Consider the following 53,085-nt stretch of genomic DNA (forward strand, 5'->3'; position numbering starts at 1 on the left):
TTCCCCCGCAATAACATTCATCAACCGATTCATCATTGAGAGGGGGTCGTTTCATGAGCAACAACACCTTCCCGGATGATGTCAGCGGCATCGTACTGCGCCGCATGAAGGAGGGCGGGTTCGACTTTACCCGTATTCACCCCATCGATTTCTACGCCATCTTTCCCGACGAGGAGCGGGCCCGCATGGCGGCCAGAAATTTTCGTGGCGAGTCCCTGAGGACGGAGGTATCCGCCCGCGACGATGGTGCCTGGCACCTGCAGGTGAGCAAGGTGATGTACGCCACCTATGCCGGCATCGACACCTTCGAGCATGACCTCGAGTCCGTAGTGCTGCCGTTGGGCGGCGTGCTTGATGGCTGGGGGGTTACCCAGGAGGCCGCCCATCTGGGCCTTTAGGTCCTTCGCTCCGGCCGGTTTCCGGCCGGCGCTTCAGTTTCGCTCGATGCTTCCCGGTACCAGTCCATCCACTCAAGGGAGCACGGCCTTGCGCCCGGCCATGTGGCGCAGATAGGCGAGCAAGTGATCCAGCTCCTGTTCGGCGAGAGCCTCCGCGGAAAAGCCCGGCATCCGTCCCTGCGGCCAATGGCGCAAAGCCTGCGGATCGCGAATGTAACGACGCAGGAATGCCTCGTGGAAATACTCGGTGGGGTTGTACGGCAGGTTCAGATCCGGCCCGAACCGGGCGTCGCCCTGGCCATTCAGGCGGTGGCAGGCCAGGCAGTGTTTCTGGAACAGCGCGAAGCCGGCCTGGATGGCGGCCTTGGCGTCGGCGGCCGGCAGCAGTGCAGGGAAGCGCTCGGCGACTGAGGCGAGCAGGCGAATCCGGGCGATCTGGAAAGGCCACTGCTCGGGGCCTATGTCGCCCGCCTGGGGATTGCTCCAGACCAGATAGAAGGGGCCGGCGCTGGCCTTGTGTCCAGCCAGCGCCGGCCAGGGAGCGGCAGGGTCCTCGATGGCCAGCCAGGCGCGTGCGCCGTCCTCGCGCAACAGGGGAGCTGCGGGCAGTTCGGCGGCAAAGCCATCCAGCGCCAGGGCCTGCAAGTGATCGCCGGGAAGCACGCCCTCGAGCAGCACGGCCAAGGGCAGTGCGCGATAATGCATCTCCCGCCGGTAGGCCGGATCGCCGGGAATCGGCAGGCTGCGTGTCTGCGGATGGGCGAGCAGCTCGGCGCTGGACCAGCGGCGCGAGCCTGCGGGCAGTTCGAGGGTCAGTTCGGCGGCGGCAAGCGGCAGGCTGGCGAGCAGCAGGAAGGCAAGGGTGGTTGAGCGGCGCATGGGAGCATCCTTGAAGTGGTGGCCGGTCCAGGGGAGGCGCATTCTTCTCATCATCGGCAAGCAGGACGCGGAAGCCGGAGTGATACCGGCCTCTTGCCAGCGAGCCTGGTGGCTGGATAGATACAGGAATCCCGGAGTCATTCAAAGCGCATGGCTGACGCCCGTCTCACCTTGCCCCGGTCTCTCGTCGACCCTTTCTATTATCTGGCGAACTTCCAGCAGGTCCTCGATTGGGTCGGCGCCTGTCACGGCGATCTGCTCGATGCGACCGAAAAGGCCTTCCTCGAACGCTTTCCGCTGCTGCCCAGAGCTTCGCGTGCCCTGCTGGTGCGCATGGCGATGCGCAAGGGCTCGCTGTTTCGCACGGGCAAGCTGCGTTATGGGGAAATCGGCTGTCCTCTGCAGGCGGCCGCACCGCTGATCGAACTGGGCTGGGTCGACCATGCTCCCCGGCTTGCGCTCGAGGAGCTGTTCGATCTTTTGACCAAGCAAGAGATCGCTCAGGCCTTCGGACTTCCGGCCGGCCTGACCAAGACAGCATTGCTGGCGCGGCTGCACCCGGCTCATGAAGAGGCACGCTGTCTGGCCGACTGGTGCCCGCAACTGGACGAGCGGGTATTGCAGCTGCGTGTCGATGGGGTGTGCGAGCGGCTGCGCCTGATGTTCTTCGGCAACCTCAGGCAGGACTGGAGCGAGTTCGTCCTCGCCGACCTGGGTGTCCACCGTTACGAGCGGGTGGATCTTTCCCGGGAGTCGAGAGCGTTTCACAGTCGTGACGAAGTGGATGCCTATCTGCACCTGCATCTCTGCCGCGAGCGCTTCGAGGCTGGTGTGACGGCCAGTGGCGTGCTCGCCGACATGCCGATTGTCCCTTACGCCAGCATCTGGCTGGAGAGCCGACGCGGCCAACTGCTGTTGCAGCTCGCCCAGCAGCTCGAGCGCGAGGGGAGGCTGTCCGATGCGCTGCGCCTGCATGCCGGCAATCCCCATCCCGGTGCGCGGGAGAGGGCGATCCGGGTGCTGGAGCGCTGCGGACAGCCGGAGGCGGCACTCGAGCTGGCAATGTCCGCCGCCGCTGCACCGGAAAGCGAGGAGGAAGGCCAGCAACTGGAGCGTATCCTGCCGCGACTGCGCCGTACGCTCGGGCTGGAGGCGCTGCCGTGCCGAAAGGCTGCCGCGTTCGAACGGCTCGATCTGCTCCTGCCGAGGTCGGAGGGTCCAGTCGAGCAGGCCGTGCTCGGGCAATTGAGCCGGCCGGAGGCGCCCGTGCATTATGTGGAGAACGCGTTGATCGGTTCGCTGTTCGGCCTGCTCTGCTGGGAGGCGATCTTCGCTTCGCTGCCTGGCGCCTTCTTCCATCCGTTTCACTCCGCCCCCGCCGATCTCGGTCGGGCGGATTTCCAGGTACGCCGTGCCGACCTGTTCGGCCAGTGTCTGGGGCTTCTGGATCGTGACGAGCATGTCCAGGCAATCCGCCGCACCTTCCGGGAGAAGCGCGGCCTGCAATCGCCCTTCGTTGCCTGGGAGCTGCTCGACGAGGCCTTGCTGGCCCGGGCCCTGAGCTGTATCCCCGGAGCGCACCTGCGGCTGTTCTTCGAGCGCATCCTGCGCGACATCCCGGCGAATCGCTCGGGACTGCCGGACCTCATCCAGTTCTGGCCGGCCGAACGGCGCTACCGGATGATCGAGGTGAAGGGGCCTGGCGATCGCCTGCAGGACAATCAGCGCCGCTGGCTCGACTATGCTGCGACCCATGGCTTGCCTGTCACGGTGTGCCATGTGTGCTGGGTGGAGTAGTGTTGACAGGCCCTAACTGCCGAAGCGTTGCAGCTGCATCTCCTGCAGACGGCTCAGGGTGCGGCGAAACGGGAAGGACAGGTAGCCCTCGGTATAGAGCGCTTCCAGGGCCACTGCGGCCTCCAGGTAGAGCGGTATTCGGCGGTCGTAGCACTCATCCACCAGGGCGATGAAGCGCCGCACCCCATCGTCGTGCACGGAGAGCGCCGGCAGTTGGCGATCGCCAGTCACCACCCGCTCGACCCCGTCCTCGGTTCCGCGGGCGATGCGGGCCTCGCGCTGGCGGCCGCCCAGGTTTGGCACGGCACCCAGCAGAATGGCCGGGAAACGGTCACACAGGGCGATGAAGTCGAAGGCGGAGAAGGGTTGTTCACAGAGCTCGGCATAGGTGCACCAGACCGCCGCCGCGCCATGGCGCACCACGGACAGGTTGCGGTGCTCCAGCTGGACGGGAGTGCTGGCAGTCGGCATGCCCCGGTTGAGTCGTGCAAAGACTTCGCCGAGAGCGCTCGCCTGGCCCGGACAGGCGACCCAGTAGCGCTGCTGGCGCGCGCCGGGATGCAGGCGGTGGTCCTGGTCACCATCCACGGATGCCGTCTGCATGTGCCTTTCGATGGCGGCGATGGCCGGCAGAAAGCGCTGGCGGTTGAATCCGTCGGCATACAGCTGCGATGGCGGCTGGTTGGAAGTGGCGACCACGACCACGCCCTCCTCGAACACTGCCTGCAGCAGCGGGCCCAGCAGCATGGCATCGCCGATGTCGCTGACGAACAGCTCGTCGAAGCACAGCACCCGCAGCTCTCCGGCCAGCTCCCTGGCCAGCAGGCGCAGGGGATCGGCAGAGCCGGTCAGTTGGAACAGCCGCCGGTGTACCCAGCGCATGAAGTGGTGGAAGTGCTGGCGCCGGGCAGGTACGCGCAGGCTGCGATGAAAGCAGTCCATCAGCCAGGTCTTGCCGCGCCCGACCGGCCCCCAGAGATAGACGCCGGCCACCGGCTGTCGGCATCCCGTCCGGTGCAGGGCCTGGTGACAATCCTCCAGTAGCAGGGCCGCCTGGCGCTGGGCTTCGTCCGGCTGAAAGCCGTCTCTCTCGATAGCCCGGTGGTAAGCCGTGAGGGGGGAGGGGGAGGAAAGGCAGGTGTCGATGGCGAGGACTCCAGCGGGTTGCGCTATGGTGAGCGCCGGTGCGATGTCTGTCAGTGGGATGGTGGGGCGTCCTTGCCCGAGTGGGGAGTCCCTGCCTGTAGCCCGGGGAGGATCTGCCGGCGGCCGGGCGGGGCTTATGCCGCTACCGGATCCATGGCCAGGGGGCGACCGGCGCGTTCGAGGAAGTCGAGGGCGGCCCACTTGGCCTTCTCCACCGCCTGACGATGCCGTTCTCCGGCGTTCAGGCTTTCCCGCAAAGTGCGGCTGAACTCGGACTGCAGATCGGCCAGCAGCCGGCGCTGTTCGCTGGTCAGGATGGCGGGACGGCCACTGGCAAAACCCATCACCGAATCGATCGCCTTGGCGACATCGAGGTGAAAGCTTCGCTCCGAGCCTCCGCAGATGCAGCTTTCGGCGCGCAGGGCCAGCACTTTCACCTTCTCGCGCAGTTCCCGATACAGCGGAATGAATTGCAGATCGGCGACAGCGGTACGCTCCATCGCGTTCCGCCTGTTCAGCGGCCTTGCCGCAGGATGCGAGTCCGCTCGGGACTCTGCTCTGGCCGAAATGACTCCCCAATCGTTCATGCTGCAGCCTCCTCTTCAAGGGCTGGCCGCCTGCCGGGACGGGTCCTGAACCGGCGGGCAGGTTCGCCCAGATCGCTGATGCTCCGGCGGATCGGCGCCGGGAATGCTCTTCATCGAATCTTTCATGGGCTGCGGTCGTTCGTCGCAGCCCCCATGGCGAATGGATAACCGATTGTTAGGGAGTTAATCAACTGTCACATTGCAGAATGCCACTCGCTAAAGGTTGTAGATGCGCTCGTTTGCATGACAGCTGGCGGGTTGGCCAAAGCCCTGGCAGAGGGGCTAGGATGTGCGGCTTCCCGTCGATCTCAAGGAAAGGCCCATGCTGGCTGAGTTGTTCGCCGTGATGGCGCCCATTTTCATCGTGGCTGGAGTCGGTTACTGCTGGGTGCGCTTTGGCCATGTCTATCCCACCGACTTCGTCACCCGCCTGATCCTCAACATCGGCACGCCCTGTCTGGTGCTGTCCACCCTGAGCAACTCGGAAATCGATCCGCGGGCCTTCGGCCAGATGGCTGCCGCCTGCGTGGCGGTGACCTGCTGCATGGGGCTGGTCGGCCTGTCGCTCAGTAGACTGCTGCACTACGACTGGAAGGTACTGGTGCCCGCCTACCTGTTCCCCAACTCCGGCAACATGGGCTTGCCGATCAGCCTCTACGCCTTCGGCGAGGAGGGGCTGGCACTGGCAGTGGCCTTTTTTCTGGTGCTTTCGGTAGGGCATTTCACGGTGGGCATGATGCTCTCCGGGGCCGAGCATTCCTTCAGAAAACTGTTGATCAACCCGATTATCATCAGTCTCGGACTGGCCCTGCCGATCCTGCTGCTCGACCTCGAGCTGCCGCGCTGGCTGGGCAATACCGTGCAACTGCTCGGTGGCATGACCATTCCGCTGATGCTGGTCACGCTCGGCGTGTCACTGGCGAGCATCCGCACCCGACAGCTTGGCCAAGGCATGCTGCTCGGCGCGCTGCGGCTTCTCTGCGGGGCTGGCGTGGCCTGGGGGGTCGGTCTGGCACTGGGGCTGTCGCCCTTGGCACAGGGAGTGCTGATCATGCAGTCGGCCATGCCGGTGGCGGTACTCAACTACCTGTTCGCCGTACGGGCTGGACGATCTCCGGAGCAGGTGGCGAGCCTGGTGCTGTGCTCGACCTTTCTGGCGTTCGGTTTTCTTCCGCTGCTGCTGGCGTGGTGGCGGCTGTCGACCGTGCTCTGACATCCAGGGATGTCCCACGCAATGCAATGTCCCACGCAATGCAGCTAGCCCATCAGGTGCCCCAGGTTGGGTAGGATCAGAAGCATCATGATGGCAAAAACGACGAGGCCGACTTGCCTGATTTTTTGCGGAGGTCTGAACATGCTCTGCCTTTCTTGTTCTTGGTATGACATGGGTCATTTTTTATGCTGCATGTTTCGCGCCAGAAGCATCTTCAGGCTTCGAAAGATGTGCTGGCGTCTAGAAAACTCTAAGCGATTTCGCACGGATATTTAGAAATCTTTTTCGTGAGCTTTCTATTTTTTATATCATTTGGCAGTTATAGCCGGTCTTCGATACGACCTTGCTCGTTGCATTAGAGCGCTTTTCGAAGTAATTCCCGGTTATTGCCGTCTGTCCAAATACCCTTGAAGCGCGTGGGATCGAGAGGGCCATGTGCATCGCCACTCAAAGGGATTCGATTTCGCCCCGTTAATGTGCGGTGCATTGAATTTTTGGCAGAAGCGATTGGCTGTGCTGTTGCCCTCGCAGTACGGTGGGGTATTCCTGAGCGAAAGGAGGCACGCCGATGACTCGGTGCAAACTTTCCAGCGCGTCTACCGGGGCCTGCCTGGCCGGTCTGGCGCTTGTGGCTTTGATTGGCTTGGCACTGGCTCCGGTGAGCCACAACCCTTGGGGCGTGCTGCAACTGTTCTTCAGCAGCCTCTTCGTTTCTCTAGCGCTGGCTTGGCCAATGATGACGCCGCTTCGTCATGGCGGGCGCTGGTTGCGGATTGGCTCCTCGGGCTAAACGCATGAATTTTTTGAAAAAAGCTTTGCTTTCTGGCTGTCGTTCGGATAAATTGCGCGCCGTCGACGGGCAAGAAGGTCCGAAGATTATCCGGTGGGGTGTCCGAGCGGTTGAAGGAGCACGCCTGGAAAGTGTGTATACGGGAAACCGTATCGAGGGTTCGAATCCCTCCTCCACCGCCATATAGCAGAATCGCTAAGCCCCTGAGTCTATTGAAGATTTCAGGGGTTTTTCGTTTTTAGCGGAGCGGTTTAGGACAAAATTAGGACAAAAACGGCCCTCTCCACGCCGTTATAGGCCGCCCTGGCCTGCTTCGAACCCCATCATTTGCGAAACCATGCTGGCCATGCTCTTAGTGTCAGAGGGTATCCAGCGACCGTAGTGTTTCTTCACCATCGTTGTGTCGGTGTGGCCAAGCTGGCGGGCTACCCACTCGACAGGGACATAGCTCGATAGCGCTTGGCTGGCGAATGTATGCCGACATTGGTTTGGGCCGCGATGGCGAACGCCGGCTCGCTTTAAATGCCCGGTAAACCAGCGCAACACGCTGGAGGCATGCCAAGGCTCACCGCTTGCTCCATTGCGGAATATGAACCGCACCGACTCCTTCTTGATGGTCACGTTGTCGCGTTGAACAACCTCAACTGGTACCGGCGGCAAGTTTCCGGTAACGTGGAACTGCTTGCGCAGCTGCTCCAGAGCAGGAGTGATCAGTTCGACCGATCGCGCCCGCACCTTCTCCTTCGGCACCTTGTACTCGCTCTCGACCCTGGCACGCCGAACTTTCACGACTCCCGCCGCGAAATCCACATCATCCCAGCCCAGAGCAATCAGTTCCGATAGCGATAAGCCAGCCCAGCAGTCGAACAAAATCATGGTGATATCCTGCTGTCGGGTCGTCTCCACCTTGCGAATCTTTTCCAACTCATCCCGGGTGAAGGGGTCAGCCATATCGTCGCCGTGATCACGCTCGATGTTCTTTACTCGTTCGAGCGGATTGATCTTGAGGATGCCATCGGCGAAGGCATCACCCCAGACGCCTCGGACCACGGTAAAGATATCGTTGACCGTTTTCGGCGACAGCCCCTGCTTGAGCAACTGCGCCTGAAACAGCTCAAGGTCTGATTTGCCCACGTCGACGATCCTGCGCCGGCCGAACTTGTCCACGACATGCTTGGCCTTGTGCCCGTAGTTCCGGCTGGTGCTGGTGGCTTTCTTCGCTCGCTGGACCTCCATCCATTTCTCGACGCCCTCGACGACTGTGCGATTGATGCCAGGCCCGCCGACGCCAGAGAACATCGCTGCTCGTGGCGACTCTGGGAAGTGGGCAGCATAGTCGAACCGCCCCTCCTTGATCTCGGCCAGGATTGTCCGCCGCTTGTTGTCGGCATAGGCAATGCTGGCCTTGTTGATCTTCGATATGCCGGGCAGGGGCTCCCGGCAACGCTGGCCATGGAGCATGAACGAGATGCGCAGCTGCTTCCCGTTGATCTCCACGCCCGGAGGGAGCTTTACAGCTGGCCGCCCATCCATGCCTCAATCTCCTGACGGTTGTAGACGACCCGGTTTGCTGGGTCTTTTTTCCAGTGCTTGCCTTCCAGCCAGAGTCCGCCGGAGCGGTACTTGCGGGCAGCTTCTGCTGTGATTCCGAAATGCGGAAACAGAAGTTCCTGGCGGAACCAAAGACCCGGCATTATCTGAAATTCGATCTTCTCTGCTGTGCTCATGGCAAACGTCTCCTGTCCGGCCAAGCCGGGGAGTGGGAAGTGTTTGGATAGGGGAGGAGAAGGCTGCTTGGCCTACCGCTGACGTTCAGCGGCTCGCGACTGCTCGCGGGTGACGCCCTTGCGGAAGGACTCCATCAGGGCTCCGAACGGCATGCCAAGTTTGGGCTTTGGCGGGTCGTCGGTTTTCATGCTGTTTTCCTCTTCGCCATTGGCTTGGCGTACCGCCGGCCCAGGTAGAACCATCCGTTAGCCTGGAACTCGGCGCGCTCCTCCTTCGGTATCCAGCGCTGGCCCCTGGCCAAGCAGCGCGTGCAGAGGATGTGACCAGGAGTCGTGAATACCCAGTCGTGCTGATCGGGAGGGCAAGGGCTGGTCATCGGCCGGCCTCCACCACTGCAGTGTCGTACTCGTCCAGGGCATCGCGCAGACGCTCAGCGCTCGACGCCAGGCTGTAGATGCCGCCCGGCCTGATAAGGGCACCGGTCGTGAAGGCTCGGCCGCCAACGATCACCCTGGCATGCTGTGCGACGACACCGGCCAGCCTGCGCAGCTCGCGCAGACGGGCGATTTCCTCTTGCTCTGTCATCGGCTGGCCTCCAGTGCGGCAGCCAGCGTTGCAATGTCTTGCTGAGCGTCGCGCAGCAGGTAGTAGACGGCCGCCTGACTTGATGTGCGCGAGACGTGCTGCGGGTCGAGCTTCGACCACCGCTCTGGCGTGCGGCTCAGCTTTTCCAGCAGCACCTTCACTGTGTCCTGCTCGGCCTGCTCCGGCGCTGCGGTGTCGCCGGAAGCGTTGAGCATTGCTGCCCGGCAATCATTCCAGCCGGCGCGATAGCCGCTGGCCTGGTTGCGGAGATCATCCGGCACGCGGTTGATATCCAGAAGCTCCGGCATCCACTGGCGCTGCTGCGCTGGCGGGGCTGCGATGTCATTGTGGGTGGCCGGTATTTGCTCAAACACGCATTCGGCGATCAGCTCTGCGCTGATCTCATGCAGTGCCTGGACGCCGTTGAGCAGTGTGGCGAGCTGCTCTTGGCTGATGATGGCCGGCCGCGGCCCGGCCTGCTCCGCTTCATGCGCCGCAGCCAGTTCGGCGGCAGCGTGGCGGGCGTCTCGGTGGCCTGACTTGTAGGCGAGCATCTGGTTGATATTGGCGTCTTTCGGCGGCGTACACGGCAGCCGCATGATCCGATCGTGCAGGCTCTCGGCCTTGGTGGTGTCGGTCATTGCTTCTTTTCCTTCGGCTTGGCCGGCGCAATCGGCCGGCAGCGATAACAGTCGCAGGTACCGATCCGCTCGCCGGTGGTCCTACAGTAAGTTGGGCGGTTCATGAGATCTCCCAGAGCAGTTTCTGCCCCTGGTTCGGTGTTTCCACGCGCGGGCGGCTGGGGCAGTTCCAACTACCGCCGCCGCGGGTGCCGACCAAGTGCCAGCCGCTGATGCGCAGGCTAGGGGCAAAGCTCACCGAGCAGTCCGGCGGGCGCCGTAATATCAACCGTTCCCCGGCCATCTTTGCGCTCGGCCTTCCAGCCGCTACGGAAGAGCGGCGAGGGCTGTATGTTCTTTGCCTCCCTGCGCGTGACCGTCTTCCTGCCCTCAAGGATGGCGCGCACCACCGGCGCACTGAACAGGATGGGCCGCTCGCGAGGCGCGGATTGGTTTTCTGTGGGCATGAGAAGTCCTTGCAGGCCGTATGTCGGCCAGCATATTTGGCGGTGATAGGTGGACTACGTTGGTTATCTAGTCGGATGGGCGATATGAAATCATCCGGAGGAAATCATGGCGCTCTATATCGTTGCGAAGGCTCGTATCAACAATAAAGATGAAGTCGAGGGCTTTATGTGGGCTTTGGCTAATGGATCAAACAACTTTCTCGAGGAGTTGCACGAAGTAACTGTTGAGGAGGTCATCAAGGCGATAGACCGCGGTGATGTTGTCGAGATGGTGTTTGAGGCTGACCATAGGCGGCTAGTCTCTGGTGGTGAGCTTCTGAAAGCAGAGCTGCCAGGAGGCGGAGAAACTGTTATTGAAGAGCGTGGTTATCCGGAGAGAAAGATTCGAGATTTACCAAGATTTTAAGTTGCAGAGCTGATTAGCAGGAGAGATTCAATCTATGCCAACAATCGGGCAAGGGTGGGCCGGAAGGCTTACGCCTCCTGCCCCCAAGTCACACGATTAGCCATCCTGCCGGCGGATCGTTCTAGCCCGGCGCTGTCCTCGCTCGACCGTGTAGCCGAGCTGCTGCCAGTGCCAGTCCATAGGTGTCAGGCCAGCAGACGCTGCTGAGCCTGCAGCTCTTCGGCGAAGAGTGCGAAGATAGAAGCGTAGAGCCATCAATCTGTAAGTAGGATGGCCATCTGATTGATGCCTGCTTTTGGAGTAAAAAGGATGCGCACTTTCGCCGCGCTATTTCTCGTTGCGAGCCTCTTTTCTGTCGGTGCTCTCGCCCGGCAAGCAGGCCCTACAGACGATGAGATCGCTCAGATTCTGATCGATGAATCCATTGCCAGTTATCCTGGCCCTTGTGCCTGCCCATACAACACTGCACGGAATGGCAGTAGCTGCGGCCGCCGGAGTGCATACAGCAAGCAGGGAGGCTATTCGCCTCTTTGCTACCGTGAGGATGTGTCAGACCAGGAAATTCAGCAGTATCGTCGGCGATACGGGGTAGATTGGCAGGCGGATGAATGACAGGCCTACGGGGAGCGAATAGCGCGGAGATTAGTGCGGGCATCGGCGGTGGGCATCTCAGGCGCTTGCCTCTTTCTCCGCTGCCTCTACGTAGGCTCTTAACTCCTCGTTCTTGGTTTTCCCATGCGCACCGTGGTGAATCTCTCGATGACAAGACGGGCAGATAGCGCCGATATACTGCGGATGATCCAAGCCTCCGTCCGATAGCCGGTTAATGTGGTGCGGCTCGAGGTACGGGCTGCCGTCCTTACGCTTGAAGGGCGCTGGCTTCCGGCAGGATTCACAGATTCCATTTGCGCGCATTAGTACGTATTCGCGGACTTGCTCGCTGCGGCGGTAAAGACGTCGGACCGAGCTGCCTGGCTCGACTTCCGTGCTAGCGCTGGCAGCTTGAATGGCTAGGTGGCGCGCCTCACTGAGGCTAGTTGGCTTCGGAAGTGATTCGGCTTCGCCCGGCAGAGCTTCCTCAACGACACGGTCAACTGGCACCAGGCGGAAAACAATCACATTCCGGTCATTACCTTCTCGGTCCGGTCCGCGGGCCCAGGAGTAGCCGGCACAGGCGAACTCGCCCATATACTGCTGGCCCTTGCCCTTGCCTAACGCTTTGAACAGGTGGAGTGCTTTTCCATTGGCAGCATGATTCGTGATGGCGGCGTTTCCACCGGTGAGGGTCATATCGCCTATCTGGCCTTCGCCTGTGTAGGAGAACACGCCGTGCTCGTCCAACGCATCTCGGTAGCCGTATTGTTCCCCTGAGTCGCCTGTAAAGAGGAACACTACCGGTGCCTGTGCGGAACTCGCTATCCCGCTCTGCCAGCTGCCACCGAACTGAGGATGCAGGTCTTTTTGGCGGTGGTAGATTTTTCCGATCTCAAATTTCAGCTCAGCTGGTGCTGTTACAGCTTCCATCAACGCTGCGTCCCTGTGTCCTGTTTTGAGGTTGGGAACTTTACTCGTTGAGGCATTTAGTTGATATGGCCGCCAGATCCGAGTAGCTCGCCTGGTTCTCGGCAAGCCATGCAGTCGGCGGATCTTTCTTGCCAAGTGCTGGCTGCACTCGAGTGTGTAGCCAATCAGGCGAACAACAGCGGCTGAACCGCGCCGTCAGCGAAGACTTTGTCGAGAGGGGTAGTGGCGACCGGCTCGTCGCCGTCCCAGCCATCCGGCCAAGTGCCGACGGCGATCAGCTCGCGGATGCGGCCCTCCTCATCGGCGGCGATCAGGTCGATGCGCGGGCGTCCAAGGCGTTCGGCAGCCACGTTGCACTCGGCCTGGATGGCAAGTACACGCTCCAGGGCCATCAGCCGAGACTCCAGCAGGATCGGCCCCATGCGCTGAGGGTTGGCGGCGATGCTTCCATCCTTCAGGCGCTCGATGCCGGCCTTGCGCAGGCGGTGCTGGGGCTCGCGCAGTTCACGCCAGATCGCCTTGATGCCGCGCAGCGGCGTTAGGTAGGCCCAGGCGGGATTCTGCAGGACAGTCTCCAGCGCCTTCTCCTCGCTGGCCAGCGGGCAGCCAATGCAACCGGTGCGGGCGTTGATTTCCTCAGCCTCGTCGCCACCGTAGGCGTCGGCAATGGTAGCGGTGGACCAGTCGCCGAACTCAGCCTCGGGTGCCCAGTGCTTCAGCCACTCCCAGACATGGCAGACCCGCCAGTGCAGCAGCGGGGCGAGGGTGGCAAGCCGGCCGTGTAGCCCCTTCGCTTCTGGCAGGACCTTCTGATACCAGCCCTGGCCACATTCGGCCCCGTCCTTTCCGCAGCTCATCTCGATGCGCTTGTCGCGGATGGCGCTCTCGCCCTGGCGCACACCGGTGATCATCAGGACATTGCCGTCCAGCTCGGCCAGCCGCTGCTCGAGCGCGTGCTGCATCGGGTCGATCTTGATCTGGCGAGTGCACCAGCGGAGCGTATTGTTGTTCGGCGGCGGCACGCCGCGACCGAGGATGTAGACCATGAAGCGCTTGTCCAGCGGTGCGGTGACCACCTCGACGTGTACGCCGCGCTCCTCGAGCTCGTCCATGATCTGGCGAGCCGCGATAGCCAGCGGCGGCAGCTCCTGGCGTGTGTCGGCGTAGAACACCGTCAGGCTTTTCGGCCTCTGGATCTTGCCGGAGTCCAGCAGGTACATGAGCAGAGTCAGGGTCGCACTGCTGTCCTTCCCGCCGGACCAGGCTATGCCCCAGTGCTCATGGGTAGGGCCGTAGGCCTGGAGGGACTGGATGGTGAGCTCGATGCTCTCGGTCATCTGCAGGCGCTGGGCGCCGACGGCGAAGATGTCGCCCTGGCGAAGGTGGTGAGCCATGTGGTTGGTTCCCTAGAAAAGGCTGAACTGCACCTTGTCGCAGGCCTCTTTGCCGTGCGGCAGGGGCGGGAGAGGGGTTGTGGTCGGCGCCTCGGCCGGCGCGTTGCGCGCCTTGCGACGTCGTTTGACTGGCTGGCGCCGTGTGCTGGCGATGCACATGACGGGGCAGTCGTAAAGGCTGTAGGAGAAGTCATGCTCATCACAGTCGACCACCACCTTGGCCGCGCCTGCGGATGGTGAAGTTCTTGCCGCCCGGCTCGCCCTCAAGCCGGGTGCCGTAGAGCCGGCCGATGATGCTCCAGACAAACGGTGCCGCCCGAACTCAAACGGCTGAAATCAAAAAGAACTTCTGTGGTCCAACACGTCCGGCCCAAATTTTCAGGAGGAGAATCTTGTGAGCCGAGTGGTGAGAAACATCCGCAAAACTTTGGATTCAGTGGCCGCCAACAATGAGGCGGCTGCGATTGAGGTCATGCGAGCGATTGAGCAGCTCGATAACGAATTGCTTCGCCAGCGGCTACTGAGGGTGGTCCATGATCTGAACCAGGATGCCGGCGAGTTACATGCTCTTCGGCATGTCGTGCCGGAGCAGAAAATCCGGCGAGCGTAGTGGCGTGTTCACCCTATCGTCGTGACAGGTAGGCGTGACAGCTACGGCAGGCGGGTCAGCTCGGCCAGGGCAGCGTCGCGGAGGTGGTCGGCGTTGTTCGTGGCCAAGCTCAGCTCCTTCTGCTGCCGGTATCGTGTTCTTCTGTGGCCTCTCTCCAGCCCATCAGGAATCCTTGCCAAGCATCTTCAACGATGGCGCTGCAGTAGTGCTTTCCGCTGCGCTCGAAAACTCTGTATCCGCGCAGGCGCATGGCGGATTCGAATTTCTGGCGTTTCTGTTCGAGTTGCGTCATGGATTTTCCTCTTGGTTGGGCCGGTGATACGGCCCAGCGTCCGGGCGGATTAGGCGGCCTGCTGTTGGCTGATGCTGGCGACGATCGATCCCTCGGCTATCCAGACTGACTGGATCCCCATGGGAACTTTTGCCATGAGCTCTTTCATCGTCCCCGCGAGGATCGCAGTATCGAGGTCTCCGCCCTGCGTCAGCGTCCGCAGCAGACCGAGGATCTGTGGCCGCGCAGACGGCTGCAGGACGTCGAATCGATCCAGGGTGACGAAGCGCAGACCGGACAGCCGTGCGATGGCGATGGCCAGCAGGGCGTCGCAGCGCCACTTCTCCGATTCGCTCAGCAGGCCATAGGCGCGACCGCCGTAGGCGATGTCGATATCCGGGTTGATCTGAACCGGCGCCCAATTCGCGGCGGCCGACTGGATGGCCAGCAGGTTGTTCACTGGCTCGAGCGCGCCGGTCAGGATCTCGGCAGGGATACCATCCGGAGCCAGGGTATCGGCGATCAGCGACCACTCAATCACGTCGCGATGATGGCCGGCCGCAGTAGCTTTCAACTGCTCGAATTGCTGGGCAGTCGTGAGTGCATCGCGCAGCGACTCGACCTTGGCGCGTAGCCGATCACGCTGCTGGCGCAAATCGGCGATGACCTGCTCTGCATTGGCGATGGCCTCGGCGCTCGGTACGCTAGCAGCCTGAGCCTGCAACTCGGCCAACTGGCCGGCAGCCTGTTCGGCGGCAGCCAGGTCGCGCCGATCGTTCTCGACGGCACGGGCCAGGTTGTCGACGTAGGTGCGGAACTCCGGCGCGCGCCTGGCCAGGTTCTGGTCTGCCTGGGCGCCGGCTTCGGCCAGGGAGCCGTGCTCCTGAACGTAGCGATCCAGCAGCAGCCTGGTGCAGTCCAGCGTGTCGACGGTGTGCCATGGCGAGAGGAGGCTGTTTTCCTCCTCCGCGCCGGTGGAGCGCTCGGCCAGCGCCTGCCAGTCGGACAGATTGCGGGCCATGTCGTGGATCAGGCCCTGCTTGCCGCCGGTGGCAGCCGCTTCGGCAGCGGCGAGCTGCTCCTGCCAGTGCTTGAGGTCGGCGCTGTCGTTGCTCAGCTTGTGCTGCCGGCGCGTCACTAGCGCGGCGAGCTCCTGCAGCTCGGCGATGCGCGCGGCGCGGCCGGCTTCGGCGTCCCGGTTGGCCTTGTGGGCGCCGAGCGTCTGCTGGGCTTCCTCGAGGTCCGCCTCCAGATCCACCAGTTCGGTCGAGGCGGCGTCCAGATCAGCCTGGCTGACATCGACCGGAGGGCGCTCCGGAGCCCAGGTCTCGGCTTTCTGGCTGCCGTAGGCCTCACCGGTGACAGCCTTCCAGGCTCCACGCGCCTCGGCGGCGTGCTCCTTGGCCTGGTCGGCCGCGGCCGGAAATCCGGCGCGCAGCATGGGCTTGATCTTCTCGACCAGTGCCGCGTCGGCGCCGCGGTCGGTCAGACGCTTGGCGATCTCGTTCGGGCTGGCGCTGGCGCCGGTCAGCTCGAACAGCACTTGGCGGCGTTCCTTGCCGTCCAGCCCGGCGAACCGGGCCGCATCAAGGACGAAGGGCAGAAACGGCGCGTCGACCAGCGGCGCGGTCTTGCCGGTCGGCAGCATGACCCATGCGGCCTGCTCTTCGCCGGCGGCGTCGATGTAGGTGACGTGGGCCTCGCCCTTTTTCTGGCCCTCGGCGACCAGTTGGGCAATGTCCTTTTTCCTTGCCACTCGCCGCGGCTCGCCGGTGAAGGCCATGGAGATGGCGTCCAGAAGTGACGATTTTCCAGCGCCGTTCGCGCCGGACACCAGCAGCACTGGCTCAGAAAGCGCAAGGGCCGCATGACGCAGCCCTTGGAAGTTGGTGACGGTGATTTTCGTGAGGCGCATCGGCTGTTACTCCATGTCGATCTCGTCGGGCGCCTTGATGACGCGGTAGACGTTCTGCTCGGGCGTCTCGCCCTCGGTTTCCAGTTCGATGACTCCGTCGTCGAGCAGCAGCAGGATCACCCGCGTGGCCTGTTCGCTGCTGAGCGCGAAGCGGCTCTGCAGGTATGCCTGGTCGATGGAGCTTTTCTTGGTGGTGATGGAGAGGGCCAACTCGTTCAGCGTATGGTCGCCGAACTTCTCCACGAGCATCGTGAACTCGGCATCCTGGGCTTCGCCGTCCCAAGCGCCTGGCTCGCTCATGTCGGCGTCGCCGCCGTTCAGGTCGAGCGGATTCTGGTCGGGATCGGCCTGCACCTCGTCGGTGCCATGCAGGAATTCCGCGGCGCCGCCGATGATCAGCAGGCAGTCCTGGTTCACCGCGTCGAGCAGGTCGTGCTTGTGCGGGCTGCTGGGATTCACGACCAGCACGGCTTTCATCTTGTCCTTGACCGCGACCGACTCCAGCTTGCCGTAGACGGTTTCGCGTTCGCCGCCGGCGATGGTGTGGACGGCGATGGTTGCGGCGTTGCGCACCTGGCGTTCCAGGCGTTCGATCACCTCGGTTTGCTTCTTCTCCGGGATCTTCTGCCAGACATCGGGCAGGATGCGAATTTCCTGGATCAACCCCTGAAGGAGGCTCTTGCCGAGGGTGTCGGCGGTCATCGTCAGGAAGTGCGGGTTGTGCTGGCTCATCGGCCGGGGTCCTCACTGGTTGGCAATCCGCTCGAGCTGCTCGAGCTGGGCGTCGCTGATATAGGTGTGGGCGCCATAGCGCTGGAAGTTGCTGCGAAGGTCGGCGATGAACGACTCGTCCCATTCGGTAGAGGCGCTGAGCTCAGCCGCCCCGAGCAGAGCGCTGAACTCTTCCACATGGTCGAACCGTTCGATGACGGTTAGGTTCGGCATGGCATGGTCACTCCATGCTCAGGTCGCCGAGGTCGCTTTGCTGCTGTTGCGGCTCGGTCTGGCGCGCCTGGCGGGACTGCCGCGGCGCGGTGGCAGCGGGCTCCGGCTGGGGCTCCTGCTCGGTGCGGGTAATCTCGCCAGACACGGTATCGAGGCGTTCGCCGGGCTGATGGTCCAGGGCTGCCTGGTCGATGATTTCGCCGGTTTCCTTGTTCACCTGCGGATCGTCGTTGGTCTGCCGCAAGCTCCCCAGGTCGACGGAGAAGCTGCCGTTCATGTCGGCCTGCGCGTCGTACACGTCGCCCATCTCATCGGCGGTGTGAAGGCCCATCGATAGCTCCGGCGCAAAAGCGCGAGTCCACCAACTTCCCGCGCGGTACATCAGCATCTGCTGAGGCATGGTTTTCCACTTGCTGCCGTTCTTGCCATACCAGCCTTCGGATTTGGCGATGCCGATGGTGATGTCAGATCCGACCAGCTTCTCACCGGTGGCCTTCTCGATCGCCCAAGCGCGGCAGCCCCAGTCGTCAGAACCACGCTCGCCGAAGAACTCGAAGCGCAACGCGGAAAACCGGCCGCTGGTGTTGACGGTAGCGATCAGGAATTGGCTTGACCAAGTCGGTCGGCCGTGCACGATGACCAGGTTCTGCATTACCTGAAGCGGATCGGCACCGATGCGCTGCGCCATGTTCAGGGCGATGACACAGTTCGGCATGTTGCCCTGGTATTCCTTCGGCACCAGGCTGGATGCGGCCAGCAGCTTGGCGGCGCGCTGAGCGAGTTCGAAGCCCTGCAGGTTGGTCATGCTGACAGCGACGTGGCTCTGATCGCGGTGCTGGGCGGGCTGCTGGAGAGATTGGAGTGTGGCTGTCTGGCTCATGCCGTTTGCTCCTTGTAGCACATGAACTTGCGGTAGTCGGCTTCGGTGGCGACCTCGACGTGGCGGACGTCGTTGCCTTTGGCCTTGCGTTCGTGGGTGTCGCGCTGGGCCTCAAGGAAGCGCTGGCGGTCCCATACGCGGTGGTAGCTGATGATTGAGGCGTGCTTGCCAATCGGGTCGACCAGGCGGATGTAGAGGTCTTGGCTTTTCATTGGGTTAGCCGTCCTTATATGGGCACGCGCCCCAACGGGCGCAGTATTTGGGGTTGCAGGTGAAGCTCTGTGGGTTTGGCGGGAACAGCCCGCTACGGAACATGTCGGCGCCGATCTGGATCAGGCCGGGGAACTGGTCATTGCCGACCATCAGCTCACGCGCGCCGTGGATCTCGCCGGTAGCAGCCACCGGCTTGCCCTTCGTCTTGAGGCCGATGATCTCGGCCGGCGCCGTGCAGGGCTCGCCAGTGGTGTGCTCGTAGAGCAGTTCGTACGTGCCGACTTGCGGGCGGTGCCCCTTGGTCTTCGCCACGCCCTCGCTGGTCACTGCAGCGGTTCCAGTCTTCAGGTCGGCAATACCCACGCCGCCGGCGTCGCGCTTGATGCGTGCCCGATCAAGCGTGCCGGTCAGCCGCACGATGACGCCGCCGCCGCAGTCGATCTCCAGGGGCCTGGTCTCCAACTCGACAGCGACGTAGTGGTAGCGCGGGCTGATCTCATCGCAGTAGCGTGTATGCAGCGCCAGGCCTGTGACTTCGGCTTCACGGGGCGTGATGTCGGCTCCGCGCCAGTCAACGTCGAACTCGGGGTGGCGTAGGGTCTGCACCAGGTGCTCGGCAGCGTCGAAGGTCGACAGCTTCTCGCCGGTGACCCGGGCGGCATCGAACGCCGCGGTGCTGGCGTGGATGGCGGTGCCGAGCAGGGCGCGCGGGCTACTGGGGCTCTTGATGCCCAGCAAGTGGACGCCCTCCCAGCGGAACCCACAGTCGAATAGTGAGCCCCAGGACGAGGCCCGCACAGTGATGGTTTTCATGGTGGTAGTCCTGATCAGGCGAGAAGGGCGCCCAAGGTGGTGAAGGCAGTCCAGATGACGAGGGCGATGGCGAAGCCACGCCAGAAGATGCGGCGCCGGGCGCGCTGGTAACGGCTCATGCCGCACACCTCGCTTCCAGAGCTGCAATTGCTTTGATGTGCCGCCAGTAATCGGCGCGGCACATGGCAGGGGTAGTCCCAGTTGTGACGATGCGGATGGAGCCGCCTGCCTTGCACCAGGCCAGAGCGGTGCGTGGGTCTCTGGTGATCATGCTGCCGCTCCGATCTTTACGTTGACGCTCTTCCAGTGCGCTTCCTTGACCCGTTTCAGGTGCCGCTTCCAGTACTGAACGCCCACATCATTAAGATGCCCGGTCGTGTAGGCCATCGCGATCAGCCCCTCGCAAAATGACTCGGTGGGCCAGCCATTGCTGCCGTTGCGCTCGAGCATTTCGACGTAACGGCGGATGGTCTTTTCGGCTCGAGCCTTTGCGGCCTCAAACTGTGAGGTGTTCATGCTGCACGCTCCTCCTGTGAGGCCAGGCGGTTGATGCAGCGCTGCCTGGCCAGCTCTTCGTGGCCGAGGCGCTCGATTTCAAAGGCGTCGCAATCCAGCAGCTTGCCGAGCTCACGAACGTCATACGGAGCGTCGGCCAGTTCAATACCAGTGACGGTGAACAGGTCTACGCCGCCCTCGCTGTAAACCTCCAGCGTCAGCTGGAGCCCCCGGTGCTCAATGGCGATTTCCATGCTGCTCTCCTGCCTGCATTTGCGATGCGCCAGGTATGCGCTCGAAGATCCTCCAGGCTTCGCCGGGATCGATGCGGGAGGGGCCGACGTGGCGCAGTTTGGTGCCGTCGGGCAGCTCCAGGAGGATGACGGGCTCTACCAGCGCCTGGTCGCTGGTGTTGACGGCGGTCGCCACTGCCCAAGAGTCGTGGGCGGTGTCCAGGATCTGCACGTTCCGCAGGGTGACGTCCGGCGCCGGAAGCTCGGCGCCCTGGGCCTCGTGGGTGGCCAGGGCTCCGGCAGCAAAGATCAGCAGGGTAGAGGCCGCGGCGACGCCGGCCGATTGCACTATGTCGATCAGCTTCATGTGAGGGTTCTCGTTTGGTCGGGGGTGGGTGTCGCGCGCGCATGAGGAAGCCGCCTCGGAGCGGAGGGGGCTTTCTGATGAGGACGGGGATCTGGAGAAAGAGGGGGCGGCCGGTTACGCCGGCCAGGCGGGCACTCTGTCGCCACTGGCGTGCCTGCCAGCAAGGGGAGGAAGATACCTGACTTGCGGATTACTCGAACCGACTGGTGCGTCTTGCCGGGGACATGAAACCCAGCGTGGCCATTGCAGGAATGGCCGACTCACGCTGTCGGCATGCCGATCCGCCGACGGTGTTTGCAGGGTAGGCTACGAGATATACAGCCAGCCAAGCGGCTGGCTCTCTGCAAGACAGAAGGTAGGCAAGGAGGATTGGGAATGGCCGGTTACGCCGGCCAGGCGGTCACTCTGTTGACGCCTGCGTGACTACAGGCGGGGACGGTGTCACGAACTTCCGTGTCTTGCAGATTATTCAAACCGGCTACGCGCTTTGCAGGGGGACAAGGTGCCCTGGCGTGGCCATTAGGAATGGCCAGCTGACGCTGCCAGCATGCCGATCTGCCGACGGCTCCTTGCAGATGCCTATTGCAAGTATGAAGTACTCCCCTCAGCTGACAGGGAGTAATAAGTAAGGTAGCTATCGGGTAGCTCTTTACAAACCCAGCGGTAGGAAGGTCCTTCCCTGCGCTATTCACAGGACTCATGCAGCACATGTGCTACCGGGTCTTCTTGAAAAAAGGTTGGAAGTGTGGCCGGTTACGCCGGCCAAGCGGGCACTCTGTTGCCGCTGGCGTGCCTACCAGGAGGAGAGGGCTGATGAGCTTCCCCCGGCTTGCAGATTACTTTTACAGGCCGCGCGCCTTGCCGGTGCCGTGAGACCCGGCGTGGCCATTGTGGGCAATGGCCGGCTGACGCGGCTTGCATACCGATCTGCCTACGGTGTGCCTTTTATCATATGCAAATGATAATTATTATCAAATTGTCCGCGACGAATGGCATCAATGCACACTGCCAGGCTACCTGGTGCGGATGCCGGCAGCGTGGATGGCAGTGCGGCATTTGTCCCATGCCGGCGTCCCTGAGATGTGGTACTTCATGTCCTCCCTTGGAGGCAGCTCGATCACCAGCGCCTCACGCGAAGCCTTCCAGGCTGCAAAGGCCATGTTCAGCTTGTCCCACTCGTAGATTTCGCCGTCCCGCTCTAGGTCAGTTGGCGTCACGTCTACAACTGTACGGTAGACCCACGACTCGAACTCGGCGCGGAGCTTTGTCTCGTCCATATTGATCGCTCTCCTGCAGGCACCCTGTTGCCAGGGCGCCCATTGTGGTCAAGCAGCGCTCAGCCTGCTCGGCCGAACCTTCAGGATCTTCCCATCGACCTCGACCTGGGCGTAGATGCCCTGGCCGCGGCCGATACCGGTGTTGATCTCGCCGCGGTATGTGCCGGTTTTCACCTGCTGACGCGGGTTGGTGAACTTCACGGCCTGGCCGGCCTTGAACTCGCTCATGGAGGTTTCCTTCTGTTGGTGATTTCCCGGATGTCCCTCGGGAGAAGGACATCAAGGAAATCAGTGTTCCTGGCCACGCTCACCTACTGGGCTCTTGCGCGGCAAAATCTCGTCAATGTCAGTTCACAGGCCGCGGCGTCGATTCCGCACGGCGCAGCCTGATTCCTGCCCCATTTCCGCCGGGGCGTGGCGGGGCGCATTGCATGCCGGGTCGTTCGCGCGGTTTAGCGTTTCGCTTCGATCCGCCGTCGAGGTTGTTCCTCGCGTGGGCAGGCTTTCTGACCTGTCGGATCGCCGGTCGCCGGTAGAGGCAATGCGGTCTGTTTTCGTATTGCGGTGACTTGTTAAAGAGCGTTCCGGCTGGGCCGAGGCATCGCTGCCTGTCGGGCGCGGTGTGCGCGTCGATGGATTAACAATACGAAAGCGTATTGGAATGGTCAATACGTAAATGCATTGAATTTTTGGCCACCATGAAAAAAGCCCGCGCTCGGCGGGCTCTCTTTCAGCTTGGATTGCTAGTTGGTCTGGGGGGCGGGCTCGATATACCAGGAAAGGCGCACGCGCCCGTCGTCCTGCGGTGTCACATGCACTCCTTCGGTATCTCTGATCTCGTCCAGCAGCCTTTCCCAGTCCTGAGGTGACTCATCCAGCCTTCGGCTGATCACCGTTTGCTGCGCGGCTTGGGCACTAGGCGTGCTGATCGCATCCCTGATGCGCAGAGCCAGCCGCTCGTAGCTGGAGATTTGTGGTTGATTTGAAGGCTTGACCCTTGCTCGCGACATACAACATCTCCTTACCGCTTCGCTGTATGTCCATACAGTAGTAATGGCTAATCGCCGGATCAAGTGATTCGGAGTTGCCTCTCTGGCGATATGTAAACTTTTTGAGCAGGTTCAGCCTGCTTCAAGATCCCAGAGAAGCTGCTGGTTGGCTTGAAACAGAAAGTGTCATTTTAATGGCGTATTGACCTTGCCTGATACCAAAGTGCCAGAAAAATGATATTTTAGGTTCCAGGATGCCCAGGGAGCAGTAGCGATGACATTCGACGCAATCCTATTTTTCGCATTGGCGGGCTGTGGCTTGTTTGCCATAGGCCTCTACATCGAGGAATGGACACGTCCCAAAGATGAGCGCGCTCCGGATCCGGACGAGATGGCGGACGATGAGCTTCTTTTCATTGGCTGGGACTGGCTCACGCCGGCTGCCAGACGGCAGCGCTTGGCGTTGTACCAACGGCGCGTGCAGACCAAGATCGCTAAGCAGGAGAGGGCTTGGCTTCGGGAGCGGCCAAGCGCGTGTGCGAAAAGGTGACATGAAGAACGTGTGGGGAAAGCTGTGACCCGTAGCTTTGAGTTTGCCTCGATGCCGGATTAGGATTACCGACTGACTTTTGCCAAGCCAAGGAGGGCGCTGATGGTCATTGAAGTCGTTGTTGTAGTCGTGGTGCTGGGCTGCTGCCTAGTCGCGCTTTTGAAGCATCCTGGGGAAAAGCTGCCGCGGCCGGATCTTGAAGCCAGCCTGGAAACTGTCGACGACACCGGTCTGTTCCGCGGTTGGGATGAACTCACCAGCAGCGAGCAGAAGAGGCGCCTAGCAATCTATCAGCAGCGCGTGCGGGCCCGGATCGCAGAGCAGGAGAGGGAGTGGCTGCGGGAGAGGCTGAGGGTGGTTGCGAAAGGATGAGACGAAAAGCCCCATGCTAGACAGGCCTGTTGGTCAGTAGACCTTCTCAAGGCGAGATCGCCTGCTACAGTGATTAAAAAATCACCAAGCCATGGAGGGCATCCTATGTGGACGATCAGCACTATTTTTTTCCTTGCGCTATTGAGTTGCAGCCTATTCGCCTTGGGGCTGTGGCTGAATGCACAATCAAAAGACCCGCATGACTTTGACGACGCTGTTCTGGAGAACATGCGCAACGATCAGGGGCTGCTCTGCAACTGGAAAGGGCTCACGCCCTTTGAGCAGAAGATGCGGCTCGCGCTGTATCAGCAGCATGCGCGCGATCAGGTCGCCGAGGAGCAGAAAAGGGCCTAGCTGCAAGATCGGCTGGGGGAGTGCGCGAAGGGGTGATGCGAAAAGCCCCGAGCTAGATAGCGCTCTGCTGGTCCGTAAGCCTTCTCAAGGTGAAATCGCCTGCTACAGTGGTTACAAGACCACTAAGCCATGGAGGGTAATCTATGTGGGCGATCAACACCGTTTCTCTTCTCGCGCTTTTGAGCTGTGGGCTGTTTGCTTTGGAATGTATTTGATTGTGCGATCAAAGAGCCTGCATGATTTTGCCAACACTATGCCAGATAATGTGAGTGACGATCAGGGGGCTTGGTAGCTGGAAAGGTCTCATGCTTTCTGAGGAAAAACATGCCAAGTAAACTGCAGCCACTCTGCTACAGTTACAACATCACCATGCCATGGAGGGTGATCTATGTTGACCAACAATGCTCTTTCCCTTGCGCTGTTGTTCTGCGGTTTGTTCGTCCTGAGGCTGTATTTGAACAAATGGATACGATTGAAAGAGTTGCGTAGGTTTGACGGCGTGCCGAGCGATATGCTGGACAAGTTCGCCGAGCAAGAGCGGGTTTGGCTGCGGTTGAAGCGGTTGGAGAGCGGACTTGGAGGTCAGAAAGGAAGGTAAAGAAAAAGCCCACCGACTTCAGGCTGGTGGGCTTCAAATGGTGCTTCTTCTTCAAGAAGCCTGAACATTGTGCCCCTGCCACAGTGAAGATTTTATGACGGGCTGAGATGAAAAGCCCCGCGCGGGGTAGGCCCGGATTGCCATTCTGGAACGGGGGCAGGGTTAGTCGGCCGGCACGGTCCAAGTAAGCCGAACACCATCGCCCTCGACGTATTCGACCCTGACATTCTCAGCCTCGGCAACCTCCTCGATGAAGCGCGACCAGTCTGCTGCCGATTCTTCCGGCAGGCGGTGGACTGTCACATCCCTGGCCTGCTGCGCCTTCGGTGAGTTGATGAGCTTCTGAATGCGAGCGCCCATCAGCTCATAGCTTGAGGACTGGCGGACGGCGGTTTTCTTGCCTGGCTTGGCCATAGAGCTTGCTCCTATCTGTATCTATATACAGCATACAGCAAGGCGATATGGCAGGTGCTTGGTTGCTCGCATGCCGTTCATCAGGAACTCATGACATTCCCGACTAAAGCGCTATGTTTTTATAAAAGACACAACAATTCAGGGAAGAAACATGACACCTACCATGCTTCTTTTTGCGCTGGCCGGCTTTCTTCTATCCGTTGTTTGTGCAGCCCTCGGCATGTGGGTACGCCAGCATGCAGCCGCCGAGGCAGACCAATCTGCTGATCTTTTCCACGACTGGAATCGGTTTACGCCTGAAGAACGCAGGAGAATTCTGGCGGGTCATCGGAGGCGCGTTCTAGCCCGACTCGCCGATCAGGAGAAGGCCTGGCTGCGAGAGCGGCTGGGGGAGTGTGCGAAGGGGTGAGAAAAACGCGATGACGGTGTCTCGTTGACCACAGCTTCACGCTCTGGGCTGCGAGAACTCGCCTGCCGCCCAGAGCTGTTCAAACTCTTTTCGGAATCGTGCTTCTCGAGCCGTGTAGACATCAACGCGAGCTTGAGATTCAGGGAGTTCGCAGGCCTGGGCGGGGGTGTAGAAGCGCTCCCATGCTTCATTCTTCTGCCGCTCTTGCTCGGCACGTTGGCGCATCGCCTCCTTTTGCTGAGCGACTCGCTCACGTTCAAGCTGGATCTCTTGAGCTGACAAAGAGGAGTTGATCGCGACCTTATCGCTCTCGACGATTGCATCGAGGAAGTGTTCCCAACCAGCCTCGAATTTAGCTGATAGGAGTTGGATGATCGCTTCCCCTGCCATCTGGGTGGCCAACGAGCTGATGATCTTCTGGATTCGAGTGCCCTCTGTACCGTGCCAACTCATCTTCCAGCGCCCCAATAAAGCCTGCCCCAACAGCTTCTAGCATATCAGCAAAATCAAGTTGCACGCCGACGGCGCCACTGTAAACGACCGGCTCGACCGTCAACAGATGGGGTTTATGGACTTTCAATTACCCATATCTGCGACCGGTCCATATGAGCTTGTGACAAGAGGCCGCCACATGATTCATTGGAGGCACCGAAACGCATAGCCGAGGTGTCCCATGGACCGCTCTGTTTTGGCTGACGCCTCCTGGATTGAACAGGAACTCGCCGGCTCGACGTTCCGGGACGAACGCCTTGGCCGGCGGCTGCGCAAGCTGCTGCTGCAAATGGCGAATGCCGTGGGAGAACCCATCCCGCTGGCCTGCCAGGACTGGGCGAATACCAAGGCGGCCTACCGCTTCCTTTCCAACACGGCAGTAGACGAGGCGCGGATTCTGGCCGGGCATTTCCAGTCGACGCGTATTCGCGCTGCTGCCGTCGACGGTCCCCTGCTGGTCCTTCAGGATACGACCGAGTTTTCGTACAAGCGGGCGCACCCCGAGCAGATCGGCACGCTTACCACCATCCCCGGCCGGAAAACCGATGGCCGCAGGCCCATGCATACGCTCTGTGGCCTGCTGATGCATTCCAGCCTGGTCGTCACGCCGGAGGGGCTCCCCCTGGGACTGGCCGCAATCCGCTTCTGGACACGCTCGAAGTTCAGGGGAGTGACGGCTCTCAAGCGCCGGATCAATCCGACCCGCGTGCCGATCGAGCACAAGGAGAGCGTCCGCTGGCTGGAAAACCTGCGCGATGCTACCGCGCTGCTCGGCGATCCGGCACGGCTGGTCCATGTCGGGGACCGGGAAAACGATATCTATGAGTTCTTCTGTGCGGCACGCTCTGCCGGTACCCATTTCCTTGTCAGGACCTGTGTCGACCGCCTGGCCGGCAGCGGCAAACAGACGATTGCCGACCAGATGAGCGAGGTTGCCGTCCAGGGACTTCATGACGTCCTGGTCGAAGAGGGCAGGAAAACCACCCGAGCCATCGTCGAGCTTCGTTATCGTCGTATCCACGTGCTACCGCCGATCGGCAAGCAGAAACGTTATTCGGCCATCGACCTGACCGTGATCCAGGCGCGGGAGCGTGGGGAGCCGAGCGGCAGGCCGGCCATCGACTGGCAACTCATCACCGACTTGCCGGTCACCTCGCCGCAGGAGGCGATCGAGAAGCTTGACTGGTATGCCCTGCGCTGGAAGATCGAGTCGTTCCACAAGATCCTGAAATCCGGCTGCCGTGCGGAGGAAGCCAGGCTCAGGACGGCCGAGCGTCTGGTCAATCTCATAGCCTTGTTCTGCATCATTGCCTGGCGTCTGTTCTGGATGACCATGCTCAACCGCACCGAGCCCGAGGCCTCTCCCCGCATTGCCTTGACCCGGGACGAAATTGGCCTGCTTGACCGGATGATCGACGCCACCGGCCAACCTCCTCCATCGAGGACACTTTCCGACTACCTGATTCACATTGCGAGGCTTGGCGGCTATCTCGCCCGTGCCTCGGATCCGCCACCCGGCAATGTCGTTCTCTGGCGAGGCTGGTGCCGTCTCATGGACATCAAGCTGGGAGCACTACTCGTCGCTTCCCGCTATGGGTAATTGAAAGGTTTATGGATCGCTTACGATCTTCCAGGCAATCTCCTTGGCCTCGCGGAAGGTGCGGGGCGCTTCGGAAGGCTGGAGGGCCAGGGCGAGTGGGGAGGCGAGGGCGAGCAGCAGGACTGCGAGCGTGGAGCGCATTGGGCTTCCTTGCGTAGATAGTAGTTATGGTGGGTGGATTGCATCTGGATCTTGCTCGGCGGGCAGACGGCGCTGGCTAAAACCGTTGTTTCGCTTCCTTCACGACCCCAATCAGGCGGCAATTCCCGTCGATGGGGATCATCCGATAGGCTGGGTTCAGAGGCTTCAGGTAGAGCTGCCCGGCATCGGAAACCAACTTCTTGAAAGTTGCTCGGTCTTCGGTATCGAGCTTGGCCACAACAAGATCGCCAGGCTGCGGGATAAGGCCAGTATCCACCAAGATGAAATGTCCTTCGGGAATGCTGGGTGGCACTGGTGAGGTCATTGAATCGCCAGTAACCTCCAGCCAAAAGGCTGGGCCCCTGGCCTGGTAATCGGTCAGTTCAAAGCGGTCCTCGGCCCCTGGCTCATATGGCTGGACAGCCTCAGTCCATGCTCCGGCCTGCACTTCGCTGACAACCGGATAGCGATAGAGCCTGTCCGGCTGAGCTGCTGGAGAGACGTTGTCAATACCGACCAGATCACTCAATGGCTGTGCTCCTTCGCCGCGCCACAGCCATTCCGGAGTGACGCCAAGGGCCTTGGCTATTTTTTCCACGTTTGCCTGTCGGGGGCTCTTGGAGTCTCCGGTGATGATGCGGTGAATCGTCGGCTGATTCACGCCTGATCGCCTTCCAAGCTCACCCTCAGAAATCCCCAGGCGCAGCATCTCTGCGGCGATTCGCTCACCGATCTTCATCGGAACTCCTATTCGTATACGTATTGAAAGTCTATTGCGGGTGTCAATGCGTGTGCGTATGATCATTTCAATACGCAAACGCATTGGAGAGCGCCTATGTCCATCCAGCAGATGCTGGCCAACCTGATCGAGTGGGGTTACTCCCAAAAGTCCATCGCCGAAAAGGTGGGTACCAGTCAGCCGAACATCCATCGGGCCCTGAAAGGCTCGAAGGTTTCCTACACCATCGGAAAAGCCATCGAGAATCTGCATCGAGTGGCTCTCGAAGCTCAGTCGGCAGCCTAATCATGGCCACGACCCAATTGAGCCAGGAGCAGGCCGCAAGGGCTCGCAAGAACTTCATCATCCTCATGCAGAGGCTTGCGTCGGTCGGCAACGCACCAGTCGCGCTTGCGGTCGGCTGCGACGAGGCGACGATCAGCAGGATGAAGCCGGAGAAGTTCCAGCAGTTCGCCGAGATCTTGGCGGTGCTGGATCTGAAGGTCGTGCCCAGTGAGATGCGCTGCTTCAACGAGCGGGACATCGAGATGTTCATCCACGGATCGAAGCGCTGGATGGAGCACATCCAGGGCGTCGATCAGCTTGAGGCGGACTGATGGCCACCGAGGTGATCAGCCCTGTCCTCGGTCGGGTGCTTGCGTGCTTTGCCGCGCCAATCCCTGTCCCGGCCGGTAGCCAGGAATTCCATCAGGCAATAGCCATGCGAGCTGCCCAGCTCGTGCACCAGCGCCTTAGCGATGAAGCCCGGAAGAGGATGAAGCAGGAGTGCATCGCGCACCTGCGAGCGTCGCTGCTCAACAACGAACCGCATTTTGGAGGCAGCAATGTCTCTTCCTGATCCGTTGGTACCGCCGGAAGTTGACCTGCGCGGACTCCCGTTCATGCCTTTGGATGTCGCCAGGCTGCGCGATAGCGGCCTCGCAATCGAGGCGACTGGCGACGAATTTCGTGCAGCAATTCTGCTCTGGTGCGCGTCGTGGGGACAGGTTCCGGCCGGCTCTCTGCCAAATTCCGACACTGCTTTGGCCACCTACGCGGGCTATGGCCGCGGCGACTTGAAGGGATGGCGCAAGGTTCGCGCTGGTGCACTTCGCGGTTTCGTCGAGTGTTCCGACGGCCGTCTTTACCATCCAGTTGTTGCCGAGAAGGCGCTCGATGCTTGGGCTGAGCGTGTCGAGTATCGCGAGGCCAAGGAAAACGAGAAGGCCCGCAAACAGCGGGAGCGCGAGGATCGTAAGCGGATGTTCGAAGCCCTGCGCGGAGCAGGAATTGTCCTGCCATGGAACACGCAGACGTCCGAGCTTAGGTCACGGTACGAAGCACTCCCAAAAAATGTGACAGGTCACGCACCGGTCACTGTGACAGGTCACGCACCTGACACGGCTAAGACAGGGACAGGGACAGGGACAGGGACAGGGATTAAAGATCAAGAGCTAAGTACACCTGACGGTGTACTCGTTGGCGCTGCGCACCAACCCGATCCGCCCGGCGACAGCGAAAGCGATCAGGAAAATCCGGCAATCCGGCGCATGGCGCCCTGTCCAGCCCAGGCCATCGTGGACCTGTACCACGAGATCTTGCCCGAGCTGCCCCAGGTGGCGCTCCTGAACGACTCTCGGCGCAGGCACCTGCAGGGCCGATGGCGGGAGCACGAAGCTCACCGCTCGCTGGAGTTCTGGCGAGATCTGTTCGAGACCATCCGGGCCTCGCCGTTCCTGATGGGCAAGACCCCTGGCCGCAATGGCGGTACCCCATTCCGAGCGACGTTCGACTGGATCATCGCGCCAACCAACTTCGTGAAAATCGTCGAGGGAAATTACCATGCGTGACCCGTTCAGCCTGGAGGCCGAGCACGGCGCTCTGGGTGCCATGCTGCTGCGCAACGAGCTCATCGACGTGCTGTCCGCCGAGCTCACGGCGGAGGATTTCTATTGGCCCGAGAACGGCGATCTTTACCGTGGCATCCTGGCGCTGCACGGTGAGGGGAAACCGGTCGACGCCGTCACCCTGGGGGATTACCTGGGCACGGTCGTGACCGAGAACGGTCCAGAGTCGGCCCTGTACCTGGCGGGCCTGATCGCCAAGAACGTTCCATCGGCGGCCAACGGTATGACCTACGCCGAGACAGTGCGGCAGCGGGCGGTGGACCGTTCGCTGATCTCCGCCGGTGACCGCCTGCGCGAACTGGCCTACAGCGACGCCAGCCAGGCCGACAAGGTCGGTGCCGCCCAGGCCATGGTCATGGGGCTGGATTCCAAGACCTCAGCCCATGAGGTCCGTCATGCTGCCGACGTGCTGATCGACCACCTTGACGAGCTGCAACGCCGGTCCGATCTGGGCGGAAAACTCGACGGCCTGTCCACTGGCATCGGCGACCTGGACGACAGGCTCATGGGCCTGAAGCCGGGCGACATGGTCGTGATCGCCGGGCGCCCAGCGATGGGCAAGACCGCGCTGGCGATCAACATCGCCGAGCATGCCGCGTGCTGCGCCGGGCTGCCGGCGCTGGTGGTGTCGCTGGAGATGACCAACGGCGGCCTGATGGACCGCATCCTGGCGTCTCTGGGGCGCATCCCGCTGACCGCGATCAAGAACGGCTCCGCTCCTGCCGACTTCGGTACCGAGCTGGCGGCTGCCGCGTCGAAGGTCAAGTGCTCGAAGTTGTTCATGGCCGACCGCCCTGGGCTGACTGCGGCCAGGCTGCGCGCCCTGGCCCGACGGCACAAGCGCCGCCATGGGCTCAGCCTGCTGGTGGTGGACTACCTGCAACTGCTCGAAGGCTCCGGCAAGGGCAGCCGGGTCGAGGATGTCAGTGACATGTCGCGTCAGTGCAAGCTGCTCGCCATGGAGCTGGGCATTCCGGTCATCGTGCTGTCCCAGCTCAACCGCTCGCTGGAGCAGCGCCCGAACAAGCGCCCGATGATGTCCGACCTGCGCGAGTCAGGGGCTATCGAACAGGACGCCGACGTGATCATGTTCGTGTACCGCGACGAGGTGTATCACCCGGACACCCAGTACAGGGGGATCGCCGAGATCATCATCGGCAAGCACCGCAATGGCGAACCCAGCACGGTCAGGTGCGCGTTCCTGGGCAAGTATTCGCGCTTCGAGCAACTGGCACCTGGCGCTCTTGATGAGCTCGACTTCGACGAGCAGAGGCCCGCTCAGACCAAAGTCACCAGCATGGCTGATCGGTACCGGAACATGAGGGGAGGGAAGGCCAATGGCTGACTTCGCCCCCGTCGTGTTCGTTGTGCCGGGCGAGCCGGTAGGGAAGGGTAGGCCTCGCATCGGCAAGGTTGGGCAGCATGCCCGCATGTTCACGCCGCAGAAGACGGCCAACTACGAGGGGCTGGTGGCAATGGCTGCCCAAGAGGCGCTGGCTGGCCGGCCGCTCATCGTCGGGCCGGTGCTGATGGAACTCCGCATGTTCCACCCGGTTCCGCGCTCCTGGTCCAAGAAGCGCCAGGCGATGGCGCTGGCCGGCGAGGTAATGCCCACCGTCAAGTGTGATGCCGACAACTGCCTGAAGGCAGTCTGCGACGCGCTGAACGGCGTTGTCTGGCGGGACGACACCCAAGTGGTGAATGTGTTCTTGGCCAAGCGCTACGCCGAGAACCCGAGGGTCGAGGTCAAGGTTGTCCCGCTGCAAGCGGAAGGAGCGCAGAGGTGATGGCCCGTGAAGTGCGGATGCGTTTTCAAAATTCGAAGTGGGGGAAAGCAGCGTGACCATCTACCGTGACGTATTGAGTGCCGTTGTTCGCTGCCTGGCAGCCGAATGCATCGACAACACGGCCAAGCAGGCCTGGCAGACGCTGTACCAGGCTGGCGATCTGACAGCGGCGGGTGGGAGGGTGCTGAGCGCCCGGGAAATGCTGGACATGGATTGCCTGGTGCACGCGCGCCTGCACAGCCAGCTGCCGCCACGGCTATGGGATGCACTGGTGGCCAAGTACAGCACCCACAAGGGGCGCAAGGTGGATGCCATCGGCTACCTGGTGCTGCTGGTGGAGTCGCCGGCTCCTCAGCTGTTCCGCTACAAGGCGGTCACGGCTTGGGCAATTCCGCCGCTGAAGGGGAAGGAGGGCAAGCGCTCGACCGACATGCTCGTGCTGCCGGCCAGCTTTTACGATATGAGCACCTGGGATCCGGAGGCGCGGCCGGAGCGCACTCGCCGGCGTTGGCGGGCGGATATCTGCAAGAGCCTGGAGGCCATGGTAAACGAGGCGTTGGTCGAGGCGCAGGAGATCCTTCAGGCCGAGGGCGTGCTGGTCGAGCAGGCTGCTTGACTAGGCTTGTAACAGTCGAGTTGGGGCGTATCCGTCGGTCTGGTTTACGGGCGGAGGCTGGAGGCTATTCGATAGGACGTACTCACTGCTGTACGGATCATTGAAGGCCGAGCAGTGAGGGGGATGCGGGAGAAGTAATGGTTGTGTCCGGTGATGGAGGCTGGCAACAACCCAAGGCCAGATCGATTCTTTGTGTCTTGATTTTTGTCATCTTATTTCCGCTTTGCGATGGGATAATGCCAATTTGGCATTAACGTCCCAATAGGAAATTTCATGCGCTTTAAGTTGTTCGCATCTTCATTGCTATCTGGCGTAACTACGTTTGCCTCCGCTCATCCAACTTTCTGCACAGTAGTCGGCATTGGGGATGGAGCTAACTTTAGCTGCCTGACTGACGCCAAGCAGCCGGTCAATGTAACGTTGGCCAAGATGAAAACGCCCAACCTTCAGGAGCCCTACGGCATCATCTCTAAACAGGTGTTGAGAGATTTGGTGCTTGGGAAACGGGTTATGGTTGAAGTGCAAACAACCGACCAATATGGCCGCTTAGTAGGGCGCGTTTATGTCGACAACATTGATGTAAGTGCCAAGATGGTTAACATGGGGGCGGCTTGGGTTTATCGGCTGCATAACATTGACAAGAGCCTGCTCGCGCTCGAGGCACAGGCACGTACGGCCAGGCGTGGCTTGTGGGCTTTGCCTGAATCCAAGCGATTTCCTCCGTGTGATTGGGGAAGCGCCGCCCAAGTTCTGCGTCGAGAAAAGGATGATGGATCCCCTGTACGTGCGCCCGGCCTGCTTATGTCTTTGGGGAGCAGAACTTTCCTATAGTTGCTTGATGCGCAAGCTGTTGTGCCGCTGAGGATGAGTTACGAAGCCCCGTCTTGAGCGGGGCTTTCTGTTTCTGTGGTAAGACTAACTAAAGTGTCTGGGCCGCTGCTTCTAAACTAGCCTCTAATATGCCTTGTGTGGCCTAAGGCTAAGTCATTCTTCGCGCAACCTGCTTGAGGTGGCTTGTGTTTTTCTTCTGGTTATTAGCTTGCTCCTGGCGCTTTCTCCGAGCCTGAGTGCGCTTTTCTGATTGGGGGCGTGCGGGAATCATCCTGCGGAATCCGTTCCCAATACGAGCAGACTCGCAGAGTAAGGTATCGACAAAGTCCCTTTGCCAAAGCCACCAAACTTCAAACGTCAACACTGGGAGCATGTAGAAAAAGAAGAGAACTACTTGCACGACAAAGGGGCGCCCTTGGGTGGTAAGTAGCAATAGCCCTAGAGATGTGGCCACACTAATTGAAAAGGCAGTGAACAAAGCCCCCTCTTTAGTAATTTGTCGTTGTATGGCAAGGGGATCTGTTCGCAGCTTTTTTGCTTTCCATAGTTCTTTCGCTCGTAGCCTGCGCAGCAGGCCAAGCATTGAAAGAAGGGTAGAAATCCCGACCTTCTTTAAGCCCCAATAAATCGCTGTGATCAATATGGGAGCGATAAGGTCTTTTAGCGTGGGGATATAGTCTGCGAGAGGGATTGATTCGGACATGAGCAGGCCTTGGAGGTGGGGTAGGGTTTATTCATGGCCTCATACACTCGTACAGGGCGAGGTTGGATGAGTGGGGCGGAGTAATAGGATCTCCGCCCTTTGCCAAATCAGGGCTTAGAATTGCTCAAAGAACTGCCAATTATCCATTCAGGAGCTACGCCTTCCGGAGAGATCCGGACCCAGCCTGAGCTGATCTCGTAAGCGTGCACGCTGTCGCCCTTCTTGAGCTGCTTCAGCACCTTGCCGGCAGTCGATTCCTCGCTGCGGACATTCAGCGTCGGGACCGAAACGTAGTAGTTATTGTCGGCTGCCAGAGCAAGGCCGGCGGCTCCAACAGCTGCCGTGCCGGCTGCTGCAGCTGCTGCTGTACGAGCAGTTGACGAGCCAATATGGCACGTCTTATCTGCCGCTATGTATGAGTCTCCACACGGCTTTCCCTTTGGTGTGTAGCTGGGCGTATAGCTCTTATATGAAGAGGATGAATAGGAGCGGTAAGACTTGCTGCTGCCTCCACGTCTCCTGGCATCTGCGTCTGTGGCGAGAGCGGCTGCGGCAATGAACATCATGACTACAGGGATACGCACGTTGTCTCCTTGATTGAAGGGTGCCGGTCTGATGCCGGCTCCTTCCATGGGGGCTGGTGAACAGGGGGATTTATGTCGAAATGCTACTGCTTTGGAAGGGACGGCGGTAGTGGGGTTCTGTACAGGAGGCCGAGGCGCTGAAGGCGATGCGGGAGCTTGATATCCTGGCCGCCAATGAGCTGCTTCAGATCGTCCAAGCAAAGCCCAGTTCGCTGACTACCTCTGGAGCACGAATAAAGTCTCATCCTTACAAATCGAGCGAGGGGACGTGCGCACTGACGAGGTGCCGCCGCGTCCCCAAGCGACCCGCTGCAACAGGCAGAAACCGGCCAAGAGCGGTCAGTTGGAGCTATAGACCGGATGACCGGTTTGTGCTTCGTCCACCTCTAGCGTTGGTACTTCATGCGCAACGCGGATTTGTACAGCCGGCCAGCACGCCACTGACCAGGCCGGTTCGGGTGCGCCTCAAAAATTCCTACGTCTCGCATGCGCTGAAGCGCAGCTCGAACCTTGTTTTGGTCAATACCACCTATGGATCTCGATACTATCTGGGCCGTCTCTTCAAACTTGAAGGGGGTCGTGAGACCTTCAAAGGAATCAATCATCTGTTTAACCAATTCAGCATTCCTCCGAGCGTCTTCATCCAACTCCAAGGAGCCATGTAGTTCTTGCGTGACCCCATCAATGAAGGTTTGGGTGGCCTCCGCATGCGCTTCTAGAACCACTCCGTGCATAAGCCGACCGTTTTCGAGAAAGTCCTGATTCTTGTCCTCCCTTGCTTGAGATATCTGAGCAATATTATGCACAAACTCTTCAAACAGGCGCGGGTAGAAAGACGCGCCTTCCTTGCTATCGCCTCCTGCATCCGAAAAGTACGAATCGAAGAAGGTGATTGTCTGAATATTGTTACGGCGGAGCTTTTTAGGGAATATTGATAATAGCAAGGGCTCGTACTCGCTTGGCCCTAGTCGTCCAGCCCGGATATCATCTAGTTTTTCGCCAATTAGATGACATACTTGAGAGAAGTGCTTATTGAACCATGCCGACTGCTCAATCCTTGCCAGCACGAAGTTAAATATCCCATCACTGTCCCAGCGAAGTTCGAGCCTTCTCAAACTTGTCTGTTGCTCGATATTTTGAGTGGATGCTTGAAGAAGGTCTGCGCGAAGGAAAAGACGTACGAAAACGACCGCTGAAAGCTTGGAGTCAGATTGGATAGTAAGCATGAAGAGCAACAACTCTTCAACAAACTCTCTCAGTCGCGAGGAAGGTACAGCTGTCTCAATCCCATCGATGAGGAATACTCTCTTTGATCTCCCTGCGTATGCCTTGCTCGCATAATATGACGTGGACCTTTCGTCTCTCTGGGCTTGAGGAAGATTGCACCAGTCAGTGACAAGCTGCTCCCAACCCTCTTGAGCTTCGGTATCCCCTGATGGGCTTTCGAGACAAATTCCAAGGAGCGCCCACCAAAACTTGCGGAAGTCCCCTCCGCATGCATCCAGAAGTTTATGCTGGAGTGGGCTGTTACTTAAAATGCCACCACCTTGAAAATCAGCTGCGGAGAACATGGGTTCGCCAAGGCCACGTTTAACCATCTCTTTATGAATGCGCGTCTTTCCCGTGCCCTTTCGCCCAGTGACATAACTAATCGTAGAATTGGGAAGGAAGAGACGATTAATTTCTGGTGTTTCGATAAACCAGCCTTGGTCCACGGCGCCGCTAGGAGACCGAGGCCTATACTCTCGCGAACTAGTCATCGCAGATAGGTCTACCGCCTTTGTTATCCCAAGCACATCGCGCAGCTGGCGCAAGGAGTCAAGATTGACTTTAAGCAGCATTTCTACTTGAGGAGATACGCTGGTGAGGAGTGCCCGATCTGCGTACCAAGAGACCCAGTAGTTCTCAAGAGACTCAGGAGGAAGTAATTCCAGTTCGAAGGCGTCGGCTTCGGCTCCGCGTGCAATTGCTTCTGATAGCGTTTGTAGCAATTGCTGAACCGATGCGAGTGCGAGATTTCGCTTGGCTGTTTTCCCTTCGTCAAAGTCCAAGGAAAAAGAGACGAATGCTCCCGGATTCTCCGGATTCTGTGAAAATAGAGACGCAAAAGTGTTCTCGGCCTGCATGGAAAGGCCGTCCGGCCTAACAAATACTACGGTCGGTCCGCGCCATTCTCGAAGGACCGGTAGAACAGAAGGTGCAATTCCGGTCCGATGGTCAAAGAGAACCAAGTCGTAGCGCTGTTCGACGGACATATCCAAAACATGTCGTTTTAGTTTGGCTATTCCCTCGCGGATGATTGAGATATCTAGTGACGCACGTACCGCGAATGCCGCGAAGTCCATGTCATAGTTTTCGGACCGCGGACGACAGGCGATTACGTCAATTTTTCCTTCCTTGCCGAGCGGTGCGAACGCTGTCACTGGCTCAACAGTATCGCTCCAACCGCAAAGCCCCATTAACGTTGTTCCGACGTCAAATGCGACAGAATCGAACAAGAGGTCTAAAGATGGAGCTTCAATATCGACGTCTACCACGAGAATTTTATATCCCTCGGACGCTAGCAGTTTTGCCAAGAGCGCCAGAACAGTTGAACGTGCCTGGCCACCTTTGAATCCATAAAAATGGATCGCGCTAACCTGCTCTGGTTCAAGCACGGGAAGACTATTTCTAACTTGCTCGTCTATTAGAGGCAGCCAATGGGTGTCCTTCTCGCGCCCACTCAAGAAGGAAAGTTCAAACTCGAACTCGGCCTCTGAAACCAGTTCGACAGATACCCCAGAGCTGTTTTCCAGCTTTGTCAGCTCAAACTCCTCGAGTTCAATGCTTGCGAGAAGCTTACTCCTTCGGGCCTCTTCACTTTTGCCGTCTAAGGAGTTATCAATCACGATTATATATAATGTAGGATGCGCGTACTTTACTTCTACCCGATTAAATTTTTCCCGACACAATCGAAGGAGTTCGCTCACTGTCATAATTTTTCTCCTGTCGCCTTATGCAAGGTGTAGATGATTTGCTTTGATATTATAAGAACTCCGTTTAGTTCATCATCTGTTGATGCGGAGCTGTTCCAGTCTGAATCGTGCCTCAGGTACCGGATATATGGATAGGAATTGCTGGGTACGGGTGAGGCGTTGCCGTCTTTACCTTTGCACCAAAGGTTGGACAGCTTTGTAGATAGTTGCAAAGCCATACTTGAAATTGGCCCGGAGTGTTTCACTCCTAAATGCCCTGCAAGGGTCTTAAGCAACTTTGGAATATCGTGGTTGGCGGGAACGGAGGCCACATACAGGGTAAGTTGGTCCTTTAGGAATAGCTCTAAGGCGACTAAAGTGGCATATGCGCCAAGAAGTGGCGAGCACGGCTGGTCCGGAGCCATGACGGGCGCACGAAAGGCTGAGCGGTTGTATGTGAAGGTCATTAATTGTACTACTCCCCCAGGAATCGAACGTCAAGTCTATCGCATAAGGCGTGGCAGGTGCCGTCGTAACGCTTATCAACTTCGAGGACACGCACTAGCTTGGCGGTGTCATCTACGCGGTTCCTCGCTCCTCAAGCTTGGCGGCACGCGCCTCTGACGCCTTGAGCTGGTACGGGCCGGTTGGCCCAATGAACGCTCCTTTCACATCTAGCCAGCCATCTTCATCCTCAGGATACAGGGATGACCACGAGTCCGACTCGGCAAAGAGCAACTTTGGGCCAGTGCGAGAGACGAAGAGATCTTGGATGGCTCCGGATTGCGCAATCAGTTTCTCGCAAATCCACACCTTCGAGAGCGCTCCGTTTAGTGTGGCAGCGACTTCGCCGATCGTACCAGACTGCAACTCCTTGTATTTGAAGTCAGACGTCAGTCTGCGGATCACGATTGCGGTTGCGCTGGATAGTTCGAGCTCCGCGCGCAACGCGCGGACGAGATCAGCGTTCTTCGCCAAGCCATTCTCACGTCCAATTCGAAATTGCGCGCGATACCCAGTCTGAGCATTGAAGAACCAGTCGAAGAGTGGCCGCCCAAGGGGAAACTGCACAACTCCGCGAAGGTCTTTGGGATTTCTGCCAGATTCGTCCATCCCAAACCTTACGTTGTTTGCCTGAAGTGCATTACTTAACGCACAGCGTACCGCTCGAACCAAGTCAGCCCAGGGCGGAGCGGCACGGAGAAATTGATCCCGCTCCGGCTCGTGTTTAGCAAAGTCGTCGAACGTCCAGAGGCTACCCATCACACGGAATCCCAGTCTCGATAATGCCTAACGCCAAAATTTTACCGGCGGCCATTAGCGGATCAAAGCGAATGCCCGACACCAATGATCGCTTACGGACGGCATTTCGCTCATGCATCGAAAGGCTGCAAGGGGTCGATCTGTGCCGGTGGTGTCCGGCTCAGTCCGCCAGAAAGCGGTCATCGTTCGAAAGGATCGCCGGTGCAGCTTCATCGGCGAACCTGAAGGCGCTCCAAGACTGCCAGGCCAAGCGGTTGAGGGCAGGGGAGGCCTCAGCACAGGTACATTGGCTCGGTTCGACTCGATCTGGAGTTGCTGCCAGGCGAAGTGGCTTGACTCGCTTGGCCGGATGGCCGAATATTTGGCCATCATGTGGCTATTACGCGTACAGGATGATGAATCCTAAAGCGCAGGCACAGATCGACTTTATGAATGACTTAAAGCCCGCCTCGAGCGGGCTTTGTCGGATTGGACTCTGGAGAAATGCCATGGACCGATCCGAACGACGTCATCACGAACAGCGCATCAAAGCGCGCTTCTATCGCAAACAGCATGGCTACGAACGCTGGCCGACCGATAAACGCCATGCAGGCCTATTTGCCCATCATGGAAAGGTCTGCTCCTGCTGGATGTGTGGCAATCCTCGCCGGTACTGGGGTGAGCTGACCATGCAGGAGCGTAGAGCCAATTTGGAATTGAAGGCTTGGCCATAGTGCCGAGCTTTCGTTTCTGGCCCCTCCAATCCGTTGCTTCCCGGCTGGAGTAACACAGGGGCCGCCAGATGCCTCTCATAGGTCAAGCAAGTCGGCATTGATCCCAAACGCTGCTGCGATCTTTGCTCGGGTGGCCTTGCGAGGCTTGGACGCTGCCTCCTGCTGTGCGTATGCAGCCTGGGATATGCCGATGCGTGAAGCTACCTCGGCCTGGGTAAGGCCAAGGTGTTTCCGCCAGGCGCCGACAGCGGTCAGGCCTTCCTTGACCATGTAGCCGGCAACCTCGTTTGGCACCAAGTCTTCCCGCGGATGGGTTGCCACATAGTCTGCATAAGGGATAACCACGAAGGCCGGATTTCCATCCGGCCCGTTGATGATCTGGACGTTATTAAGGTGGCCCTTAAATAGACGTCTAGTTAGACTTCAGGCATGGAAAAGATCGACGCCCGCAAACTGACCGCAGAGAGTCGCAAGCTGCTTCGCCAGATAGTGATTCGCCTGCGCCAGCAGTCCAACATGAAAGTCGAGGAGTTGGCCTCGGTCACCGGTGTGCATCCGACCACCATCAAGACTTGGCTGACCCGTGCCAACCGCGAGGGCGCGCAAGCCCTGGAGGAAAAGCGTCGGGGGCGCCCGGCGGGCGCCTGCCGCAAGCTGACGCCGGCCGACGAGCAGTGGCTGCGCGAGCAAATCGTCGAGCAACCCCCGCAGCAGCTGCAGTTGCCGTTTGCCCTGTGGACGCGCCCGGCCATCAAGGCGCTGGCCAGGGAACGCCTCGGGATCGAGCTGCAGGACCGGTTGATCGGCAAGTATCTCAAGCGCTGGGGGTTTACGCCTCAGCGTCCCGTGAAGCGGGCGCAGGAGCAGCGGCCGGAGGACATCGAGCGCTGGCTGAAGCAGACCTACCCCCAGGTCAAGGCGCGCGCCGCTGCCGAAGGAGCGGTGATTCACTGGGGGGACGAAACCGCAGTCAAGGAGGATGCGAACTGGATACGCGGCTACGCCCCCAGGGGCCAGACGCCAGTGCTGGCGACGCCCACTCGCTGGCACAAGCTGTCGATGATCTCCGCAATTTCGCCCCGTGGCGAGGTGGCCTTCCAGATCGTCGAAGGCAGTATCAACGCGCTGCGTTTCATCGACTTCCTGAGCCGCCTCGTTGAAGGGACACCGCAGAAGATCTTCCTGGTGGTCGATAACCTGCGCGTCCACCATGCCAAGGTGGTCAGCGAGTGGCTCAGTGACAAGCAGGACAGGATCGAACTGGTGTTCCTACCACCCTATGCGCCCGAGTCCAATCCCGACGAGTACCTGAATCGGGATTTCAAGACGGCGCTGCGCAGCGGCCCGGTCAGCCATGACAAGGCCAGCCTGCTGGACAAGGCGATGGCTTTCATGAACACACTCGGCAGCTTGCCCGACAAGGTCATGGCCTATTTCCAGCATCCTGCAGCACGCTATGCCATGGCGTGAATTTAAGGGCCTGATTATTAATCCGGCAATCCAATAGGGCATAATCGCCATTTTTCCCGATGACCAGTGACGCTAGAAGCCTCAGCCCCTTGGAACAGCGCGAAAAACGCGCCATTGCCCTTCGCATGCGCGAGCAGGGGTATACCTACAGAGCCATCGGCGAAGCCGTTGGCGTTCATCTGCGCACCGTGGCGCACTGGGTCGAGGTGGCGCAGCACCAAGGCAAGTCGGCCGCCATTGAGGGTGGCCAGCGCGGGTCACTGCCAGGAGAGCGCCGCAGCCTCAGCCCGGAGCAGGAGGCACTGATTCGCACGCTATTGCTCGACACCATGCCAGACCAGTTGAAGCTCGCTTTCGCGCTCTGGACTCGGGATGCGGTACAAGCCCTGATCGCCCTGCACTGCGGTCTTCAGATGCCGATCCGGACAGTCGGTGAATACCTCAAGCGTTGGGGCTATACCCCACAACGGCCGCTGAAGCGCGCTTATCAGCAGCAGCCCGAGGCGATACAGCGCTGGTTGAAGAGCGAGTACCCGAAGATCGAGCGGCGCGCCAAGGCCGAGGGCGGCGAGATTCACTGGGGCGATGAAACCGGCTTGCGCAGCGATAGCCACGCGGGGCGCAGCTACGCCCCGGCAGGGCGAACGCCAGTCCGCGAGGTCAGTGGGAGCCGCTTTGCTTCGAACATGATTTCGACAGTGACCAACCGGGGCAAGCTGCGCTTCATGCTGTATCGGGAAACCATGACGGCGACCGTGCTGATCCGCTTCCTGGGGCGGCTGATCCGGGACACCCAGGGGCGCAAGGTCTTCCTGATTCTGGACAACCTGCGCGTGCATCACAGCAAGAAAGTGAAAGCCTGGCTGGATGAGCGTCGAGAGCGGATCGAAGTGTTCTTTCTGCCGGCCTACGCTCCGGAGCTTAATCCGGACGAGTACCTGAATGGCGACCTCAAGCAGCAAGTGCGCAGCGGGCCAAGCGTGAGAAGCCGGGAGGCTCTGGAAGGACGGGTTCGTTCGGTCATGCGCCGCCTGCAATCAAAGCCCGAGCGAATTCGCTCGTACTTCAGGCACCCCAAAATTGCCTATGCGGCATGATTTGAGGTATTGGATTGCCGGATTAATAATAGTAGGTGTGCTCATGACTGCCTCGCTGTTTGCGAGGCAAACATAAGTATTTATATAAGTATCTTCAAGTAATTTCCCGAGGAAATATCAAGAGGAATACTTATATGCTTATTTTTTGAATGTTGCCCGATCCGATCATCTTCTTTGCGGTGGTGGCGGCGTTCTCTAATACCCCGCGCGGGGATGTCGAGACATGAAAATGCCCGAGAAAAACCCAGGCACCTGGGCGGAGTTGTTCGCCTGGGCTGCCCAGCTCGCCCCTCACATTTATGCCCCTGCACTGTCCGTCGTCATCGCCGGCCTCCGTGTGCTCTATGGCGGCGGTACCTGGCGGCAGGTGTGGCTGGAGGGCGCCCTGTGCGGCGCGGCCACCCTGGCAATCAAGCCGGTGCTGATCTGGCTCGGCATGCCGGCCGATCTGGCGGTGTTCATCGGCGCCTGCTTCGGCTTCGTCGGTGTCGAGAAGCTGCGCGAGCGGGCTGACCAGGTGCTCGGACGGAGGGTCGAGGAACAGTGATGGCCTGCGCTTCATGCCGGCGAAGGCTAGAGCGGCTCTGGAGGCAGGCAAAGGCGCTGCGGGGAATGCTCAATGGTAGTGAAGATCGACGCGCGGCCCGAGCTGAAGGAGCTGTCCAGGGCCTTCTCCGAACTGGGGAGCAAACAGCTTCCGTTCGCCATGGCGCTGGCGGCCACGCGCATGGCACAGCGCATCAAGAAGGGCGAACTGAGCGTCATGCGCCAGCGGCTCGACAACCCGATCCAGCAAACCCTGAACAGCCTCTACGTGAAGGCGGCGACCAAGCAGAACCTGCAGGCTCACGTCTGGTTCAAGGACCAGTGGTCCTCGGGGATTCCTGCCGACCGATACCTGCAGCCTGTCGTGCAGGGCGGCACACGCCGGCATAAGCGATTCGAACGCGCCCTGATCGCCAGGGGCATCATGCGATCCAGCCAATACGCCACGCCCACGCCCGCCTTGCTCGACAGACACGGCAACGTGAAGGGCAGCATGATCATGAAGATCCTCTCTGGCCTTGACGCGGCCGAGACCGTCAGCGGCTACCAGGCCAACGCGACCGGCAGCAGGCGCAGCCGCAAGAAGGGCAACGCACATCGCTTCTTCGCCGCGGAGATCGAGGGAACCATGGGTGTATGGGAGCGGCGCAGTACAGCATGGGGCGATGCTATTCGCCCAGTGTTCGTCTTCGTGGATCGGCCACCTCGCTATCGAGTACGGTTCCCGTTCTTCCAGGTAGCCGAGAACATGGTGAAGGCGAACTACGCGGCTGAATTCCAGAGCGCCCTCGACTACGCCATCGCAACAGCCAGCCGCTGACCCCCCGTCTTGGGTCCTTCCTATACCCCCGGCGGCTGCGGGTAATTCGCGCCCCGCCCGCAAAATATGTATGACCAAATTTCGGAGGTTGGTTGTTGTTTTGTCATGGCCGAAAAAGAAACAACCAAGCAGCGTGGATGGTTGAACAAATCCGAGATGGCTTCGAGCCTTGGGATTTCGCCTCAAGCCTTTGAAAAATGGGGAGTTCAGCCGGTTGCCAGGATCGGCCGCGAGGCGTTCTATCGAGTGCAAGACGTCGTTCAGAATCGCCTCGATCACGCCACCCGGAAACAACAACCTGGCGGCGTGGACGTGGAAGGTATCGATCCGCTGGCAGAGCACAAGCTGACACAGGAGAAGCTGAGGTTGACCCGGGCCCAGGCCTACGCCCAGGAGCAGAAGAACCAGGTCAATGATCGGCAACTGGTGCCGGTGCCGTTCGCAACCTTCGCGCTGGCCAGGATTTCCGCCCAGATCGGGTCGAAACTCGAAACCGTCTGCAAGACCGTGAGCCGCCGGCATCCCGATATCGATCCGCGCGTACTGGAGAGCTTCGAACGGGAGATCGCCCTGGCGCGCAACGTCACCGCGCAGTTCGGCGACGACCTTCCGGAAATCCTCGATGAGTATCTTGCAACCCTGGATCAATGACCTACGGGCAGCGGTCAAACTAGGATTGCAGGGGTTGTACAAAGAGCCGCCGATGACGGCGGTGGAGTGGGCCGACAAGCATTTCTACATGTCGGCCGAGTCCTCCTACAACGAGGGCAAGTGGACTACCGACCCCTTCCAGGCCGCAATCCTCAACGCGATGGGGAACGACCTGATCTCGGTGGTCAATTTCGTGAAGTCGGCGCGTATCGGCTACACGAAACTGCTGATGGCGAACATCGGCTACAAGATTCAGCACAAGCGCCGCAACGTGATGATGTGGAGTCCGACCGACCCGGACGCTGCAGACATCAGCAAGAGCCACGTCAATGGCCTGATTCGCGACGTGCCAGTGATTCTGGAGCTTGCACCCTGGTTCGGTCGCAAGCACAGCGACAACACGCTGGACCAGAAGGTCTTCTCGAACCGCCGCAACCTGTGGATTCGCGGTGGTAAGGCTTCCCGCAACTTTCGGGAGAAGTCGGCCGACGAGGTAATTTACGACGAGCTCTCAAACTTCGATTCCGACGTCGAAGGGGAGGGCGACCCGGTAACTCTGGGTGATAAGCGCCTGGATGGGGCGGTTTACCCGAAGTCCATCAGGGGGTCGACGCCGAAGAAGGCCGAGAGCTGCCAGATCACCAAGGCGGCCAGCGAGTCGCCGTACAAGCTGCGCTTCCACATCGCCTGCCCGCATTGCCACAAGGAACAGACCCTGAAATGGGGCGGCAAGGATTGCGAGTACGGGCTGAAGTGGGAAAAGAACGCGCTCGGCGAGGCGGAAAAGGCCTGGTACGTGTGTGAGCACTGCGCCGCCATCTTCCTCCACCAGAATATGGTCGAGGCCTCCAAAACAGGCCGGTGGATCTGCGAAGAGACCGGCATCTGGACCCGAGATGCCATGGAATGGTTCGGGGCGGACAACGAGCCGATCAGAACACCGCGCTCGATCACTTTCTACTGCTGGGCCATCTATAGCACCTGGACCACCTGGCTGAAGCTGGTCGACGAGTGGCTGAAGGTGAAGGGCGATCGGGAAAAGCTGATCACCTTCATCAACACCACTCGCGGCGAGGTGTGGGAAGACGATCAGGGCGAGAAGGTCGACTGGGAAGCGCTCTATGGGCGCCGCGAGGTCTACCCACAGGTGCCCGAGCGTGCCCTGGTGTTGGTCGGCGGCATCGACACCCAGGACGACCGCTATGAAGGCCGTGTCTGGGCATTCGGCCAGGGCGAAGAGAGTTGGCTGGTGGACCGCTGGATTCTGCACGGAGACCCTGCCAGCGAAGAGCTGCGCCGCAAAGTGGGCCTCAAGCTCCACCAGCAATACACCCGGGCCGATGGCCTGCTGATGAAGGTAGAGCGCTGGTGCTGGGACTCCGGCGGCCACTACACCGATGAGGTCTACACCGAGAGCCGCAAGCACGGCGTGACCTGGATTGTGCCGATCAGGGGCGCGAATCAGTACGGCAAGCCCATCGCCAATTTCCCCAGGCAGCGTGCCAAAGGCAGCAAGGTCTACCTGACCGAGGTCGGCACCGACAACGCCAAGGAGCTGATCTACAGCCGGCTCAAGCTCCAGCCGCAACCGGGCGTCCCAGTTCCTGGCTGCATTCACCTGCCGGCCAACGATGAAATCTGCGACGAAACCGAGCTCAGGCAACTCACTGCCGAGCGCAAGCTTTTGAAGATCGAGAAGGGCCAGCGCGTCTACCGCTGGGATGCCGGCGGTCGGCGCAACGAGGCGCTGGACTGCTTCGTCTACGCCCTCGCCGCGCTGCGGATCAGCCAGCAGCGCTTCGGCCTCGACCTCGACGCCCTGGCTGCCGCGCCGCCAGCAGATACCCCGACAACCAATGAACGCCCACGCCGGCGCTCGTCCTATTGGGAGAAACGCACCTGATGGCTTACACCCTGGAGCAGTACACCGCCCTGCAGGCTGCCATCGCTGAAGGGGCGCTCACCGTCCGTTATCAGGACAAGAGCGTCACCTACCGATCGCTGGACGAGATGATGCGGATTCTCAAGTCGATGGCCAGCGAACTGGGCCTGAACGCCAGCAATGCCGGCGGCCGCCGCTATTCCAGCTTCAGCAAGGGCTACTGACATGGGGATCATCGACACGCTGTTCCCCAAGCGGGCAGCGCAGCGCGCCGAGCTGAAACTGCAGCGTCGCAAGGCCGAGCTGAAATTGGAGTTGCTCGAGCGGCGCTTCGAAGGTGCCGCATTGGGCCGCCGCAACGACGGGTGGCGCAGCACGGGTGCCGATGCCAACACCGAAAACGCCCCGGCGCTGGCCAGGCTACGCAACCGCGCCCGCGACCAGCGCCGCAACAATCCCTACGCCGAGCGAGCCATCACCGGCATCGCCGATAACGTCGTAGGGGCTGGCGTCGTGCCGCGCCCGCGAGCCAGCAGCAACCGCAGCAACAAGAGGCTGACCGACCTCTGGGCGGCCTGGGGGGAAACCACCGACTGCGATGCCGACGGCCTCGAGAGCTTCTACGGTCTGCAGCACAAGATCATGGAAACCGTGGTCGAGGCCGGCGAATGTCTGGTGAGGCGGCGCCGCCGATTCTCCAGCGACGGCCTGCCTGTCCCCCTGCAACTGCAGGTGCTGGAGCCGGACTTCCTCGACGAGAGCAAGGACGGCGACATCGCCGGAACCCAGAATCGCATCATCCAGGGCGTCGAGTTCGACGCGCTGGGCCGGCGGGTGGCCTATTGGCTCCACGACCAGCACCCGGGCGCGAACAACACCTGGCGCACGCTGGAATCCAAGCGCGTGCCGGCCGAAGACGTCATTCACGTCTTCCTGCCGAAACGCCCTGGGCAGGCCCGCGGCTATAGCTGGCTGGCTCCGGTACTGCAACGCCTGCGCAACTTCGACGAGATGGAAGACGCGATCATCGAGCAGGCCAAGATCGCTGCCTGCTTCGCTGCCTTCGTCTCCAAGGATGATGCGGTGGGGGGAAGCCGGGAGCAGCCCCCGCTGATCGAGCGCATGGAGCCCGGCATCGTGCAGGAGTTGGGCGTCGGCGAGGAAATCAACTTCGGTACCCCGCCGACCTTCAACGGCTACCAGGCCTATTCCTGGCAGGCGTTGCACGCCGTTGCCGTGGGACTCGGCGTCCCCTACGAACTGCTGACCGGCGACCTCAAGGGCGTCAACTTCTCCAGCGGCCGCATGGGCTGGCTGCATTTCGCCCGCCGCGTGGACGTCTGGCAGTGGCGCATGCTGATCCCGCAACTGTGCGAGCGGGCCTGGCAATGGTTCATGGAGGCACAGGCCCTGTTGCCGGGCGCCGTACTTGGCGCGGCGCGGGCCGAATGGGTGCCGCCGCGGCGCGACATGGTCGACCCGGCCGCCGAGGTCGACGTCATCAAGGCGCGCATGCGCCTCGGCCTGCTCCCGCCGGACGATGCGCTGCGCGAGATGGGCTACACCGACCCTGACGAAATCCTCCGGCGCTATGCCGCCAACATGGTGCGGCTCGACGAACTCGGCCTGGTGTTCGACTACGACGCCCGCCACATGAGCGCCGCCGGCCAGGCACAGGCTGGCGCCGTCAGCGAACCCGAACCACCACAGGAACCACCGGCCGACCCGGACTCCACCGACAATCAGGAATCCTTCAATGCCCCCGACGACTCAAATCCATGAGACGCCGATGCTCAGCTTGCGCGCCGTCGTGCGGCCGGGCTCGGTAGACATCGAACAACGCACCGCTGAACTGACCTGGACCACCGGTGCCAGAGGGCGCCGCTGGTCCTGGGACGTCGGCAGCTACATGGAGGAGTTGGACGTCAGCGAAGGCGCCGTCCGGCTGGAGCGCCTGAACAACGGCGCGCCGTTGCTGAATGCGCACAGTTCCTGGGAACTACGCGACGTGATCGGCGTGGTCGAGCGGGCTTGGATCGAGGGCGGCGAGGGGCGGGCGCTGGTCCGCTTCAGCCAGCGTGAAGATGCCGACGAGGTATTCCGCGACGTCAAGGACGGCATCCTGCGCAACATCAGCGTCGGCTATGCCGTGCACCGCTACGACGTCGTCGAGGAAGAGGACGACAAGCTGCCGACTTACCGGGCGACCGACTGGGAGCCGATGGAGCTCTCGATCGTACCGATCGGCTTCGACGACGGCGCCAAGATCCGATCCGCCCAGACGCCGGCAGATTACCAGGGCCCGCGCTTCCAGACTCAATTCCCGACTCGCTAGGCCCCCGCGCCGACTATTCAAGAGGAACCCGCAATGCCCCCCATGACCGAAGAAGGACAGCGCGCCGCCGAGGAAGCCATCCGCCGCGAAGCTGCCGAAGCCGAACGCAAGCGCAGCCTGACCATCCGCCAGATGGCTCGCAAGGTAGGCCTGGACGAAGAGTTCGCCGAAAGCCTGATCGAGCGCGGCATCAGCGTCGAGCAGGCCAGCACCGCCATGATCGACAAGCTGGCCGAGCGGCAACTTGAAACCCAGCCGCCGAGCCGCAACAGCCAACCCACCATCTCCGGTGCCATTGACCAGAACATCCTGGCAACCAAGCGTGCCGCCATGGAGAACGCTCTCCAGCACCGCATCAACCCCACCGTCAAGCTGGAACAGGCCGCTCTCCAATTTCGCGGCATGAACCTGCTGGACATGGCTCGCGAGTGCATCGAGATGGTCGGCGGCAACGCGCGTGGCATGCTGCCCCGCGAAATCGCTGGCGCCGCCCTGGGCTGTAACAGCGCGGCTTTCCGCGCTGCCGGCATGCACACCATCAGCGATTTCCCGCTGCTGCTCAGCGGCAGCATCACCCGTACCCTACGGGCCGCCTACGAGTTGGCCCCGCAGACCTGGCGTCCGCTGGGCCGGCAGACCAGCGTGCCGGATTTCCGCGAGATCACCCGCGTGGCCTTGGGCGACATCTCCGCGCTGGAGCAGGTCCGCGAGCACGGCGAATACAAGTACGGCACCATCGACGAGGAGGGCTCGCCGATCAAGGTCGCCAAGTACGGCAAGATCATCGCCATCACTTGGGAAGCGATTGTCAACGACGATCTCAGCGCCTTCTCCCGGATTCCCCAAGCCCTCGGCGCGGCCGCTGCCCAAGTCGAATCCGATGTGGTAATGGCCCTGATCCTAGGCAACCCGAGCTACGTCGATGGCACCGCCATCTTCCACGCCAACCATGGCAACCTGGCCGCCTCCGGCGGAGCCATCAACACCACCTCCCTGGCCGCAGCCCGGGCCGCCATGCGCAAACAGCAATCCAAGGCCGGCAATTACCTCAACATCGCCCCGGAATTCCTGGTGGTTGGGCCGGACAAGGAGCTGGAGGCCTTCCAGTTCACCTCCAGCAACTACGTGCCGGCCAAGAGCAGCGACATCAACGACACCCGCAACGCCTCGCTGACCGTGGTTGTCGATGCTCGGATCTCCGGGAATCAGTGGTTTCTGTTCGCCGCCCCCGGCGTGGTGGACACCTTCGAATACGCCTATCTGGAAGGCGAGCAGGGCGTCTTCACCGAGACTCGCGAGGGCTTCGAGGTGGACGGCTTGGAAATCAAGGCCCGGCTGGTGTTCGGCGCGGGCTGGGTCGACTACCGCGGCGCGTACAAGAACTCCGGGAACTGACCGGCGAACCTGAGCCTGCACAGGCACCGCGAGGTGCCTTTTTTGTTCCTGCTCGATTTGGAGGCATCCATGAAAAGCTACATCCAGCCCGGCGACATCGTCATCGTCACCGCGCCCGCCGGCGGTACCGTCTCCGGCCAGATTTACAAGGTCGGCAGCATTATTGGCGTCGCCGCCACCACCGAGACCGCGGGAGATCCCGTCGAACTCAAGCTGACCGGCGTGTTCGCGCTGAACAAGACCAGCGCACAGGCCTGGGCGGTCGGCGATCCGGTCTACATGAACACCAGCACCCGCGTCTTGACCAACGCTTCCGCGGCTGGCCTGGTACTGGTCGGCGTGGCCACCGAGGTCGCGGCCAACCCGTCCGCTGTCGGCCGCGTGCGGCTCAACGGCGTCTCGGCTCCGGCCGCGGTGGCCTAAGCCATGGCCTGGAGCGGTATGGCCAACCGGATGCTGGGCGTCGCGGTTCGCACGTTCTCCGAGCCCTCGGTCTACTGGCTCACCGATGGGGTCGAGCCGGGCGTCGAGCTGCCCCAGGCCGTGTTCGACTCCGCGCACGTCGAGATCGATCCGGAAACGCAGGCGCCGGTTTCCAGCACCAACCCGGTGCTGGGCGTGCGGCTGTCCGACCTGCCGAATGAGCGGACCCCCCGTGACCGCGTCCGGGTGCGCGGCCAACTCTATCGCATCAGCGACGTGCAGCCTGATGGTGTTGCCGGGGCGCTGATCTTTCTGAAGAAGGTGTGATCGTGCCGCATCCGCGCACAGCAATCCGCAAGAAGGCGGTCGAGCTGCTCATGGGCAACACCGGCGTCGGCGCGAGCGTCTACGCCAGCCGGGTGGCGCCGTTCATCGTCAACGACTGGGACAACCAGCTGCCGGCGATATCGGTTTACACCATGGACGAGGCTGGCGAGATCCATACCGCCGCCCCGCGCGAGTACCGGCGCACCGTACAACTTGCCGTCGAGATACAGGGCGAGGCGGACGAGGCGCTCGACGACGTGCTCGACGAGATCGCGCGCCAGGTAGAGCTCATCCTGCTGCGTGACGACACGCTCGGCGGGACGGCCAGCGACCTGCGCTACAGCCGGACGCAGATGGTGCTGCGCGAGGAGGGCGAAGCCGTCATCGGCGCCTGCCGCATCATCTTCGACGCGGACTACCTCGACGAGCAGCCAGGCCCCGACTTCAACGAGACGCTCGACGATCTGGCCACGGTGCACACCGACTACAGCCTGGCCGGCGAGCAGGACGATCCGGCCGACCGGGCGAGCACCCACCTCACAGGACTGAACCAATGAACGACCGCCGCACGCTGAAGCCGGTAGACGGGCGCCTGGTGCGCCACCCGGCCGACTACCGACCGCTGGTCGCCGAGGGCGAGCCGGTCGAGATGAGCAGTTACTGGCGCCGCAAGCTGAAAGCCGGCGACGTGATCGAGGTCAAGCCGGACGCCACGCCGGCCGCAGCACAGGAAGAGGGCAACTAAATGGCCATCGGCTTCAACACCCTCCCGGGGCCGGGAACGCTGCGCAAGCCGGGCGTCTACGGCGAAATCGACAACAGCAAGGCCGTCGGCGGCCCGCAGGCCGTCACCTACCGACGGCTGCTGATCGGCCAGAAGCTGGCCGCCGGATCCGCTGCCGCCGAGCAACTGGTGCGCGTGACCAGCGAGGCCCAGGCTGACGCACTGTTCGGTGCCGGCTCGATGCTGGCCGGCATGGTGCGCGCCGTGCTGGCGCAGGACACCTTCACTGAGTTGCAGGTCATGCCGGTGGCCGACAACACCGAGGGCGTCGTCGCGACCGGTGCGCTGGCCTTCGGTGCCGCTGCGACAGAGGCTGGCACCCTGTACCTGATGATCGCCGGCCGCCGCGTCGACGTGGGGGTGCCGAGCGGCGGTACGCCGACCTCCGTGGCCACCGCTGTGGCGGCTGCCATCAACGCCGCGGTCGACCTGCCGGTGACGGCCACCGCCACCACGGGCACCGTGACGGTGACCGCCCGCCACAAGGGCGAGGCCGGGAACACCCTCGATCTGCGGGTGAACTACTACGACGGCCAGGCCCTTCCGGCCGGCCTCACCCTAACCATCACCGCCATGTCCGGCGGTACCGGCAACCCGGATATCACCGACGCGCTGGCCGCGCTGGGCGACGAGTGGTTCCAGGTCCTCGGCATGCCCTACACCGACGCGGCCAGCCTGGCGGCCCTGGAGACCGAGCTGGCCAGCCGGTTCGGCTGGGGCCGCGAGATCGAGATGCATGCGTTCGCCGCCGCACGCGGCACCCAGGGCACGCTGGGCACGCTGGGCGACAGCCGCAACAGCCCGCACCTGACCATCGTCATGGCGAACAGCGAGCCCATGCCGGCCTACGAAAAGGCCGCCGAGACCATGGCGATCGCCGCCTACTACGCCGCGATCGATCCGGCGCGGCCGATCCAGAACCTGGGCTATGCCTGGTGCCTGCCGCCGGCCGCGGCCGACCGCTTCACCAACGAGGAGCGGAACCTGCTGCTGTTCGACGGCATCGCCACCACCAAGGTCGATGCCGGCGGCGTCATGCAGGTCGAGCGCCTGATCACGACCTACAAGACCAACTCGGCCGGTGGGAGCGACACCAGCTATCTGGACAGCGAGACGCTGTTCACGCTGATGTTCATTCGCCACGACTGGCGCGACTACATCCTGCGCAAATACCCGCGCCACAAGCTGGCGAACGATGGCACCCGCTACGGCAGCGGCCAGGCCGTGGTCACGCCGGTGGTCATGAAGGCCGAGGCGCTCGCCAAGTTCCGCGAGTGGGAGGACCTGGGGCTCGTCGAGAACATCGACGACTTCAAGGCCAACCTGGTCGCCGAGCGCAACGCCAGCGACCCGAACCGCCTGGACATGCTGCTTCCGCCTGATCTGGTCAACCAGCTGCGGATCATCGCGAACAAAATCCAGTTCCGCCTGTAACGGGCGGAACTTCCTGCATCGGAGAATCGAGCAATGGCACGCCTCGGCGGAACCATCAGCATCAAGGTCGACGGCGAGATCTACAACGCCGTCGGCAACTTCACCTACAACCTGGGCCAGCCGCTTCGCGCCGGCCTGGTCGGCCCGGACGGCGTCCACGGCTACAGCGAGACGCCGCAGATCCCGTTCATCGAGGGCGAGATCCGCGACCGCCGCGAGATCAGCCTGGAGACGCTGCAGAACCTGACCGATGCCACCGTCACCCTGGAGCTGGCGAACGGCAAGGTCGTCGTCCTGCGCAACGCCTGGTACGCCTCCGAGGGCACCTTCAACACCGAGGAGGGGAACGGTGCGTTCCGCTTCGAGGGCCTGT

At 61.1% G+C, this 53,085-nt stretch carries 67 protein-coding genes and 1 tRNA gene (1 of these 68 cut by a window edge); 36 read left to right on the forward strand and 32 right to left on the reverse strand.

Going from position 1 to position 53,085, the window contains the following annotated elements; genetic code table 11:
- Positions 1 to 53: 53 nt before the first annotated feature.
- Positions 54 to 398, forward strand: coding sequence for a ribonuclease E inhibitor RraB (locus tag GCU53_RS23155; RefSeq protein WP_152389671.1), 345 nt, complete (start codon positions 54 to 56; stop codon positions 396 to 398).
- Positions 399 to 470: 72 nt separating this feature from the next.
- Here GCU53_RS23155 and GCU53_RS23160 read toward each other — a convergent pair whose 3' ends face one another.
- Complete coding sequence (locus tag GCU53_RS23160) at positions 471 to 1,277, reverse strand: cytochrome c (RefSeq protein WP_152389672.1); 807 nt, start codon at positions 1,275 to 1,277, stop codon at positions 471 to 473.
- Positions 1,278 to 1,448: 171 nt separating this feature from the next.
- Here GCU53_RS23160 and GCU53_RS23165 point away from each other — a divergent pair, with 171 nt between their 5' ends.
- Positions 1,449 to 3,074 (forward strand): VRR-NUC domain-containing protein, encoded by a 1,626-nt coding sequence (locus GCU53_RS23165; protein ID WP_208845538.1) that lies wholly within the window; start codon positions 1,449 to 1,451, stop codon positions 3,072 to 3,074.
- A gap of 12 nt (positions 3,075 to 3,086) precedes the next feature.
- Here GCU53_RS23165 and zapE read toward each other — a convergent pair whose 3' ends face one another.
- Together zapE and GCU53_RS23175 are read right to left on the reverse strand one after the other, a co-directional pair.
- Positions 3,087 to 4,220 (reverse strand): cell division protein ZapE, encoded by a 1,134-nt coding sequence (gene zapE / locus GCU53_RS23170; RefSeq protein ID WP_152390034.1) that lies wholly within the window; start codon positions 4,218 to 4,220, stop codon positions 3,087 to 3,089.
- Between the two features lie 134 nt (positions 4,221 to 4,354).
- Positions 4,355 to 4,720 carry a hypothetical protein gene (locus GCU53_RS23175; RefSeq protein ID WP_152389674.1) on the reverse strand — a complete coding sequence of 122 codons (366 nt, stop codon included), beginning with the start codon at positions 4,718 to 4,720 and terminating at the stop codon, positions 4,355 to 4,357.
- Between the two features lie 409 nt (positions 4,721 to 5,129).
- Between GCU53_RS23175 and GCU53_RS23180 the strand changes: the two genes are divergently transcribed.
- Positions 5,130 to 6,020 (forward strand): AEC family transporter, encoded by an 891-nt coding sequence (locus GCU53_RS23180; RefSeq protein ID WP_152389675.1) that lies wholly within the window; start codon positions 5,130 to 5,132, stop codon positions 6,018 to 6,020.
- Positions 6,021 to 6,902: 882 nt separating this feature from the next.
- Positions 6,903 to 6,992, forward strand: a tRNA-Ser gene (locus GCU53_RS23185).
- Between the two features lie 109 nt (positions 6,993 to 7,101).
- Here GCU53_RS23185 and GCU53_RS23190 read toward each other — a convergent pair.
- The 5 genes from GCU53_RS23190 to GCU53_RS23210 form a co-directional block, all read right to left on the reverse strand.
- Positions 7,102 to 8,343, reverse strand: a complete 1,242-nt coding sequence (locus tag GCU53_RS23190; protein WP_152389676.1) for an Arm DNA-binding domain-containing protein — start codon at positions 8,341 to 8,343, stop codon at positions 7,102 to 7,104.
- Positions 8,322 to 8,537 (reverse strand): excisionase family protein, encoded by a 216-nt coding sequence (gene xisR / locus GCU53_RS23195; RefSeq protein WP_152389677.1) that lies wholly within the window; start codon positions 8,535 to 8,537, stop codon positions 8,322 to 8,324. The genes GCU53_RS23190 and xisR overlap by 22 nt, the downstream gene beginning before the upstream one ends.
- A 373-nt stretch (positions 8,538 to 8,910) precedes the next feature.
- Complete coding sequence (locus GCU53_RS23200) at positions 8,911 to 9,123, reverse strand: hypothetical protein (protein WP_152389678.1); 213 nt, start codon at positions 9,121 to 9,123, stop codon at positions 8,911 to 8,913.
- Positions 9,120 to 9,764, reverse strand: coding sequence for a hypothetical protein (locus GCU53_RS23205; protein WP_152389679.1), 645 nt, complete (start codon positions 9,762 to 9,764; stop codon positions 9,120 to 9,122). Before GCU53_RS23205 ends, GCU53_RS23200 begins: the two co-directional genes overlap by 4 nt.
- Positions 9,765 to 9,985: 221 nt before the next feature.
- Positions 9,986 to 10,210: a hypothetical protein gene (locus GCU53_RS23210; protein WP_152389680.1), complete on the reverse strand. Its 225-nt coding sequence runs from the start codon at positions 10,208 to 10,210 to the stop codon at positions 9,986 to 9,988.
- A gap of 106 nt (positions 10,211 to 10,316) precedes the next feature.
- Between GCU53_RS23210 and GCU53_RS23215 the strand changes: the two genes are divergently transcribed.
- Positions 10,317 to 10,616: a hypothetical protein gene (locus tag GCU53_RS23215; RefSeq protein WP_152389681.1), complete on the forward strand. Its 300-nt coding sequence runs from the start codon at positions 10,317 to 10,319 to the stop codon at positions 10,614 to 10,616.
- Between the two features lie 669 nt (positions 10,617 to 11,285).
- Here GCU53_RS23215 and GCU53_RS23225 read toward each other — a convergent pair.
- Entirely contained in the window at positions 11,286 to 12,140 is an 855-nt protein-coding gene (locus GCU53_RS23225) for an HNH endonuclease (protein WP_152389683.1), read from the reverse strand.
- A 164-nt stretch (positions 12,141 to 12,304) separates the two neighbouring features.
- Positions 12,305 to 13,534: a phosphoadenosine phosphosulfate reductase domain-containing protein gene (locus GCU53_RS23230; RefSeq protein ID WP_152389684.1), complete on the reverse strand. Its 1,230-nt coding sequence runs from the start codon at positions 13,532 to 13,534 to the stop codon at positions 12,305 to 12,307.
- 394 nt (positions 13,535 to 13,928) lie between these two features.
- Here GCU53_RS23230 and GCU53_RS23235 point away from each other — a divergent pair, with 394 nt between their 5' ends.
- Positions 13,929 to 14,144: a hypothetical protein gene (locus GCU53_RS23235; RefSeq protein ID WP_152389685.1), complete on the forward strand. Its 216-nt coding sequence runs from the start codon at positions 13,929 to 13,931 to the stop codon at positions 14,142 to 14,144.
- Positions 14,145 to 14,253: 109 nt separating this feature from the next.
- On the opposite strand, the gene GCU53_RS23240 is transcribed toward GCU53_RS23235, so the two are convergent.
- The 13 genes from GCU53_RS23240 to GCU53_RS23300 form a co-directional block, all read right to left on the reverse strand.
- A complete protein-coding gene (locus GCU53_RS23240) occupies positions 14,254 to 14,436 on the reverse strand; it encodes a hypothetical protein (protein WP_152389686.1) in 183 nt (60 codons plus the stop codon).
- Between the two features lie 49 nt (positions 14,437 to 14,485).
- Positions 14,486 to 16,330, reverse strand: a complete 1,845-nt coding sequence (locus GCU53_RS23245) for an AAA family ATPase (RefSeq protein ID WP_152389687.1) — start codon at positions 16,328 to 16,330, stop codon at positions 14,486 to 14,488.
- A gap of 6 nt (positions 16,331 to 16,336) precedes the next feature.
- Positions 16,337 to 17,062 (reverse strand): cell division protein FtsK, encoded by a 726-nt coding sequence (locus GCU53_RS23250; RefSeq protein ID WP_152389688.1) that lies wholly within the window; start codon positions 17,060 to 17,062, stop codon positions 16,337 to 16,339.
- Between the two features lie 12 nt (positions 17,063 to 17,074).
- Positions 17,075 to 17,275 carry a hypothetical protein gene (locus GCU53_RS23255; RefSeq protein WP_152389689.1) on the reverse strand — a complete coding sequence of 67 codons (201 nt, stop codon included), beginning with the start codon at positions 17,273 to 17,275 and terminating at the stop codon, positions 17,075 to 17,077.
- 7 nt (positions 17,276 to 17,282) lie between these two features.
- On the reverse strand, positions 17,283 to 18,155 hold the full coding sequence (locus GCU53_RS23260) for a recombinase family protein (protein WP_208845397.1): 873 nt from the start codon (positions 18,153 to 18,155) through the stop codon (positions 17,283 to 17,285).
- Positions 18,152 to 18,367: a hypothetical protein gene (locus GCU53_RS23265; protein ID WP_152389690.1), complete on the reverse strand. Its 216-nt coding sequence runs from the start codon at positions 18,365 to 18,367 to the stop codon at positions 18,152 to 18,154. The genes GCU53_RS23260 and GCU53_RS23265 overlap by 4 nt, the downstream gene beginning before the upstream one ends.
- A gap of 4 nt (positions 18,368 to 18,371) precedes the next feature.
- Positions 18,372 to 19,181, reverse strand: a complete 810-nt coding sequence (locus tag GCU53_RS23270; protein WP_152389691.1) for a RecB family exonuclease — start codon at positions 19,179 to 19,181, stop codon at positions 18,372 to 18,374.
- A 267-nt stretch (positions 19,182 to 19,448) separates the two neighbouring features.
- A complete protein-coding gene (locus tag GCU53_RS23275) occupies positions 19,449 to 19,697 on the reverse strand; it encodes a hypothetical protein (protein ID WP_152389692.1) in 249 nt (82 codons plus the stop codon).
- The gene (locus GCU53_RS23280) at positions 19,694 to 19,930 is read right to left on the reverse strand and encodes a hypothetical protein (RefSeq protein ID WP_152389693.1); all 237 of its coding nucleotides are present in this window, start codon (positions 19,928 to 19,930) and stop codon (positions 19,694 to 19,696) included. The genes GCU53_RS23275 and GCU53_RS23280 overlap by 4 nt, the downstream gene beginning before the upstream one ends.
- Positions 19,914 to 20,276, reverse strand: coding sequence for a hypothetical protein (locus GCU53_RS23285; protein ID WP_152389694.1), 363 nt, complete (start codon positions 20,274 to 20,276; stop codon positions 19,914 to 19,916). Before GCU53_RS23285 ends, GCU53_RS23280 begins: the two co-directional genes overlap by 17 nt.
- Before the next feature lie 1,013 nt (positions 20,277 to 21,289).
- Positions 21,290 to 21,553 (reverse strand): phiTE_015 family protein, encoded by a 264-nt coding sequence (locus GCU53_RS23290; protein WP_152389695.1) that lies wholly within the window; start codon positions 21,551 to 21,553, stop codon positions 21,290 to 21,292.
- Positions 21,554 to 21,601: 48 nt separating this feature from the next.
- Positions 21,602 to 21,781: a hypothetical protein gene (locus tag GCU53_RS23295; RefSeq protein ID WP_152389696.1), complete on the reverse strand. Its 180-nt coding sequence runs from the start codon at positions 21,779 to 21,781 to the stop codon at positions 21,602 to 21,604.
- A 515-nt stretch (positions 21,782 to 22,296) separates the two neighbouring features.
- On the reverse strand, positions 22,297 to 22,563 hold the full coding sequence (locus GCU53_RS23300) for a DUF1654 domain-containing protein (RefSeq protein ID WP_152389697.1): 267 nt from the start codon (positions 22,561 to 22,563) through the stop codon (positions 22,297 to 22,299).
- A gap of 253 nt (positions 22,564 to 22,816) precedes the next feature.
- Between GCU53_RS23300 and GCU53_RS23305 the strand changes: the two genes are divergently transcribed.
- The 4 genes from GCU53_RS23305 to GCU53_RS23320 all read left to right on the forward strand — a co-directional run bounded on the left by GCU53_RS23305 (position 22,817) and on the right by GCU53_RS23320 (position 24,416).
- Positions 22,817 to 23,092: a hypothetical protein gene (locus GCU53_RS23305; RefSeq protein WP_152389698.1), complete on the forward strand. Its 276-nt coding sequence runs from the start codon at positions 22,817 to 22,819 to the stop codon at positions 23,090 to 23,092.
- A gap of 102 nt (positions 23,093 to 23,194) precedes the next feature.
- Positions 23,195 to 23,464 carry a hypothetical protein gene (locus GCU53_RS23310; RefSeq protein ID WP_244306944.1) on the forward strand — a complete coding sequence of 90 codons (270 nt, stop codon included), beginning with the start codon at positions 23,195 to 23,197 and terminating at the stop codon, positions 23,462 to 23,464.
- A 105-nt stretch (positions 23,465 to 23,569) separates the two neighbouring features.
- Entirely contained in the window at positions 23,570 to 23,818 is a 249-nt protein-coding gene (locus GCU53_RS23315) for a hypothetical protein (RefSeq protein ID WP_152389699.1), read from the forward strand.
- Between the two features lie 388 nt (positions 23,819 to 24,206).
- On the forward strand, positions 24,207 to 24,416 hold the full coding sequence (locus tag GCU53_RS23320; protein ID WP_152389700.1) for a hypothetical protein: 210 nt from the start codon (positions 24,207 to 24,209) through the stop codon (positions 24,414 to 24,416).
- A gap of 162 nt (positions 24,417 to 24,578) precedes the next feature.
- Here GCU53_RS23320 and GCU53_RS23325 read toward each other — a convergent pair whose 3' ends face one another.
- Together GCU53_RS23325 and GCU53_RS23330 are read right to left on the reverse strand one after the other, a co-directional pair.
- The gene (locus GCU53_RS23325) at positions 24,579 to 24,830 is read right to left on the reverse strand and encodes a DUF1654 domain-containing protein (protein ID WP_152389701.1); all 252 of its coding nucleotides are present in this window, start codon (positions 24,828 to 24,830) and stop codon (positions 24,579 to 24,581) included.
- A 445-nt stretch (positions 24,831 to 25,275) separates the two neighbouring features.
- On the reverse strand, positions 25,276 to 25,692 hold the full coding sequence (locus GCU53_RS23330) for a DUF1654 domain-containing protein (protein ID WP_152389702.1): 417 nt from the start codon (positions 25,690 to 25,692) through the stop codon (positions 25,276 to 25,278).
- Positions 25,693 to 25,912: 220 nt separating this feature from the next.
- On the opposite strand from GCU53_RS23330, the gene GCU53_RS23335 reads away from it, so the two are divergent.
- On the forward strand, positions 25,913 to 27,331 hold the full coding sequence (locus tag GCU53_RS23335) for an IS4 family transposase (RefSeq protein ID WP_152387531.1): 1,419 nt from the start codon (positions 25,913 to 25,915) through the stop codon (positions 27,329 to 27,331).
- Positions 27,332 to 27,340: 9 nt separating this feature from the next.
- Here GCU53_RS23335 and GCU53_RS26635 read toward each other — a convergent pair whose 3' ends face one another.
- Complete coding sequence (locus GCU53_RS26635; protein WP_280115848.1) at positions 27,341 to 27,472, reverse strand: hypothetical protein; 132 nt, start codon at positions 27,470 to 27,472, stop codon at positions 27,341 to 27,343.
- Between the two features lie 76 nt (positions 27,473 to 27,548).
- Entirely contained in the window at positions 27,549 to 28,211 is a 663-nt protein-coding gene (locus tag GCU53_RS23340; RefSeq protein WP_152389703.1) for a LexA family protein, read from the reverse strand.
- Between the two features lie 96 nt (positions 28,212 to 28,307).
- Between GCU53_RS23340 and GCU53_RS23345 the strand changes: the two genes are divergently transcribed.
- From GCU53_RS23345 to GCU53_RS23380, 8 genes are all read left to right on the forward strand, one after another.
- Complete coding sequence (locus GCU53_RS23345; RefSeq protein WP_152389704.1) at positions 28,308 to 28,496, forward strand: hypothetical protein; 189 nt, start codon at positions 28,308 to 28,310, stop codon at positions 28,494 to 28,496.
- 2 nt (positions 28,497 to 28,498) lie between these two features.
- Positions 28,499 to 28,807: a CII family transcriptional regulator gene (locus GCU53_RS23350; protein ID WP_152389705.1), complete on the forward strand. Its 309-nt coding sequence runs from the start codon at positions 28,499 to 28,501 to the stop codon at positions 28,805 to 28,807.
- Positions 28,807 to 29,049: a hypothetical protein gene (locus GCU53_RS23355; protein WP_152389706.1), complete on the forward strand. Its 243-nt coding sequence runs from the start codon at positions 28,807 to 28,809 to the stop codon at positions 29,047 to 29,049. Before GCU53_RS23350 ends, GCU53_RS23355 begins: the two co-directional genes overlap by 1 nt.
- Positions 29,036 to 30,040 carry a DUF1376 domain-containing protein gene (locus GCU53_RS23360; RefSeq protein WP_152389707.1) on the forward strand — a complete coding sequence of 335 codons (1,005 nt, stop codon included), beginning with the start codon at positions 29,036 to 29,038 and terminating at the stop codon, positions 30,038 to 30,040. Before GCU53_RS23355 ends, GCU53_RS23360 begins: the two co-directional genes overlap by 14 nt.
- Positions 30,033 to 31,442: a replicative DNA helicase gene (gene dnaB / locus GCU53_RS23365; RefSeq protein ID WP_152389708.1), complete on the forward strand. Its 1,410-nt coding sequence runs from the start codon at positions 30,033 to 30,035 to the stop codon at positions 31,440 to 31,442. The genes GCU53_RS23360 and dnaB overlap by 8 nt, the downstream gene beginning before the upstream one ends.
- The gene (locus GCU53_RS23370) at positions 31,435 to 31,884 is read left to right on the forward strand and encodes a RusA family crossover junction endodeoxyribonuclease (RefSeq protein ID WP_152389709.1); all 450 of its coding nucleotides are present in this window, start codon (positions 31,435 to 31,437) and stop codon (positions 31,882 to 31,884) included. Before dnaB ends, GCU53_RS23370 begins: the two co-directional genes overlap by 8 nt.
- A gap of 52 nt (positions 31,885 to 31,936) precedes the next feature.
- Complete coding sequence (locus GCU53_RS23375; protein WP_152389710.1) at positions 31,937 to 32,500, forward strand: hypothetical protein; 564 nt, start codon at positions 31,937 to 31,939, stop codon at positions 32,498 to 32,500.
- Positions 32,501 to 32,773: 273 nt separating this feature from the next.
- The gene (locus tag GCU53_RS23380) at positions 32,774 to 33,331 is read left to right on the forward strand and encodes a thermonuclease family protein (protein ID WP_152389711.1); all 558 of its coding nucleotides are present in this window, start codon (positions 32,774 to 32,776) and stop codon (positions 33,329 to 33,331) included.
- Positions 33,332 to 33,479: 148 nt separating this feature from the next.
- Here GCU53_RS23380 and GCU53_RS23385 read toward each other — a convergent pair whose 3' ends face one another.
- The 4 genes from GCU53_RS23385 to GCU53_RS23400 form a co-directional block, all read right to left on the reverse strand.
- A complete protein-coding gene (locus GCU53_RS23385; RefSeq protein WP_152389712.1) occupies positions 33,480 to 34,034 on the reverse strand; it encodes a hypothetical protein in 555 nt (184 codons plus the stop codon).
- A 107-nt stretch (positions 34,035 to 34,141) separates the two neighbouring features.
- A complete protein-coding gene (locus GCU53_RS23390) occupies positions 34,142 to 34,618 on the reverse strand; it encodes an SH3 domain-containing protein (RefSeq protein WP_244306945.1) in 477 nt (158 codons plus the stop codon).
- A 386-nt stretch (positions 34,619 to 35,004) separates the two neighbouring features.
- Positions 35,005 to 37,593 (reverse strand): MinD/ParA family ATP-binding protein, encoded by a 2,589-nt coding sequence (locus GCU53_RS23395; RefSeq protein ID WP_152389713.1) that lies wholly within the window; start codon positions 37,591 to 37,593, stop codon positions 35,005 to 35,007.
- A 558-nt stretch (positions 37,594 to 38,151) separates the two neighbouring features.
- The gene (locus GCU53_RS23400) at positions 38,152 to 38,835 is read right to left on the reverse strand and encodes a hypothetical protein (RefSeq protein ID WP_152389714.1); all 684 of its coding nucleotides are present in this window, start codon (positions 38,833 to 38,835) and stop codon (positions 38,152 to 38,154) included.
- A gap of 488 nt (positions 38,836 to 39,323) precedes the next feature.
- Between GCU53_RS23400 and GCU53_RS23405 the strand changes: the two genes are divergently transcribed.
- On the forward strand, positions 39,324 to 39,548 hold the full coding sequence (locus GCU53_RS23405; protein ID WP_152389715.1) for a hypothetical protein: 225 nt from the start codon (positions 39,324 to 39,326) through the stop codon (positions 39,546 to 39,548).
- Between the two features lie 75 nt (positions 39,549 to 39,623).
- Here the strand turns inward: GCU53_RS23405 and GCU53_RS23410 are convergent, their stop codons facing one another.
- Complete coding sequence (locus GCU53_RS23410) at positions 39,624 to 39,926, reverse strand: helix-turn-helix domain-containing protein (protein WP_152390037.1); 303 nt, start codon at positions 39,924 to 39,926, stop codon at positions 39,624 to 39,626.
- 51 nt (positions 39,927 to 39,977) lie between these two features.
- On the opposite strand from GCU53_RS23410, the gene GCU53_RS23415 reads away from it, so the two are divergent.
- The 16 genes from GCU53_RS23415 to GCU53_RS23485 form a co-directional block, all read left to right on the forward strand.
- Positions 39,978 to 41,018, forward strand: a complete 1,041-nt coding sequence (locus GCU53_RS23415) for an IS630 family transposase (protein ID WP_152385914.1) — start codon at positions 39,978 to 39,980, stop codon at positions 41,016 to 41,018.
- 59 nt (positions 41,019 to 41,077) lie between these two features.
- Positions 41,078 to 42,115, forward strand: coding sequence for an IS630 family transposase (locus GCU53_RS23420; protein ID WP_152388121.1), 1,038 nt, complete (start codon positions 41,078 to 41,080; stop codon positions 42,113 to 42,115).
- A gap of 229 nt (positions 42,116 to 42,344) precedes the next feature.
- Positions 42,345 to 42,662 carry a phage holin, lambda family gene (locus tag GCU53_RS23425; protein ID WP_341873525.1) on the forward strand — a complete coding sequence of 106 codons (318 nt, stop codon included), beginning with the start codon at positions 42,345 to 42,347 and terminating at the stop codon, positions 42,660 to 42,662.
- Between the two features lie 72 nt (positions 42,663 to 42,734).
- Positions 42,735 to 43,481 carry a hypothetical protein gene (locus tag GCU53_RS23430; RefSeq protein WP_152389717.1) on the forward strand — a complete coding sequence of 249 codons (747 nt, stop codon included), beginning with the start codon at positions 42,735 to 42,737 and terminating at the stop codon, positions 43,479 to 43,481.
- 105 nt (positions 43,482 to 43,586) lie between these two features.
- Positions 43,587 to 44,132: a terminase small subunit gene (locus GCU53_RS23435; RefSeq protein ID WP_152389718.1), complete on the forward strand. Its 546-nt coding sequence runs from the start codon at positions 43,587 to 43,589 to the stop codon at positions 44,130 to 44,132.
- A complete protein-coding gene (locus tag GCU53_RS23440) occupies positions 44,104 to 46,035 on the forward strand; it encodes a phage terminase large subunit family protein (RefSeq protein WP_152389719.1) in 1,932 nt (643 codons plus the stop codon). Before GCU53_RS23435 ends, GCU53_RS23440 begins: the two co-directional genes overlap by 29 nt.
- Positions 46,035 to 46,238 carry a phage head-tail joining protein gene (locus GCU53_RS23445; RefSeq protein WP_152389720.1) on the forward strand — a complete coding sequence of 68 codons (204 nt, stop codon included), beginning with the start codon at positions 46,035 to 46,037 and terminating at the stop codon, positions 46,236 to 46,238. The genes GCU53_RS23440 and GCU53_RS23445 overlap by 1 nt, the downstream gene beginning before the upstream one ends.
- Position 46,239: 1 nt before the next feature.
- Positions 46,240 to 47,796 (forward strand): phage portal protein, encoded by a 1,557-nt coding sequence (locus GCU53_RS23450; RefSeq protein WP_152389721.1) that lies wholly within the window; start codon positions 46,240 to 46,242, stop codon positions 47,794 to 47,796.
- Positions 47,771 to 48,349, forward strand: coding sequence for an HK97 family phage prohead protease (locus tag GCU53_RS26310; protein ID WP_244306946.1), 579 nt, complete (start codon positions 47,771 to 47,773; stop codon positions 48,347 to 48,349). Before GCU53_RS23450 ends, GCU53_RS26310 begins: the two co-directional genes overlap by 26 nt.
- A 33-nt stretch (positions 48,350 to 48,382) precedes the next feature.
- Complete coding sequence (locus GCU53_RS23455; protein ID WP_244306948.1) at positions 48,383 to 49,744, forward strand: prohead protease/major capsid protein fusion protein; 1,362 nt, start codon at positions 48,383 to 48,385, stop codon at positions 49,742 to 49,744.
- Between the two features lie 69 nt (positions 49,745 to 49,813).
- Entirely contained in the window at positions 49,814 to 50,167 is a 354-nt protein-coding gene (locus tag GCU53_RS23460; protein WP_152389722.1) for a DUF2190 family protein, read from the forward strand.
- 3 nt (positions 50,168 to 50,170) lie between these two features.
- Positions 50,171 to 50,494, forward strand: coding sequence for a head-tail joining protein (locus GCU53_RS23465; RefSeq protein WP_152389723.1), 324 nt, complete (start codon positions 50,171 to 50,173; stop codon positions 50,492 to 50,494).
- A gap of 2 nt (positions 50,495 to 50,496) precedes the next feature.
- The gene (locus GCU53_RS23470) at positions 50,497 to 51,051 is read left to right on the forward strand and encodes a hypothetical protein (protein ID WP_152389724.1); all 555 of its coding nucleotides are present in this window, start codon (positions 50,497 to 50,499) and stop codon (positions 51,049 to 51,051) included.
- Positions 51,048 to 51,239 (forward strand): DUF2635 domain-containing protein, encoded by a 192-nt coding sequence (locus GCU53_RS23475; protein ID WP_152389725.1) that lies wholly within the window; start codon positions 51,048 to 51,050, stop codon positions 51,237 to 51,239. The genes GCU53_RS23470 and GCU53_RS23475 overlap by 4 nt, the downstream gene beginning before the upstream one ends.
- The gene (locus GCU53_RS23480; RefSeq protein WP_152389726.1) at positions 51,240 to 52,712 is read left to right on the forward strand and encodes a phage tail sheath subtilisin-like domain-containing protein; all 1,473 of its coding nucleotides are present in this window, start codon (positions 51,240 to 51,242) and stop codon (positions 52,710 to 52,712) included. It abuts the gene before it with no gap.
- 33 nt (positions 52,713 to 52,745) lie between these two features.
- Positions 52,746 to 53,085, forward strand: the 5' portion of a protein-coding gene (locus tag GCU53_RS23485; protein WP_039804081.1) for a phage tail tube protein. Its footprint extends 20 nt past the window's final position; only the first 340 of its 360 coding nucleotides appear in the window; it begins with the start codon at positions 52,746 to 52,748; its stop codon lies beyond the right edge, outside the window.

Origin of the sequence: Azotobacter salinestris (genome assembly GCF_009363155.1) — a bacterium.
GTDB lineage: Bacteria > Pseudomonadota > Gammaproteobacteria > Pseudomonadales > Pseudomonadaceae > Azotobacter > Azotobacter salinestris.

Coding starts and splice junctions, on each gene's coding strand:
- GCU53_RS23155 (WP_152389671.1), top strand. CDS start 54: ATGAGCAACAACACCTTCCCGGATGATGTCAGCGGCATCGTACTGCGC.
- GCU53_RS23160 (WP_152389672.1), bottom strand. CDS start 1,277: ATGCGCCGCTCAACCACCCTTGCCTTCCTGCTGCTCGCCAGCCTGCCG.
- GCU53_RS23175 (WP_152389674.1), bottom strand. CDS start 4,720: ATGGAGCGTACCGCTGTCGCCGATCTGCAATTCATTCCGCTGTATCGG.
- GCU53_RS23180 (WP_152389675.1), top strand. CDS start 5,130: ATGCTGGCTGAGTTGTTCGCCGTGATGGCGCCCATTTTCATCGTGGCT.
- GCU53_RS23190 (WP_152389676.1), bottom strand. CDS start 8,343: ATGGATGGGCGGCCAGCTGTAAAGCTCCCTCCGGGCGTGGAGATCAAC.
- xisR (WP_152389677.1), bottom strand. CDS start 8,537: ATGAGCACAGCAGAGAAGATCGAATTTCAGATAATGCCGGGTCTTTGG.
- GCU53_RS23200 (WP_152389678.1), bottom strand. CDS start 9,123: ATGACAGAGCAAGAGGAAATCGCCCGTCTGCGCGAGCTGCGCAGGCTG.
- GCU53_RS23205 (WP_152389679.1), bottom strand. CDS start 9,764: ATGACCGACACCACCAAGGCCGAGAGCCTGCACGATCGGATCATGCGG.
- GCU53_RS23210 (WP_152389680.1), bottom strand. CDS start 10,210: ATGCCCACAGAAAACCAATCCGCGCCTCGCGAGCGGCCCATCCTGTTC.
- GCU53_RS23215 (WP_152389681.1), top strand. CDS start 10,317: ATGGCGCTCTATATCGTTGCGAAGGCTCGTATCAACAATAAAGATGAA.
- GCU53_RS23225 (WP_152389683.1), bottom strand. CDS start 12,140: ATGGAAGCTGTAACAGCACCAGCTGAGCTGAAATTTGAGATCGGAAAA.
- GCU53_RS23230 (WP_152389684.1), bottom strand. CDS start 13,534: ATGGCTCACCACCTTCGCCAGGGCGACATCTTCGCCGTCGGCGCCCAG.
- GCU53_RS23240 (WP_152389686.1), bottom strand. CDS start 14,436: ATGACGCAACTCGAACAGAAACGCCAGAAATTCGAATCCGCCATGCGC.
- GCU53_RS23245 (WP_152389687.1), bottom strand. CDS start 16,330: ATGCGCCTCACGAAAATCACCGTCACCAACTTCCAAGGGCTGCGTCAT.
- GCU53_RS23250 (WP_152389688.1), bottom strand. CDS start 17,062: ATGAGCCAGCACAACCCGCACTTCCTGACGATGACCGCCGACACCCTC.
- GCU53_RS23255 (WP_152389689.1), bottom strand. CDS start 17,275: ATGCCGAACCTAACCGTCATCGAACGGTTCGACCATGTGGAAGAGTTC.
- GCU53_RS23260 (WP_208845397.1), bottom strand. CDS start 18,155: ATGAGCCAGACAGCCACACTCCAATCTCTCCAGCAGCCCGCCCAGCAC.
- GCU53_RS23265 (WP_152389690.1), bottom strand. CDS start 18,367: ATGAAAAGCCAAGACCTCTACATCCGCCTGGTCGACCCGATTGGCAAG.
- GCU53_RS23270 (WP_152389691.1), bottom strand. CDS start 19,181: ATGAAAACCATCACTGTGCGGGCCTCGTCCTGGGGCTCACTATTCGAC.
- GCU53_RS23275 (WP_152389692.1), bottom strand. CDS start 19,697: ATGAACACCTCACAGTTTGAGGCCGCAAAGGCTCGAGCCGAAAAGACC.
- GCU53_RS23280 (WP_152389693.1), bottom strand. CDS start 19,930: ATGGAAATCGCCATTGAGCACCGGGGGCTCCAGCTGACGCTGGAGGTT.
- GCU53_RS23285 (WP_152389694.1), bottom strand. CDS start 20,276: ATGAAGCTGATCGACATAGTGCAATCGGCCGGCGTCGCCGCGGCCTCT.
- GCU53_RS23290 (WP_152389695.1), bottom strand. CDS start 21,553: ATGGACGAGACAAAGCTCCGCGCCGAGTTCGAGTCGTGGGTCTACCGT.
- GCU53_RS23295 (WP_152389696.1), bottom strand. CDS start 21,781: ATGAGCGAGTTCAAGGCCGGCCAGGCCGTGAAGTTCACCAACCCGCGT.
- GCU53_RS23300 (WP_152389697.1), bottom strand. CDS start 22,563: ATGTCGCGAGCAAGGGTCAAGCCTTCAAATCAACCACAAATCTCCAGC.
- GCU53_RS23305 (WP_152389698.1), top strand. CDS start 22,817: ATGACATTCGACGCAATCCTATTTTTCGCATTGGCGGGCTGTGGCTTG.
- GCU53_RS23310 (WP_244306944.1), top strand. CDS start 23,195: ATGGTCATTGAAGTCGTTGTTGTAGTCGTGGTGCTGGGCTGCTGCCTA.
- GCU53_RS23315 (WP_152389699.1), top strand. CDS start 23,570: ATGTGGACGATCAGCACTATTTTTTTCCTTGCGCTATTGAGTTGCAGC.
- GCU53_RS23320 (WP_152389700.1), top strand. CDS start 24,207: ATGTTGACCAACAATGCTCTTTCCCTTGCGCTGTTGTTCTGCGGTTTG.
- GCU53_RS23325 (WP_152389701.1), bottom strand. CDS start 24,830: ATGGCCAAGCCAGGCAAGAAAACCGCCGTCCGCCAGTCCTCAAGCTAT.
- GCU53_RS23330 (WP_152389702.1), bottom strand. CDS start 25,692: ATGAGTTGGCACGGTACAGAGGGCACTCGAATCCAGAAGATCATCAGC.
- GCU53_RS23335 (WP_152387531.1), top strand. CDS start 25,913: ATGGACCGCTCTGTTTTGGCTGACGCCTCCTGGATTGAACAGGAACTC.
- GCU53_RS26635 (WP_280115848.1), bottom strand. CDS start 27,472: ATGCGCTCCACGCTCGCAGTCCTGCTGCTCGCCCTCGCCTCCCCACTC.
- GCU53_RS23340 (WP_152389703.1), bottom strand. CDS start 28,211: ATGAAGATCGGTGAGCGAATCGCCGCAGAGATGCTGCGCCTGGGGATT.
- GCU53_RS23345 (WP_152389704.1), top strand. CDS start 28,308: ATGTCCATCCAGCAGATGCTGGCCAACCTGATCGAGTGGGGTTACTCC.
- GCU53_RS23350 (WP_152389705.1), top strand. CDS start 28,499: ATGGCCACGACCCAATTGAGCCAGGAGCAGGCCGCAAGGGCTCGCAAG.
- GCU53_RS23355 (WP_152389706.1), top strand. CDS start 28,807: ATGGCCACCGAGGTGATCAGCCCTGTCCTCGGTCGGGTGCTTGCGTGC.
- GCU53_RS23360 (WP_152389707.1), top strand. CDS start 29,036: ATGTCTCTTCCTGATCCGTTGGTACCGCCGGAAGTTGACCTGCGCGGA.
- dnaB (WP_152389708.1), top strand. CDS start 30,033: ATGCGTGACCCGTTCAGCCTGGAGGCCGAGCACGGCGCTCTGGGTGCC.
- GCU53_RS23370 (WP_152389709.1), top strand. CDS start 31,435: ATGGCTGACTTCGCCCCCGTCGTGTTCGTTGTGCCGGGCGAGCCGGTA.
- GCU53_RS23380 (WP_152389711.1), top strand. CDS start 32,774: ATGCGCTTTAAGTTGTTCGCATCTTCATTGCTATCTGGCGTAACTACG.
- GCU53_RS23385 (WP_152389712.1), bottom strand. CDS start 34,034: ATGTCCGAATCAATCCCTCTCGCAGACTATATCCCCACGCTAAAAGAC.
- GCU53_RS23395 (WP_152389713.1), bottom strand. CDS start 37,593: ATGACAGTGAGCGAACTCCTTCGATTGTGTCGGGAAAAATTTAATCGG.
- GCU53_RS23400 (WP_152389714.1), bottom strand. CDS start 38,835: ATGGGTAGCCTCTGGACGTTCGACGACTTTGCTAAACACGAGCCGGAG.
- GCU53_RS23405 (WP_152389715.1), top strand. CDS start 39,324: ATGGACCGATCCGAACGACGTCATCACGAACAGCGCATCAAAGCGCGC.
- GCU53_RS23415 (WP_152385914.1), top strand. CDS start 39,978: ATGGAAAAGATCGACGCCCGCAAACTGACCGCAGAGAGTCGCAAGCTG.
- GCU53_RS23420 (WP_152388121.1), top strand. CDS start 41,078: ATGACCAGTGACGCTAGAAGCCTCAGCCCCTTGGAACAGCGCGAAAAA.
- GCU53_RS23425 (WP_341873525.1), top strand. CDS start 42,345: ATGCCCGAGAAAAACCCAGGCACCTGGGCGGAGTTGTTCGCCTGGGCT.
- GCU53_RS23430 (WP_152389717.1), top strand. CDS start 42,735: ATGGTAGTGAAGATCGACGCGCGGCCCGAGCTGAAGGAGCTGTCCAGG.
- GCU53_RS23435 (WP_152389718.1), top strand. CDS start 43,587: ATGGCCGAAAAAGAAACAACCAAGCAGCGTGGATGGTTGAACAAATCC.
- GCU53_RS23440 (WP_152389719.1), top strand. CDS start 44,104: ATGAGTATCTTGCAACCCTGGATCAATGACCTACGGGCAGCGGTCAAA.
- GCU53_RS23445 (WP_152389720.1), top strand. CDS start 46,035: ATGGCTTACACCCTGGAGCAGTACACCGCCCTGCAGGCTGCCATCGCT.
- GCU53_RS23450 (WP_152389721.1), top strand. CDS start 46,240: ATGGGGATCATCGACACGCTGTTCCCCAAGCGGGCAGCGCAGCGCGCC.
- GCU53_RS26310 (WP_244306946.1), top strand. CDS start 47,771: ATGCCCCCGACGACTCAAATCCATGAGACGCCGATGCTCAGCTTGCGC.
- GCU53_RS23455 (WP_244306948.1), top strand. CDS start 48,383: ATGCCCCCCATGACCGAAGAAGGACAGCGCGCCGCCGAGGAAGCCATC.
- GCU53_RS23460 (WP_152389722.1), top strand. CDS start 49,814: ATGAAAAGCTACATCCAGCCCGGCGACATCGTCATCGTCACCGCGCCC.
- GCU53_RS23465 (WP_152389723.1), top strand. CDS start 50,171: ATGGCCTGGAGCGGTATGGCCAACCGGATGCTGGGCGTCGCGGTTCGC.
- GCU53_RS23475 (WP_152389725.1), top strand. CDS start 51,048: ATGAACGACCGCCGCACGCTGAAGCCGGTAGACGGGCGCCTGGTGCGC.
- GCU53_RS23480 (WP_152389726.1), top strand. CDS start 51,240: ATGGCCATCGGCTTCAACACCCTCCCGGGGCCGGGAACGCTGCGCAAG.